This window comes from Collinsella sp. WCA1-178-WT-3 (M1) (assembly GCF_009696325.1).
Lineage (GTDB): Bacteria > Actinomycetota > Coriobacteriia > Coriobacteriales > Coriobacteriaceae > Collinsella.
Genome location: NZ_VUME01000011.1, coordinates 1 through 57,671, shown reverse-complemented (window position 1 = coordinate 57,671; position 57,671 = coordinate 1). Strand labels below are relative to the sequence as shown.

The 57,671-nt window shown below is 59.3% G+C and carries 46 protein-coding genes, 1 tRNA gene and 1 other RNA gene (1 of these 48 running past the window's edge); 12 read left to right on the top strand and 36 right to left on the bottom strand.

Features of this window, described 5'->3' with window-relative positions; all coding sequences use genetic code 11:
- The 4 genes from FYJ40_RS07310 to FYJ40_RS07295 form a co-directional block, all read right to left on the bottom strand.
- Positions 1 to 13, bottom strand: the beginning of a protein-coding gene (locus FYJ40_RS07310; protein ID WP_370450656.1) for a response regulator. It extends 701 nt beyond the left edge of the window; the window shows 13 of its 714 coding nt (coding positions 1-13); its start codon is at positions 11 to 13; its stop codon lies beyond the left edge, outside the window.
- A 4-nt stretch (positions 14 to 17) separates the two neighbouring features.
- The gene (locus tag FYJ40_RS07305; RefSeq protein WP_154517862.1) at positions 18 to 1,643 is read right to left on the bottom strand and encodes an ATP-binding protein; all 1,626 of its coding nucleotides are present in this window, start codon (positions 1,641 to 1,643) and stop codon (positions 18 to 20) included.
- A 187-nt stretch (positions 1,644 to 1,830) separates the two neighbouring features.
- On the bottom strand, positions 1,831 to 3,858 hold the full coding sequence (locus tag FYJ40_RS07300) for a KUP/HAK/KT family potassium transporter (RefSeq protein WP_154517860.1): 2,028 nt from the start codon (positions 3,856 to 3,858) through the stop codon (positions 1,831 to 1,833).
- Positions 3,859 to 4,016: 158 nt separating this feature from the next.
- Positions 4,017 to 4,886: a nitroreductase family protein gene (locus tag FYJ40_RS07295; RefSeq protein ID WP_154517858.1), complete on the bottom strand. Its 870-nt coding sequence runs from the start codon at positions 4,884 to 4,886 to the stop codon at positions 4,017 to 4,019.
- Between the two features lie 213 nt (positions 4,887 to 5,099).
- Here FYJ40_RS07295 and FYJ40_RS07290 point away from each other — a divergent pair, with 213 nt between their 5' ends.
- Complete coding sequence (locus FYJ40_RS07290; protein WP_154517854.1) at positions 5,100 to 7,400, top strand: LTA synthase family protein; 2,301 nt, start codon at positions 5,100 to 5,102, stop codon at positions 7,398 to 7,400.
- Between the two features lie 689 nt (positions 7,401 to 8,089).
- On the opposite strand, the gene bilS is transcribed toward FYJ40_RS07290, so the two are convergent.
- The 5 genes from bilS to tadA all read right to left on the bottom strand — a co-directional run bounded on the left by bilS (position 8,090) and on the right by tadA (position 14,892).
- Positions 8,090 to 8,641 (bottom strand): flavodoxin family protein BilS, encoded by a 552-nt coding sequence (bilS, locus tag FYJ40_RS07285; RefSeq protein ID WP_154517851.1) that lies wholly within the window; start codon positions 8,639 to 8,641, stop codon positions 8,090 to 8,092.
- 111 nt (positions 8,642 to 8,752) lie between these two features.
- Positions 8,753 to 10,612, bottom strand: a complete 1,860-nt coding sequence (locus FYJ40_RS07280; RefSeq protein ID WP_154517849.1) for an ABC transporter ATP-binding protein — start codon at positions 10,610 to 10,612, stop codon at positions 8,753 to 8,755.
- Positions 10,613 to 12,496, bottom strand: a complete 1,884-nt coding sequence (locus tag FYJ40_RS07275; protein ID WP_154517846.1) for an ABC transporter ATP-binding protein — start codon at positions 12,494 to 12,496, stop codon at positions 10,613 to 10,615. It lies immediately after the preceding gene.
- 341 nt (positions 12,497 to 12,837) lie between these two features.
- Positions 12,838 to 12,933, bottom strand: an RNA gene (gene ffs / locus FYJ40_RS07270) — signal recognition particle sRNA small type.
- A 177-nt stretch (positions 12,934 to 13,110) separates the two neighbouring features.
- Positions 13,111 to 14,892, bottom strand: coding sequence for a tRNA adenosine(34) deaminase TadA (tadA, locus tag FYJ40_RS07265; protein WP_154517843.1), 1,782 nt, complete (start codon positions 14,890 to 14,892; stop codon positions 13,111 to 13,113).
- A 51-nt stretch (positions 14,893 to 14,943) separates the two neighbouring features.
- Between tadA and FYJ40_RS07260 the strand changes: the two genes are divergently transcribed.
- Positions 14,944 to 15,033, top strand: a tRNA-Ser gene (locus tag FYJ40_RS07260).
- 2 nt (positions 15,034 to 15,035) lie between these two features.
- On the opposite strand, the gene FYJ40_RS07255 is transcribed toward FYJ40_RS07260, so the two are convergent.
- A complete protein-coding gene (locus FYJ40_RS07255) occupies positions 15,036 to 15,620 on the bottom strand; it encodes a TetR/AcrR family transcriptional regulator (RefSeq protein ID WP_195838605.1) in 585 nt (194 codons plus the stop codon).
- A 211-nt stretch (positions 15,621 to 15,831) separates the two neighbouring features.
- Between FYJ40_RS07255 and FYJ40_RS07250 the strand changes: the two genes are divergently transcribed.
- The gene (locus FYJ40_RS07250) at positions 15,832 to 16,386 is read left to right on the top strand and encodes a LemA family protein (protein ID WP_154517837.1); all 555 of its coding nucleotides are present in this window, start codon (positions 15,832 to 15,834) and stop codon (positions 16,384 to 16,386) included.
- A 558-nt stretch (positions 16,387 to 16,944) separates the two neighbouring features.
- Here the strand turns inward: FYJ40_RS07250 and FYJ40_RS07245 are convergent.
- Together FYJ40_RS07245 and FYJ40_RS07240 are read right to left on the bottom strand one after the other, a co-directional pair.
- Positions 16,945 to 17,997 carry a branched-chain amino acid aminotransferase gene (locus FYJ40_RS07245; RefSeq protein WP_154517834.1) on the bottom strand — a complete coding sequence of 351 codons (1,053 nt, stop codon included), beginning with the start codon at positions 17,995 to 17,997 and terminating at the stop codon, positions 16,945 to 16,947.
- 289 nt (positions 17,998 to 18,286) lie between these two features.
- The gene (locus FYJ40_RS07240; protein WP_154517831.1) at positions 18,287 to 18,934 is read right to left on the bottom strand and encodes a VTT domain-containing protein; all 648 of its coding nucleotides are present in this window, start codon (positions 18,932 to 18,934) and stop codon (positions 18,287 to 18,289) included.
- 223 nt (positions 18,935 to 19,157) lie between these two features.
- Between FYJ40_RS07240 and cysE the strand changes: the two genes are divergently transcribed.
- The gene (cysE, locus tag FYJ40_RS07235) at positions 19,158 to 19,862 is read left to right on the top strand and encodes a serine O-acetyltransferase (protein ID WP_370450655.1); all 705 of its coding nucleotides are present in this window, start codon (positions 19,158 to 19,160) and stop codon (positions 19,860 to 19,862) included.
- 108 nt (positions 19,863 to 19,970) lie between these two features.
- Here cysE and FYJ40_RS07230 read toward each other — a convergent pair whose 3' ends face one another.
- The 4 genes from FYJ40_RS07230 to FYJ40_RS07215 form a co-directional block, all read right to left on the bottom strand.
- On the bottom strand, positions 19,971 to 21,977 hold the full coding sequence (locus FYJ40_RS07230) for an ABC transporter ATP-binding protein (protein WP_154517828.1): 2,007 nt from the start codon (positions 21,975 to 21,977) through the stop codon (positions 19,971 to 19,973).
- Between the two features lies 1 nt (position 21,978).
- On the bottom strand, positions 21,979 to 23,703 hold the full coding sequence (locus tag FYJ40_RS07225) for an ABC transporter ATP-binding protein (protein ID WP_154517825.1): 1,725 nt from the start codon (positions 23,701 to 23,703) through the stop codon (positions 21,979 to 21,981).
- Positions 23,703 to 24,191, bottom strand: coding sequence for a MarR family winged helix-turn-helix transcriptional regulator (locus tag FYJ40_RS07220; RefSeq protein ID WP_154517822.1), 489 nt, complete (start codon positions 24,189 to 24,191; stop codon positions 23,703 to 23,705). Before FYJ40_RS07220 ends, FYJ40_RS07225 begins: the two co-directional genes overlap by 1 nt.
- 181 nt (positions 24,192 to 24,372) lie before the next feature.
- Positions 24,373 to 24,663, bottom strand: coding sequence for a CDP-alcohol phosphatidyltransferase (locus FYJ40_RS07215; protein ID WP_154517819.1), 291 nt, complete (start codon positions 24,661 to 24,663; stop codon positions 24,373 to 24,375).
- 292 nt (positions 24,664 to 24,955) lie between these two features.
- Between FYJ40_RS07215 and FYJ40_RS07210 the strand changes: the two genes are divergently transcribed.
- The gene (locus tag FYJ40_RS07210; RefSeq protein WP_370450653.1) at positions 24,956 to 25,477 is read left to right on the top strand and encodes a nitroreductase family protein; all 522 of its coding nucleotides are present in this window, start codon (positions 24,956 to 24,958) and stop codon (positions 25,475 to 25,477) included.
- A gap of 34 nt (positions 25,478 to 25,511) precedes the next feature.
- On the opposite strand, the gene FYJ40_RS07205 is transcribed toward FYJ40_RS07210, so the two are convergent.
- The 6 genes from FYJ40_RS07205 to FYJ40_RS07180 all read right to left on the bottom strand — a co-directional run bounded on the left by FYJ40_RS07205 (position 25,512) and on the right by FYJ40_RS07180 (position 31,641).
- A complete protein-coding gene (locus tag FYJ40_RS07205) occupies positions 25,512 to 26,792 on the bottom strand; it encodes an LCP family protein (protein WP_154517813.1) in 1,281 nt (426 codons plus the stop codon).
- Positions 26,793 to 26,794: 2 nt separating this feature from the next.
- The gene (locus tag FYJ40_RS07200) at positions 26,795 to 27,613 is read right to left on the bottom strand and encodes a class B sortase (RefSeq protein ID WP_229770717.1); all 819 of its coding nucleotides are present in this window, start codon (positions 27,611 to 27,613) and stop codon (positions 26,795 to 26,797) included.
- 86 nt (positions 27,614 to 27,699) lie between these two features.
- Complete coding sequence (locus FYJ40_RS07195; RefSeq protein ID WP_154517810.1) at positions 27,700 to 28,290, bottom strand: hypothetical protein; 591 nt, start codon at positions 28,288 to 28,290, stop codon at positions 27,700 to 27,702.
- Between the two features lie 167 nt (positions 28,291 to 28,457).
- Positions 28,458 to 28,883: a hypothetical protein gene (locus FYJ40_RS07190; protein WP_154517807.1), complete on the bottom strand. Its 426-nt coding sequence runs from the start codon at positions 28,881 to 28,883 to the stop codon at positions 28,458 to 28,460.
- Between the two features lie 239 nt (positions 28,884 to 29,122).
- On the bottom strand, positions 29,123 to 30,340 hold the full coding sequence (locus FYJ40_RS07185; protein WP_154517804.1) for a helix-turn-helix domain-containing protein: 1,218 nt from the start codon (positions 30,338 to 30,340) through the stop codon (positions 29,123 to 29,125).
- A 266-nt stretch (positions 30,341 to 30,606) separates the two neighbouring features.
- Positions 30,607 to 31,641 carry a YeiH family protein gene (locus FYJ40_RS07180; protein WP_154517801.1) on the bottom strand — a complete coding sequence of 345 codons (1,035 nt, stop codon included), beginning with the start codon at positions 31,639 to 31,641 and terminating at the stop codon, positions 30,607 to 30,609.
- Positions 31,642 to 31,834: 193 nt separating this feature from the next.
- On the opposite strand from FYJ40_RS07180, the gene FYJ40_RS07175 reads away from it, so the two are divergent.
- On the top strand, positions 31,835 to 32,536 hold the full coding sequence (locus FYJ40_RS07175; protein ID WP_154517798.1) for a GntR family transcriptional regulator: 702 nt from the start codon (positions 31,835 to 31,837) through the stop codon (positions 32,534 to 32,536).
- 112 nt (positions 32,537 to 32,648) lie between these two features.
- Here FYJ40_RS07175 and glmS read toward each other — a convergent pair whose 3' ends face one another.
- Complete coding sequence (glmS, locus tag FYJ40_RS07170; protein ID WP_154517795.1) at positions 32,649 to 34,496, bottom strand: glutamine--fructose-6-phosphate transaminase (isomerizing); 1,848 nt, start codon at positions 34,494 to 34,496, stop codon at positions 32,649 to 32,651.
- Positions 34,497 to 34,825: 329 nt separating this feature from the next.
- Between glmS and FYJ40_RS07165 the strand changes: the two genes are divergently transcribed.
- Entirely contained in the window at positions 34,826 to 35,938 is a 1,113-nt protein-coding gene (locus FYJ40_RS07165; protein WP_229770716.1) for a LacI family DNA-binding transcriptional regulator, read from the top strand.
- 113 nt (positions 35,939 to 36,051) lie between these two features.
- Here FYJ40_RS07165 and FYJ40_RS07160 read toward each other — a convergent pair whose 3' ends face one another.
- Complete coding sequence (locus FYJ40_RS07160) at positions 36,052 to 36,702, bottom strand: HAD family phosphatase (RefSeq protein ID WP_195838603.1); 651 nt, start codon at positions 36,700 to 36,702, stop codon at positions 36,052 to 36,054.
- A 167-nt stretch (positions 36,703 to 36,869) separates the two neighbouring features.
- Between FYJ40_RS07160 and FYJ40_RS07155 the strand changes: the two genes are divergently transcribed.
- Positions 36,870 to 37,748 carry an ATP-dependent sacrificial sulfur transferase LarE gene (locus FYJ40_RS07155; RefSeq protein ID WP_154517787.1) on the top strand — a complete coding sequence of 293 codons (879 nt, stop codon included), beginning with the start codon at positions 36,870 to 36,872 and terminating at the stop codon, positions 37,746 to 37,748.
- 295 nt (positions 37,749 to 38,043) lie between these two features.
- Here FYJ40_RS07155 and FYJ40_RS07150 read toward each other — a convergent pair whose 3' ends face one another.
- On the bottom strand, positions 38,044 to 39,738 hold the full coding sequence (locus FYJ40_RS07150) for an ATP-binding protein (RefSeq protein WP_195838602.1): 1,695 nt from the start codon (positions 39,736 to 39,738) through the stop codon (positions 38,044 to 38,046).
- Positions 39,739 to 40,107: 369 nt separating this feature from the next.
- Complete coding sequence (locus FYJ40_RS07145; RefSeq protein ID WP_117734855.1) at positions 40,108 to 40,758, bottom strand: HAD family phosphatase; 651 nt, start codon at positions 40,756 to 40,758, stop codon at positions 40,108 to 40,110.
- Positions 40,759 to 40,974: 216 nt separating this feature from the next.
- Here FYJ40_RS07145 and FYJ40_RS07140 point away from each other — a divergent pair, with 216 nt between their 5' ends.
- Positions 40,975 to 41,958: a DNA/RNA non-specific endonuclease gene (locus FYJ40_RS07140; RefSeq protein WP_154517781.1), complete on the top strand. Its 984-nt coding sequence runs from the start codon at positions 40,975 to 40,977 to the stop codon at positions 41,956 to 41,958.
- A 127-nt stretch (positions 41,959 to 42,085) separates the two neighbouring features.
- Here the strand turns inward: FYJ40_RS07140 and FYJ40_RS07135 are convergent, their stop codons facing one another.
- From FYJ40_RS07135 to FYJ40_RS07120, 4 genes are all read right to left on the bottom strand, one after another.
- Positions 42,086 to 44,161, bottom strand: coding sequence for a translation factor GTPase family protein (locus FYJ40_RS07135; protein WP_154517778.1), 2,076 nt, complete (start codon positions 44,159 to 44,161; stop codon positions 42,086 to 42,088).
- A gap of 297 nt (positions 44,162 to 44,458) precedes the next feature.
- Positions 44,459 to 45,208: an amino acid ABC transporter ATP-binding protein gene (locus FYJ40_RS07130; RefSeq protein WP_195838601.1), complete on the bottom strand. Its 750-nt coding sequence runs from the start codon at positions 45,206 to 45,208 to the stop codon at positions 44,459 to 44,461.
- A 53-nt stretch (positions 45,209 to 45,261) separates the two neighbouring features.
- Positions 45,262 to 45,915: an amino acid ABC transporter permease gene (locus FYJ40_RS07125; protein WP_154517772.1), complete on the bottom strand. Its 654-nt coding sequence runs from the start codon at positions 45,913 to 45,915 to the stop codon at positions 45,262 to 45,264.
- The gene (locus tag FYJ40_RS07120) at positions 45,915 to 46,775 is read right to left on the bottom strand and encodes a transporter substrate-binding domain-containing protein (RefSeq protein ID WP_154517769.1); all 861 of its coding nucleotides are present in this window, start codon (positions 46,773 to 46,775) and stop codon (positions 45,915 to 45,917) included. Before FYJ40_RS07120 ends, FYJ40_RS07125 begins: the two co-directional genes overlap by 1 nt.
- A 349-nt stretch (positions 46,776 to 47,124) precedes the next feature.
- On the opposite strand from FYJ40_RS07120, the gene rlmD reads away from it, so the two are divergent.
- Positions 47,125 to 48,573 (top strand): 23S rRNA (uracil(1939)-C(5))-methyltransferase RlmD, encoded by a 1,449-nt coding sequence (gene rlmD / locus FYJ40_RS07115; protein WP_154517766.1) that lies wholly within the window; start codon positions 47,125 to 47,127, stop codon positions 48,571 to 48,573.
- 63 nt (positions 48,574 to 48,636) lie between these two features.
- On the opposite strand, the gene FYJ40_RS07110 is transcribed toward rlmD, so the two are convergent.
- From FYJ40_RS07110 to tilS, 5 genes are all read right to left on the bottom strand, one after another.
- Entirely contained in the window at positions 48,637 to 49,458 is an 822-nt protein-coding gene (locus FYJ40_RS07110) for a phosphatase (protein ID WP_154517764.1), read from the bottom strand.
- 165 nt (positions 49,459 to 49,623) lie between these two features.
- Positions 49,624 to 50,808 carry a pyridoxal phosphate-dependent aminotransferase gene (locus FYJ40_RS07105; protein WP_154517761.1) on the bottom strand — a complete coding sequence of 395 codons (1,185 nt, stop codon included), beginning with the start codon at positions 50,806 to 50,808 and terminating at the stop codon, positions 49,624 to 49,626.
- A gap of 189 nt (positions 50,809 to 50,997) precedes the next feature.
- On the bottom strand, positions 50,998 to 53,145 hold the full coding sequence (ftsH, locus tag FYJ40_RS07100; RefSeq protein WP_154517757.1) for an ATP-dependent zinc metalloprotease FtsH: 2,148 nt from the start codon (positions 53,143 to 53,145) through the stop codon (positions 50,998 to 51,000).
- 1 nt (position 53,146) lies between these two features.
- The gene (gene hpt / locus FYJ40_RS07095; protein ID WP_154517754.1) at positions 53,147 to 53,695 is read right to left on the bottom strand and encodes a hypoxanthine phosphoribosyltransferase; all 549 of its coding nucleotides are present in this window, start codon (positions 53,693 to 53,695) and stop codon (positions 53,147 to 53,149) included.
- A 148-nt stretch (positions 53,696 to 53,843) separates the two neighbouring features.
- On the bottom strand, positions 53,844 to 55,382 hold the full coding sequence (gene tilS / locus FYJ40_RS07090) for a tRNA lysidine(34) synthetase TilS (protein ID WP_195838600.1): 1,539 nt from the start codon (positions 55,380 to 55,382) through the stop codon (positions 53,844 to 53,846).
- Positions 55,383 to 55,430: 48 nt separating this feature from the next.
- On the opposite strand from tilS, the gene FYJ40_RS07085 reads away from it, so the two are divergent.
- Positions 55,431 to 56,240 (top strand): MBL fold metallo-hydrolase, encoded by an 810-nt coding sequence (locus FYJ40_RS07085; protein ID WP_154517751.1) that lies wholly within the window; start codon positions 55,431 to 55,433, stop codon positions 56,238 to 56,240.
- 80 nt (positions 56,241 to 56,320) lie between these two features.
- Here FYJ40_RS07085 and FYJ40_RS07080 read toward each other — a convergent pair whose 3' ends face one another.
- A complete protein-coding gene (locus FYJ40_RS07080) occupies positions 56,321 to 56,752 on the bottom strand; it encodes an Hsp20 family protein (RefSeq protein WP_154517748.1) in 432 nt (143 codons plus the stop codon).
- A 274-nt stretch (positions 56,753 to 57,026) separates the two neighbouring features.
- Between FYJ40_RS07080 and FYJ40_RS07075 the strand changes: the two genes are divergently transcribed.
- The gene (locus tag FYJ40_RS07075) at positions 57,027 to 57,497 is read left to right on the top strand and encodes a hypothetical protein (RefSeq protein WP_154517745.1); all 471 of its coding nucleotides are present in this window, start codon (positions 57,027 to 57,029) and stop codon (positions 57,495 to 57,497) included.
- Positions 57,498 to 57,671 lie beyond the last annotated feature (174 nt).

Below are 57,671 nucleotides of genomic sequence, written 5' to 3'. Positions count from 1 at the left end.
CAGAGTTCGACACAGCGTTACTCCTTATCAAACGAAACGTCGGCGGCGGGAAGCCCAATCGTAAAGACCGAGCCGTGCGGGTCCGCCGCGGCAACCTCTATGCTACCGCCATGCGCCAACATAATGGATCGACAGAGCGAAAGTCCCAAGCCCACGCTGCGATGGCTATCAGCCAAGCCATGGTTGACAGTGTAGAACGATTCAAAGATCCGGCCCTGCTCCTCGGGCGCAATACCGGGACCGTCATCGGCGACGGAACATGCCACCTGTCCATCGTTCGCCATAATCGAGATCACGATATGCGAGGCGGGCGGCGTATAGGCAATAGCGTTGTTCACCAGGTTCACCACCAGCTGCACCATCAGGCGCGCATCGACGTTGACGAGCGCCGGCTCGTCGCACGGCACCACCTTAAGATCGTGCTCGCGTACGGCCGGATTCACGTGGCGCAGCGCCTCCTCGACGATATCGTCCATGAGCTCGAGCGTGGTCGACAGATGCATGCCGCCGCCCTCGAGCTTTGTGATGGCGAGCAAATTCTCGACGGTGGCGTTGAGCCATTGCGCATCCGAACGAATGGAAAGGAGCATGCCGCGGCGCGTCTGGCTATCGAGCACGGCCGTGCCGGTCGAACCCTGGTCGAGTAGCACGTCGGCATTGCCCGAAATGCTGGTAAGCGGCGTGCGCAGATCGTGCGAGATGGAGCGCAGCAGATTGGCGCGCAGCTGTTCGTTTTTGGCGAGCACCGCCGCCTCCTCGCGGGCCTCCATGGCGCGAGCGCGATCGAGTGCCAGCTCGCCTTCGCTCACGATGGCGTCGGCAAGTGTCCGTTCCTCATGCGTCAGCACGTCGGGCTCGGCAACGATAGCCAGCACGCCCACCACCGAGGCGGGGTCGCCCGAGCGCACGAAGCTGTCGCCTGCGCAAACCGTCAGGTAGACGCCATAAAACGCCGAGCCGCCATAGGTGGCATCGAGCGGCGTTCCCACATAGGCGGACGCCGAGAGCCGCGGCGGCATCTGGGGCGTCAGCTGGTGCACCGGCGAGGCGTCACCCACGGCCGTGTACGTCGCACGCGGCAGCAAGTCATCATCGTCGGCGTCGGCGCTGTACCACACGACCGGACAGCCCGAAAGACGCGCCAGCTGCGTTGCCATGGCATGCACAATCTGCTGCTGATCGGAACACCGCTGCAGCATGCGGTTGGTCTCGAGCACCATATGCGTGCGACGGTCGCTGGCGGCAGCCTGTGCCAAGGCGCGGCGCAGGGCCAACGCAATCGAGCTCGACACAAGCGAGACCACAAACATGATGAAGAACATGCCGGGATAGACGCGGTCGATAAACGATAGCGAGCAGCGCGGGTCGACAAACAAGAAGTTGTAGAGCGCTACGGCGGCAGCCGAGCTCAGCAAGCAATACAGGCGGCTCCAGGTAAAGAATGCGCACAGCTGCACGGCGAACACATAGACGATCATGATGCTCGGCGCGAGACCAGGATGGTCGAGCAGCGCACCCACAATCGTCGCCGCGACCAGCAGCCCCGCCGATACGCAGGCGTCATACAGAGGGCTGCGACGTGTCAGCGTTGTGCGCCGCCACCAAAAGCTATCGGCAATATCGCCGTCCGCACGGACGTCCATCGGCACCCCGCCCCTCTCTTAAAAACAAAAACCACCACAGAGGGACAGCACCTTTGTGGCGGTTTCCCTTGTGGTGGTTCCAAGTGTATAGCCTTTGCAGTCTGCGGTCGTTAGACAAACAGCACGTGCGCGAGCAGGGCGCACACTCTTGTCCATCGAAGGCCAACTCCATGCAACCTGTCGGCGACTACGGGCGCTCGTTGGGGGCCAGGCGCTGCATCTTGTTCACAGCCTTGAACTTGGTGAACAGCGGCACATACTCAAAGCTCACGTTGGAGTTCTCCAGGCCATACCAGCGCGCCGGCGTACCGGCAAAGCGACGGATGATGTACTTGAGCGTGATGGCCGTGCGCTCGCTCGGCTCCACGTCACTCTCGGGCGCCAGGAGCTTGCGGATCATGACGAACTTAAACGTGCCGATGTTGCCCGGATCCTTGTAGACCGAGTAGTCATGCATCTGCGGCGGCAGCTCGCCAGTGGCGGCCAGATCCTGAACAACCTGGCGCAGGTAGGCGTTCACGCGCTGGTTAACCTTGTAGCCCAGGTACAGATGCACGCGGAAAACATAGTCGGTGCCAAACGTCTCGACCGAATAGGCAAAGGTATGCGGTTCATCCATGGTCTCGACGTTCACGAACCACCAGGCGCGGGCGCGCTTGGGATGCTTGTCCAGAATCGAGTAGACGATATCGCGGTCGATGTAGTCGGTATTGGTGTCCTTGGTCAGGTACACGATGTTGTCGCTCATAAGCTCATAGCGATCGTCGTCGCGCAGGCGCTTGAGCTGCGGCAGATAGCTGCGCAGCGGCAGCAGCGTAAACTGACGCCGCTCGACCGCCGTGCCGTTGTACCAGCACAGCATAACGCCCATGATGAGCATGGCCATAAGAATAGTGAAATAGCCACCGTGGAAAAATTTGGTGAGCGAACTCACAAAGAAGAAGCCCTCGAGCATAAGGAAGAACACAACGAAGATATACGGGACGACCTTAAGGCCGCGATCAACATGCAAGTAGAAGAAGAGCAGCAGCGTCGTGCACATCATGGTCAGGGTGATCGCCAAGCCGTAGGCGGCCTCCATGTGCGCCGAGCTCTGGAACAGCAGCACCACGATGACGCAGCCCACAAGCATGACGTTGTTGACCATGGGAATATAGAGCTGGCCCTTGGTCTCGGCAGGATAGAAGACCTGCATGTGCGGCATGAGGTCCAGGCGGCTGGCCTCGGACACCAACGAGAAAGCGCCGGTGATGAGCGCCTGCGAGGCAATGATGGCCGCGACGGTGGAAAGGCCGACGGCAAAGGGACGCAGGCCCGGGGTGAGCATCTGGTAGAAGGGGTTGAGGTCGGCGATACCCATGAGCTCGGGGTTGGCGGCGTTGTTGATAAGCCAAGCGCCCTGGCCCATATAGGACAGCAGCAAGCAGCACTTAACGAACGGCCAGGTTGCGTAGATGTTGCCGCGGCCCACGTGGCCCATGTCGGAATAAAGCGCCTCGGCACCGGTGGTGGCGAGGAAGCAGCTGCCCAGAATCATGATGCCCGCATGGTTGTTGGGGCTCAACAAAAAGGCGATGCCGCGCACCGGGTTGAGGCACAGCAGCACGGCGGGGTGCTGGAAGACAAAGAACAGACCCGTGCCGCCCAGGAACAGGAACCACAGCGTCATGATGGGGCCAAAGGCGTGGCCGATCTTGGCCGTGCCGATGCGCTGCACCAAGAAGAGCGCAATGATGATGGCAAGCGTGATGGCCACGACGCGGGCCTGATCGTCGCCCAGCACGGCATGGACTGCCGGAATGGTGCGCAGGCCTTCGATAGCCGTAGTCACGGTAACGGCAGGCGTGAGGATGCCATCGGCGAGCAGTGCCGCGCCGCCCAGCATGGCGGGGATGATGAGCCATTTGCCGCAGCGCTTAACCAAGCTGTACAGAGCAAAGATGCCACCCTCGCCATGGTTGTCGGCGCGCAGCGAGATGAGCACGTACTTGACGGTCGTCAGCAGCGTGACCGTCCACACGACGAGCGAGAGTGCGCCGAGCACGAACTCCTCCGTGACGCTTCCGATGCCGCCGTTGCCGGCAACGAGCGCCTTGGTTACATACATGGGGCTGGTGCCGATATCGCCATACACCACGCCCAGCGTGACGAGCATCGCCGAGATGCTCACAGGAATCGCAGCGTGCGAGGCTGCCTCCTTGGCCTTTTGTTCCATAAGCCGGTTTCCTCCCAACTTTAACGTTCGAGGGGATTATAGATAATCGTCCCATGTTTTAATGCACTGTTTTCCCAGCTAGATAAACATTTATACGGCCTTTAGGCCACCGCGGCGATATGGAATGTGACAAAGGGACTGTCCCTTTGTCACATTCGTCATTTTCCGAGCCAGTTTTTGAACCACCACTCCATGGATCGGCTCATCTCGGCCATAAAGGGGCTCGTGTGCTTGCGGGTGTAGATATCCACGACGCGCTCCCCCACCTCGCGGGCATGCGGACGGAACATCGCGTCCATCTCGGCCACCTGCGCATCCATGGTCGCGGCATCGGCGCGGCGATAGCGCTCCTCGTGCACCAGGTTCACCACGGGATGCGCAATCGCCGGGCGCTCCTTGCGGGGCGTGCCGATGATGAGCATCGACAGCGGCATGGTATAGGGCGGCAAGTCCAGCAGCGCAGCAACTTCCTCGGCGTTCTCGACGACATCGCCGATATAGCAGCTCCCCAGCCCCAGGGCCTCGGCGGCGACCACGGCGTTTTGGGCAGCGATCACGGCATCCTGCGCCGCGATGGCAAAGTCGCCTAAACCCGGCGCGCGGCGGGGCGCCTTGCCCGTGCGCTCGACAAACTCGGGTTCAAAGCAACCCACGTGCTCAAACAGATCGATCCACTTGGCATAGTCGACCACAAATATAAGTGCCCAGGGCGCCTTGGCGATCATGGGCTGGTGGTCGCACAGGTCGGCCAGGCGATCGAGCGTTGTCTGCTCGCGGATACTCACGATGGAATACATCATCATGGCGCCTGCCGACGGCGCGCGGCTCGCCGCATGCAGAATCGCCGCCCGCTGCTCGTCGGTCACCGCTACGGGACGGTCGTTGTCATCGCGCGCAAAAGCGCGCGTGGACGAACGGTGCTCCAAAATGTCCAGCACCGCGTTGCCCGTGGTCTCGACCGGATAGCCGCCCGCGCCCATGCCAGCGCCCACGTCGCCCGCACTCGTCATACAAACCTGCTCGTTCATCGCCTTAACCTCGCCATTTCTTTAAGAAGCCTTTACGTTTCCGTGTAATTCCCGTCCATTATCGCGCAGGTCGCCACTACATTGCGCCACACCGCCACACATGCGCGCTAATATGGCTGGTTGTTGTGCGCAACCACCAATCGCAGCGCATATCTTGGTAACAATCGGGTAAACCCCCGCTTTCGTAGTTTTAAGTTTGTGAGGAGTCTCAGCATGTTCGCAGCCGCCATCTCGCTCGTCGGTCTTGCGGCGACCGTCTTCCTTGTCTTGCGCGAGGCCAAAGCCATTCGCGCGCAGTCGGGCACCGTTGCCAAGGGCGCTCTTGCCTGGAGCGTCGCCTTCGGTCTGTTCCAGGTCTTTTTGACCATTTGGGGCGCCATGGGCCTCGTCGCCCAAAACGAGCCGCTCGCCTTTGTGATGCTCATCCTGACCAACGCCATCCTCACCGGCTGCGCCTGGGCCAGCATCGCACGCGACCACATCGCCCCGCGCGTCTTTGCGTTTGCCTCCGCCGATGCTCCCGCGCCCACCGGCAAGCTCGCCCGTCTGCGCGGCGCCTTTGTGGGCAAACCGCTCGTCGCTGCCGTCCTGTGCCTGCTGCTCGCCGGCGTCTTTGCGCTGCTGGGCATGGAGGTCTCGTCCAACCACGACTTTACCTGGGTCTACCCCCTATGCATACTGCTCGAGTGGGCCATCATCACCACGCTCATGGTCGGCCTGTTCTTCCTGTTCCAGCGCCGCGGCGCAGCTCCCGCCGTCCTGGCCTTCGCCCTCTTTATCCTGGGCATTGCCGAGTTCTTCGTCATCACGTTTAAATCCATGCCCATCCAGCCGGGCGACCTTTCGGCCATCTCCACCGCCGCCGCGGTCGCCGGCAACGGCTACACCTACTCGATCTCGCTGTTCTGCGTGCTGTCCATGGGCTTTACCGCCATCGCCATGCTGCTATGCGAGTACGCCGGCCTGGTAGCACCGCACCGTCAGAAGGGTGCCGTCAACGCCAAGCGCATGCTGCTCACCAACTTGCTCGTGGCGGTGCTGTGCCTGGGCGGGGTGACCGCGCATGTCACGCTTATCGACTACTACAACACCCTCGGCATCACCGTCTACACCTGGCGCCCGCTCGAGAGCTACTGGCGCGAGGGTTATCTGCCTGCCTTTATTAGTGCGGCACAGTCCATCAAGCCGCCCAAACCCGCCAACTACTCCGCCGACGACGCCAAGGCAACGCTCAAAAAGTATGCCAAGGCCTATGACAAGTCCGATGCCGCCACAAGCGACGCCCGTACCGCCGCCCAAGAGCAGTTCGATAGCGAGAAGCCCACGGTCATCGCCATTATGAACGAAACCTTCTCGGATCTTTCGATCTATCAGGAGATGTACGCCGGCTACGAGGGCCCACAGTACTTTAAGAACCTGTCCGACTGCCTCAGCCGCGGCAAGCTCTACGTGAGCGCCTACGGCGGCGGCACCGCCAATACCGAGTTTGAGTTTATGACCGGCAACTCCATGGCCAACCTGGGCTCGGGCGTGTACCCCTACACCATCTACAACATGGAAACGACCGGGAACCTGGCAGAGCAGTTCAAGTCGCTCGGATATTCCACAACGGCCATGCACCCCAACCACGCAACCAACTGGAACCGCGAGAACGTCTACAAGGACTTTGGCTTTGACCAGTTCCTGTCTATCAACGACTTCCAGGGAGCCGACACCTTGCGCGGCATGGTGACCGACCAGGCAACCTACGACAAAATCCTTGAGCTGCTCAACCAGAACGCCGACCCGCAGTTCATCTTTGACGTGACCATGCAGAACCACTCGGGCTACGATACGGGCCTGCTGCCGGCAGATAAGCAGATGCACCTGAACATCGACACGACCGATCTGGACGCCAAGACCATCGAGGACGGCACACTCTCCGATGTCGACGAGTACGTCTCGTGCATCGAGCAGTCCGACCAGGCGCTGCGCTACTTCCTCAATGCCCTGCGCAATCTCGACCGCAAGGTGGTCGTGGTGTTCTGGGGCGACCACCAGCCGTTCTTCCCATCCAAGTTCAACGACAGGTGGTTTACCGGCGAGGACGACGCTACGCATCAGGAGCGCCTGTGGCAGACCGACTACATCATCTGGGCCAACTACGACGTTGCCGGCTGCGACCAGGCGAGCGAGGTCGACGACCTGTCCACCAACTACCTGTCTACCCAGCTGATGCAGCTGATCGGCGCACCACTGACCGACTACCAGAAAGCGCACATGACGCTGCGCAAGTCGCTGCCCGCCATCAACTCGGTAGGCTACGAGGACGCTAGCCTGCGCTGGGCGCTCTCCTCCAACGTCACCGGCGAAGACGCCGTCGCCGCGGCGGCCACCAAGGCGCGCGAGGATTACGCCAAGATGCAGTACTACGAGATGTTCCGCGACGGCAAGAACGTGTACACCGAGCACCTCCAGACCGAGGCCAACGAGACCGACCCCAACCTGGCGCCGGGTACGACCAAGATCAAGTAGCGGGGATCAAGTAACGGGGTCGGGGGCCCGAATCGGCGGCAGGCGGAGGTACGGGAAAGGTCTGCTGCTCAAACAGTCCTGCGCAAGACGGGGGCCACATTAAGTGGCCCCCTTTGCGTGCGGAACTCGCGACAGACCTTTCCCGTGCCTTCGCCTGCCGCCGCCCCTCACCCGTTGCGGGTTGAGTGGGCTGATAAAGAAACTGCGCTCACCTCATGGTAGAAGCGTGGCCTGTCATGCGAATCGCGGAAACTGTGTCCCAGAATTCACGTCCGGAGTGGGATGTAGTTTCCGCTTGAGGGCCTGTTGGGAAAGCGCATCCCACTTCAAGAGTAAATTCCGGATCGCACTTTCCGCTAAGGCTCTCAACCGGAAAGTGCATCCCATTCCAAGCCTTAATTCCGGGACACAGTTTCCGGACAAGGCGTAAAGCGGAAAGTGTATCCCAGTCTGAGCGCCGATTCTGGGACGCACTTTCCGAAACCCTGCCCATCTGGAAAGCCCGTCCCACGCTCAATACATCCAACGGATGCATTGAGCGTGTCGTCCAGGACGGCCTCGTCATCGGGGTGATGGAAAATGTCGCCCCACACGCTTGCCACGGTTGCTCCCGCGAGTGTCAAGAAAAAGCCTCGAGGATTTCGAGGCTTTCGCTTCTGTATTATTTCGCACGCGCGGCAGCGATAGACCTACTCGCCCAGCACGGCCTTCTTGGCGGCTGCCGCCATGTTGTCCAGATCTTCCTTGGTCGGATGGTCCTTCGCGGCAACCCAGTTGTCGAGCAGCATCTTAGCGCGGGCGTTGTCGGGATCTTGCTCGAGCATGGCCTCGTAGCGCTGCTTGACCGCAGGGCCCATCTTGCCCTGGCACATCGCCCAACCTACAAGCTCGGCATCATTGGCCAAATTGGAGGTCACGCGATCGATAATCTGCTGATAATAGCTCTGGTCGGCGCCAAAACCGCAGGTGCCAAACAAAAAGACGCGCTTGCCGTGCAAGGTGGAGAGCAACGCCGCGACCGAAGGCGTGCACGCGCCCTTGTCACACCAAAAACCGACGAGCACCGTGTCGGCCGCACAGGCGCCCTGCGCCTCGAGCGCAACCTGATCTGCATCCGCATCGTCGCTCAACGCCGCGGCATGGACAAACTCAACACCCGCAGCCTGCAGAGCGCGCTTGATCGCGCCCGAAACCATCCTGGTATTACCGCTCTTGCTGTTAACCACCAAAGAGCACGTCATAGTCACGTTGCCTCGTTTCCCCCAAAACTAAAGCCACTAATGCAATTTATTAGATGAATATCTTAGTACCAACGTGACAGATGTAAACCACCTGCCGCTAATCGGTGGCCCCTACTGGGCAAACTGGCTGCGGTAAAGATCGGCATAGAAGCCGTCTGCCGCCAGCAGCTCGTCGTGTGTGCCGCGCTCGATAATCTCGCCGTCGCGCATCACCAGAATGCAGTCGGCGTTGCGAATGGTGCTCAGGCGGTGCGCCACCACAAAGCTTGTGCGACCGGCCATGAGCTCGTCGAATGCCGCCTGCACCTGCAGCTCGGTGCGGGTGTCGATGCTCGAGGTCGCCTCGTCCAGCAGCAAGATCGCCGGGTCGGTGAGCATGACGCGCGCGATGCACAGCAACTGTTTTTGACCCTGGCTAAACGTGCCGCCGTCCTCGCCAATCACCGTGTCGTAGCCCTGTGGCAGCTGCACGATAAACTTGTGCGCATGCGCGCGCTTGGCAGCTTCGATAACCTGCTCGCGCGTGGCATCGGGACAGCCGTAGGCGATGTTATCTGCCACCGTGCCCTCGAACAGCCACGTATCCTGCAACACCATGCCAAAAGCGCGGCGCAAGCTTGCGCGCGTGTATTCACGCGAGGAACGGCCATCGACCGCAATGCGGCCGGCATCGATATCATAAAAACGCAGCAGCAAATTGATGAGCGTTGTCTTGCCACAGCCCGTAGGGCCGACCAGGGCAAAGCGCATGCCGGGCTTGGCCTCGATGCAGATATCCTGCAGCAGCTTGCGGTCGGACACGTAGCTAAAGTCCACATGCTCAAAGGCGACCTCTCCCTGCGGTGCGGCAAGCTCTATAGCGTCCGACGCGTCGGGCTCCTGCTCGCGCGCATCGAGCAGCGCAAACATGCGGCGCGCCGAGGCATACGCCGTCTGAATCTGCGTAATGACGTTGGTGACCTCGTTGAACGGCTTGGTGTACTGGTTAGCATAGGACAGAAAGATCTGTACGCCGCCCACCGTAAGCGCCGCGGGCACGCCCGTGATCACGCCCACGCAGCCGATCACAGCGACCACGGCATAGATGATGTTATTGATAAAGCGCGTGCCGGGGTTGGAAAGCGAACCCATAAACTGCGCGCGCTCGCCCGCGGTGTAGAGCTCGGCATTGAGGGCATCGAAGCTCGCTTGCGCGTTGGAGCCATAGGCAAAGGCGTCGACAAGCTTCTGCTCGCCCACGTACTCCTCGATATGACCACCGAGCTGGCCTTGGATGCGCTGCTGTGCCGTAAAGCTCTTGTTGGAGAGCTTGGCAATAGCACCGGCTGCAAAAATGGAAAGCGGCGTGACGAGCACCACCACGAGCGTCATGGTCAGGTTGATGGAAAGCATAAACGCGAGCGTACCCACGATGGTGATAACGCCGGTGAAAAGCTGGGTAAAGCCCTGCAGCAGGCCATCGCCCACCTGATCGACGTCGTTAACCACGCGGCTCATGAGGTCGCCGTGGGCGTGGCTGTCGATAAAGCTGAGCGGCATGCGGCTGAGCTTGTCGCTCGCCTCCACGCGCATGTCGCGCACCGTCTCGTAGGACAGGCGGTTGACGCAGTAGCCCTGCAGCCACTGGAAAGCCGCAGCACCTACGACGACAATCGCGAGCTTGGTGACAAGCGGCAGCAGCGCGCCGAAGTCCACCTGCCCGGCGGCGACGATCAGGTCGATGCCCTCGCCGACGAGGATGGGCGTGTAGAGCTGCAAGATCACCGAAGCGGCGGCACTCACAAACGACGCTACAAACGAAATGCGGTGCGGACGAACATAGCCCAGCAGGCGGCGAGTTACCGCGCCCACGGGATAGCGCTCGGGATCGCCGGGCTGGCGCGGACCGTCGCCCAGGTCGTTGAGGTTATCGTTGCCGGACACGTTGGCCGTCATCGTGGCGACCGAACCGGAGGAAGTGTAGGGATTCATTTAGCAGCCCTCCTTTGCGCAGACGGATGCGGGGGCGGTCGGGGCGCCTGGGGCGGACGCGGGGCTTGGAGCGGGCGTGGGCGCCGTACTCCCCTGCTGACCCTCGAGCTCCTCGCGGCGAAGCTGCGACTGGCAAATCTCGCGGTAGAGCTGGCAGCTTGCATACAGCTCATCGTGCGTGCCCAAGCCCGCGACCGAGCCGTGGTCGAGTACGCAAATCACGTCGGCGTCGCGCACGGTCGAGACGCGCTGGCTCACGATGATGGTCGTCAGCGGCAGCCCGCCCTCGGCGGTACCGCACACGCTTCGTTCACGAATGGCACGGCGAAGCGCTGCGTCGGTCTTAAAGTCGAGCGCCGAGACGGAGTCATCCATAATCAGAACCTGCGGCGAGCCCACTAAGGCACGCGCGATAGTCAGGCGCTGACGCTGGCCACCGCTAAAGTTCTTACCGCCTGCCTCGACCGGGGCATCTAAGCCCTGCGGCTTGTTGCGCACAAACTCGCTGGCCTGCGCCATATCGAGCGCCGCCCAAAGCTCCTCGTCGGTTGCCGCCTCGTCGCGCCAGGTCAGGTTGCTGCGGATAGTGCCGCTCACCAGCGATGCACGTTGCGGAACGGTCGCAACCACATGGCGCAGCTGGTCGAGCGGCCAGGTGCGCGCGTCGGCGCCCATCACGCTCACGCTGCCGGCGCTCGCATCGTACAGGCGCGGGATAAGCGAGACGAGTGTGGACTTGCCGCTGCCCGTGCCGCCGATAATGCCGAGCGTTTTGCCCACCGGCAGCTCCAGGGTCACATCGTTGACGGCGTTGGCAGCGCCCGCGCCAAACGAAAAGCTCACATGGCTCAAGCTCAGCGCGGGGACTGGAGCCGAGCCACCCGCCAGTTCGCTCGGCTTGGGCAGCGCGACCGGCTGGTTGCCCTCATCGGTGATGCTCGGCTCACAATTGAACACCTCGTTGATGCGCGACGCGCTGGCGCTCGCCTTCGTAAAGACCACGACCAGGTTGGCGACGTACACGATGGAGGTGAGCGTCTGCGTCATGTAGTTCACAAACGCCATGACCTGGCCCTGCGTAAGCTCACCCACGTTGACCTGGATGCCGCCCACCCACAGGATGGCGCACACGCCTAGGTTCATCACCAAAAACGTGACGGGGTTAAGAATCGACGAGAGCTTGCCCACCGCGATGGCAGTATGGGCCTGGTCGTCGGCGGCTTGGGCAAAGCGCTCACGCTCGTGATCCTCGCGCACAAAGGCGCGGACCACGCGGGCGCCCGAAAGCCCCTCGCGGCAAATGAGTGCGATGCGGTCGAGCTTTGCCTGCAGCTGCTTGTAGTACGGAATGCAGCGCGCCATGACAAACCAAAACACCAAGCCGATGGCGGGCGTGCAAATCAAAAAGATGATGCCGAGCTTAAGGTCGATGGCAAGGGCCGCGCACATAGAGCCCACCGCCAAGAAGGGCCAGCGAATGAGCATGCGCACGCCCAGCGCCACGGCAAGCTGCACCTGGTTGACATCGTTGGTGATGCGCGTAATGAGCGACGGCGTGCCAAAGCGGTCGAGTTCGGCATAGCTCAGCTTGTTGATGTGCTGGTAGAGTGCGCCGCGAATGTCAGTACCCATGCCCTGCGAGGTGAGCGCCGCCATCTTTTGGCAGACGAGCGTAAACGAGATGCCGATCACAGCCATGGCGGCGAGCACCATACCGTAGTGGACGACGGCGTTGACATCGCGTGCGCCAATACCCTTATCGATCATCTGGGCAATCACGAGCGGCGTAAGTAGGTCAAAAATCACTTCGATCAACTTACACGCAGGGCCAATCACCATATACCGGCGAAACTTACCACCAAAACGCCTGAGCAGCTCAATCATAAAAAGGCGCTCCCTATCATCATCTCTCTTCAATCTGATTCATGATAGTACGGAGCGCCCTGGAGATGCGTAAGCAACTCGTTACAGATGTAAGGGCGACGGTCCTAGCGCCCAAGGCATGTAGCAGCCGATGTTTTGGCAACGCCAGCGAGCGCCGCAAGACACGGGATTCAATTCTTCAGATAAATGCGCCCTCTACGGGTGATTTTTGGACGAAGTGGTCCCGGTGCCGGCGGGCTGTTTGGTAGTCGAGCGATCCCGCAGGCAAAGCCGAGGACCAGCGAGACACCAAACAGCCCGCCGGCACCGGGACCGCATCGCGGCACCAAAAAGCGCCCGTGCGCTCGATGGATTCGGATGCCCGACAGAGGCTCCTTATGGCTGCTTCCTTCCGGACCTGACCAGATTCGGAACATGTCGTCATCCGAACCCATCGAGCGCGCTTGGCGCTCGGTATATCTTACCCGCTCCTGCCCGATGGGGCAAGGTAGCTAATTTGGGACGGGGCCAAAAAGACTACTTTTGAGTTGCGGTGGAATAGTTCCTGCTTTACGGCCCAAGGCCAAAAACAGAAACTATTCCACCGCAACTTATTGAGACTTGCCTGGATAAACTTAAATACGGCCGAGGTCGTAGGCTCGAGCGGCTGCCTCGCCGGCACAGATGAGGTTGGTTGTGGCTTCCTGGGGGTCGAGCGCTTGGTCAAGGGGCATGGGTCTGCGGCAGACCGGCAGAACCAAGTCGATACCCTGTCCATACACCGCATCCAGGTTGTCGGCACGACCGCCCACGACGGCGACCACCGGCTTGCTATATCGCTTCGCACGACGGGCCACGCCCACCGGCGCCTTACCGGCGGCGGATTGCTCGTCCATATTGCCCTCGCCCGTTATGACCAGATCGGCATCGCGAACGCACTCGTCAAACCCAATCAAATCGAGCACCGTCTCCACGCCCGAGCGCAGCTCCGCACCGAGCGCCAGCAGCGCGGCACCCAAGCCACCCGCCGCGCCCGCGCCGGGCACGCCGAGCACCGAGCCAAATGCCCGTGCGCCCTCGGGCGCGCGCAGAAGCTTCTGGGCTCGCATCTCGAAAATCGCCGCATCGAGCAGACGACCGTAGCCGACCATCCAGCCGTCGTACCCGCGCAGCGCCTCGACGTCACCCGTCGGCAGGCCTTTCTGCCCGCCAAACACCGTCAGGGCGCCTCGGCGCCCCACGAGCGGATTCTCAACATCGGAAAGCACCACGATACGCACGCCATTCAGCGCCCGAAGCGCTGGCGCCAAATCGATACTCACCACGTGTTCGAGACCCGCAAGACCGGGGGCGATATTGCAGCCACACTCATCGACAAGATTCGCGCCCAGCGCCTGCAGCATGCCGGCGCCACCGTCGTTGGTGGCACTGCCGCCCAAACCAATATAGATAGTCTTTGCCCCGGCACGGACCGCACGGAGCATGAGCTCGCCCACGCCATAGGTTGTGGCCGCCAACGCCGCCGATTCCGTGCAGGGCGAATACCCGATGCCCGCCGCCTCGGCCATCTCAACTACAGCCGACTCGTGCTCGCCGTCCACCAGCATCCGGGCAGACACGCGATTGCCCAAGGGCCCTGCAACCTCGCAGGTCAAAAGCTCGCCGCCGCGCGCGGCGACGGCATCGAGCGTTCCCTCGCCACCATCTGCCAGCGGCAAAGCGCTCAGCTCGGCATCGGGCCACACCTGGCACACGCCTTCGGCAACGGCCGCCTCTGCCTGCGCGCTCGAAACGCTGCCCTTAAAGGAATCGATCGCCAACAGCACACGGCGGGGCCGGCGGCACGCGACACCAAAATCGAACGCCTCAACGGCAATATCTTCGGCACACGCGAGTGCCTTGGCATGAGCGGCATGCGCCTCAAGATCGGCCCCACAACTGCAGACAGCACCATCGGTGTCACGCAGCCCACTAAAATAGCCGCTCAACACCTCACGACACTCGTCTGCCAGCACGCCGGCGGTCACATTAAACCGATGGTTCAGGCGCGAATCGGCATTGAGGTCATACAGCGAGCCCACCGCGCCCGCCTTGGCATCGGCCGCACCATACACGCAACGCCCCACGCGCGCGTTAACCATAAGCCCCGCGCACATGCAGCAGGGTTCGAGCGTCACGTAGACCGTACAATCGGAAAGGCGCCAACGCCCAAGCGTCTGAGCGGCGGCGCACAGGGCCAAAAACTCGGCATGTGCCGAAGGGTCCTGGTCGAGCTCACGGCGATTATGCGCCCTCGCGACAATCTCGCCCGCACGCACCACCACAGCACCAATCGGCACCTCGCCCACTGTCGCAGCGGCGCGCGCCTCCGCCAGCGCCTCGCGCATGAACTTCTCGTCGATTTCGGTGATCGTCATCGTTCGCCTTCCCTGTTGCAAATTCAAAACGATGCTATCATTACGACTCACGGAGAGATGGCAGAGCGGTTGAATGCGGCGGTCTTGAAAACCGTTGAGCGCGAGAGCGTTCCGGGGGTTCGAATCCCCCTCTCTCCGCCACCTTAGTGATTCACCGGCGTCATGGTGCGCTCAAACAGCGCATCGACCACGTCGGCCATCTCGGGTCGACGCTCAAGATCGTGGCCCGATTCCCACCAATTTGTGAACACTCGAATAATGCCACCGGCGATAAATTCCGATGTCGTCTCGAGCGAAACGGGCGCCAGGGCGTCTTCGGCAAGCGAGCTCATCACGCGCTCACGGATGGAATGCGCGATGCGGTCGCAAATCATGCCGGTCAGCATGCCCGACATGCTGCTCGCCAAAAGGTTATCCATGAGCTGCTCATGCGCCAGAACCATATTCATGGCATCGTCAAAGACCTCATGGCGAAGCGCCTGTACATCCACAAGCGGCTCCGCGTCCGCTGCGTCGGTCTGGTTTTGCGGCAAGCCCGTCATAAGCTCATCGATATAGAAGGCAAAATAATCGTTTTTATCGCGAAAATGCTTATAGAACGTCGTGCGGCGAATCAGGGCCCGGTCGCAAAGCATGGCAACCGTCAAATCCTCAAACCGATACTCTTCCAAAAGCTCGGTAAAGGCGTCGAACAGGGCACGATAGGTTTTCTTGATGCGAAGGTCCATCCGTATCGCCATCCTCAAGGCGTAGACAGCATTCCGTAATTTGTCGCATATCTTACACCTGTACCAACCGTTCGATATTGGCGCCCCCTCCCTGGTTGAAACAAAACGCTTACCGGAAAGTTCGGCACCGCCAAAGGTTGCGGGTATACTAGATACGTTATACCAACAACGGCCGGCGCAAAACGCCGCTGCCATTCGAAACGGAGACATCATGCTTCCCCCCGTCATCATCGGTATCGTTGTTGTCGTTGTGATCGTCTGCGCCATCGCTGGCATCTACAACAACATGGTTACCAAGCGCAATCGCATCGATAACGCCTGGCAGAACATCGACACGCAGCTGCAGCGCCGCAACGACCTGATCCCCAACCTGGTCGAGACCGTCAAGGGCTACGCCAAGCACGAGCAGGACACGCTCGCCGCCGTGATCAACGCGCGCAACACCGCCGTAAGCGCCACCACCCCCGAGGCCAAAATGGAAGCCGACAACGTGCTGACCGGTGCACTGCGCCAGCTCTTTGCCGTGGCCGAGGCCTACCCCGACCTTAAGGCGAACACCAACTTTATGCAGCTCCAGGCTACGCTCGAGGACACCGAGAACAAGGTGAGCTACGCGCGCCAGAGCTACAACGACTGCGTGCTCAGCTACAACAACGCCATCCAGACGTTCCCGGCCGTTATCTTTGCCGGCATCTTCCAGTTTAAGGAGCGCCAGGGCTTCGAGGCCGCCGAAGCTGCCCGCCAGGCACCGACCGTCAAGTTCTAACAAGTTGGCAACGCATCCTGAATCGGCTATATACATAAACCGCATAAACCGTCCCGTCGAATGCATACTTCGGCGGGACGGTTGCTTTTTGCCCACAGGTACCCCAGAGGGCGGCGTGCAAATTTTGGAGTTTTCAGCATCCCGGAGCCCAAAGAAACAGGAACGGGCCCACAAAACCGCGTTGAAAACCCTGATTCTGAGCCCTCAGCACCTCAGGGATCACTCATTTTCTACAGGATGCGGCTCACGACGCCTGACTTTCGCCCAAAATCCCGTATGCATGCACACCCGGCTGCTGAAAACTCCCAAAAATGTACGCCCCGTCCCACCCCAGGCGAGCGGCAACCGGAAAACCGCGCACGCACCTCTTCCTGGTGCGCGGTTTTCCTACAGAACTGCGCGGGGTCACTAGGGCCAAGCTCCTTATGGAGCCCACACCCAGGCGCACTCCGCAGGACGAAAGAACCTCCGCCGCACGAAGTGCGCAGCGGAGGTTCTTTCATGCCCGAGGACGCGCCGAAAAGGAAGGTCGCCCTCGGGCCGAACATACAAGACAGCTTACGCGACGGTGTAAACCCAGTTGTGCTTATCCTCAACAGCACCAGACTGAATACCAGTCAGGGTCTCGCGAAGTTTCTTCATAACAGGGCCGATCTCGGTGCAGCCAGCCGGGAAGGTCACGGTCTCGTCGGCACCATAAACCTTGTTGTCAATCTCGCCGACCGGGGAGATAACAGCAGCGGTGCCGCACAGACCGCACTCGACAAAGGTGCCGGCCTTGACCTCGGCCCACTCGACGGGACGCTGATCAACGGTCATGCCCAGGTCCTGAGCGACCTGAACGAGCGAGCGACGGGTGATGGAGGGCAGGATCGAGTCGGTGTGCGACTGCGGAACGACGAGGGTGCCGTCCTCTTTCACGAACAGGACGTTGGCGCCACCGGTCTCCTCGACATAGGTGCGAGACTCGGAGTCAAGATACAGGTTCTCGGCATAGCCCTCGCGATGGGCCTCCATCGTGGGCTTAAGGGACATGGCGTAGTTCAGGCCGGCCTTGATGTTGCCGGTGCCATGCGGGGCTGCACGGTCATACTCGGAAACGCGCAGCTTAACGGGCTTAAGGCCGCCCTTAAAGTACGGACCGACCGGGGTCACGAGAATGCGGAACGTGTACTCAGGAGCAGGAGCCACGCCAATCACGTCACCAGAGCCAATCATAAACGGACGCACGTACAGGGTCGCACCGGAGCCGAAAGGCGGAACCCAGGCAGCATTGGCAGAAACGACCTGCTTGACGGCCTCAACGAACTTGTCCTTGGGGAACGGGGGCATCTCGAGGCGCTGGGCAGAGTTATACATGCGCTCAGCGTTCATGTCGGGACGGAAGCAGACGATGCTGCCATCCGCGGCGGTGTAGGCCTTCAGGCCCTCGAAGACCTCCTGGCAGTAATGGAAGATGCCGCCGCACTCGGAGACATGCATGGTGTGGTCGGTGGTCAGGCCGCCCTCGTCCCACTCGCCATCCTTCCAATGAGCCTCGTAGCTGTAATCGGTCTTCATGTAGCCAAAGCCGAGGCTACCCCAATCGATATCCTTCTTCTCGACAGTCATATGTCGCTCCTTACATACACAGTTGCATACTCGCGAACCCGCACGCAAGGACCGAGGCCGACCGTGTCGCAACGTCGCACGCCCGGAGCGTAGAGCCGGACGGGACACGCGGGCAACATCGAAGCCGATGGCACGTCGATTCGCATGGACGAGATTGTACTCCCCGCGCGCGTCAGATAAAACGTTTTTCTTTAACTAAGTAAAGTATTTTCATTTGACCGAAACTAAAGAGGCCCGCCACCGTAAACGGTGACGGGCCTCAACGACGCGATTTGTGCGCCAGCTCGAACTAGGCGTTCTGTTTGCCCAGCTTAGCCTTAACCAGGCCGACTACAGTCGGGATGATCGACACGGCAACGATGCCAATGATCAGCAACTCAAAGTGCTCCTGCACAAAGGGGATGCCGCCAAAGAAGTAGCCCAGCAGTGTAAAGACCGTCGACCAGGTAATGCCGCCCAGCACGTTGTAGATGACAAAGTTGCGCCAGTGCATGCCGCCCATGCCGGCAATGAAGGGCACAAAGGTGCGGATAAACGGGAAGAAGCGGCCGAGGAAGATGGCCAGGTGACCCCACTTGTCCAAGAAGTCCTCGGACTTTTTGATACGCTCGGGCGTCATGGCCTTGACCTTGCCCGAAGCGATGATCTTTTTGCCAAAGAAGTGACCGATCATAAAGTTGCACTGGTCTCCCAGGATGGCAGCGGCCCATGCTACGGCCAGCAGGGCCACGATGTTAAAGCCACCGTTATGGGCAAAGAAGCCCGAAGCAAACAGCAGTGAATCGCCGGGAAGGAACGGGAAGAACACCACGCCTGTCTCAACGAAGATAATGAGGAACACGCAGCCGTAGGCCATAAGCGGGCCGGCGGCGATCCAGCTGGCAATCGCGGTGCGCGGGTCTTTGAGTAGCTCGGCGATAAAATTGATGAAACCCATGAAGTAAAACCTCTCAGTTGTGGGCGCGGATACGTCCAAGTTGACCAGTATACGGTTGCGGTGCCCCCTCGTGCACAACCCCACAAAAGCATGACTCCATTACCAGCAAGTTTGCATAACTGACACCTGTCATGCAAAGCCGCCAAGATTATTCTTCCTAATCCCTAGCGAATCGCTATACTTTATTGAATCGCATTGCCATGGCGCTAAGGGAGGGCGGCCGGTGAGCTTTATCAATACCATTCGCGAGGACATCAAGACCGTCCAGACGCAGGACCCCGCCGCGCAAAACGGTCTGGTCATCTTCCTTTCCTATCCTGGCCTGCACGCCAAGTGGAACCACGTGCCCGAGCACTGGCTGTGGGAGCACGGTCATCGCTCGCTCGCCCGTGTGCTCTCGCAAATCACCCGCCACATCACCGGGGTCGAGATTCATCCCGCTGCACAGATCGGCAAGCATTTCTTTATCGACCACGCCATGGGCGTCGTCATCGGCGAAACCACCATCGTGGGCGACAACTGCGTGCTCTACCAGGGCGTCACGCTCGGCGGTACCGGCAACGAGACCGGCAAGCGCCACCCCACCCTGGGCAACAACGTCACCGTGGGCACGGGCGCCAAGGTGCTCGGCAACATTCGCATCGGCAACAACGTCAAAATCGGCGGCAACTCGGTTGTCGTCAAGGACGTGCCCGACAACTGCACCGTCGTGGGCGTGCCGGGACGCATCATCAAGCGCAACGGCTGCCGCGTGTTCGAGGAGAGCTTCGATGCCAAGCAGCACCGCGAGTACATGCCTGACGATGCCGCCGAGCAGTCCGCCCTCAACCGTCAGGGCATCACCGAGAACGCCCGCCGCGTCAAAGAACTCGAGCAAGAGGTAGCCGAGCTCAAAGCCCTCGTTGCCAAACTTGTGGACGAACGCTAGACGTGGACGGCCAATGACAACATTCACGCCAGCGCAAAGGCGCGCCAGGGAATCTATCCCCGGCGCGCTTTATTTCCGATACGACAAGGGGGCCGTCCCCATGTCGCATTATGCGAACTGGCTCAGATAGAGGTCGGCGTAGGCGCCCTCGGCAGCCAGCAACTCCTTATGCGTGCCCTGCTCGATAATGTTGCCGTGATCCATGACCAAGATCAGGTCGGCGTCCACGATCGTCGACAGGCGATGCGCGATCACAAAACTCGTGCGCCCGCGCATAAGCGCATCCATAGCACGGCCGATGGCGAGCTCGGTACGCGTATCCACGCTCGACGTCGCCTCGTCCAGGATGAGAATCGCCGGGTTGTTGAGCAGCACGCGTGCGATGGTCAGCAGTTGACGCTGCCCTTGGCTAATGCTCTCGGCATCGTTGGCCACCCGCGTGTCATAACCCTGCGGCATGGTGCGCACAAAGAAGTCGACCTGCGCGGCGCGCGCAGCCGCCACGATCTCGTCGCGCGTCGCCTCGGGACAGCCGTAGGCGATGTTTTCGGCAATCGTGCCATCGAATAGCCAGGCGTCCTGCAGCACCATGCCAAACTGCTGGCGCAGCTCGCCGCGGTCCATACAGCTCGTGTCCACGCCGTCGAGCGTAATGCGGCCGCCATCGATCTCGTAAAAACGCATGAGCAGGTTGATGAGCGTGGTCTTGCCCGCGCCCGTGGTTCCCACCACGGCGATCTTCTGGCCCGGCTCGGCGGTAAACGACACGTCACGCATAAGCGGCTTGTCGGGCGAATAACCAAAACGCACGTGCTCAAAGGAGACGCGGCCCTCAATGCGACCCGGCAGCCTGGCAGCCTCACCCGGCAGCGGATCGGCTTCCATCTCGGGCTCATCGAGCAGGTCGAACACGCGCTCCGCGCTCGCCAGCGCGCTCTGCAGCGAGTTGAAAGTGAACGACAGCTGCGTCATGGGTTCGGATGCCCCGTAGATAAACTGGAAGAACGCCTGGAACACGCCGACGGTCATGTGGCCGGCGACCAGCATGCTGCAGCCCACCAGCGCGATCACGATCTGCGCCAAACGGCCGATAAAGCGAACCGCAGGGCCGACGGCATTGATCATAAAGTCGGCCTTGGTACTCACGCGCGCTAGCTCCCTCGAGGCCTCGTGCACCTCGGCAGAGCTCTGATGCTCGCGGTTGAATGCGCGAATCACCAAACGGCCTGAATAGCCTTCCTCGACCGCGCTCGTGATTTTGGACACCCACTCCTGACGCTCGCCTGTCACATCATGCGTTCGGCGCGAAACCACCTTGGTCACCAGCAGCGATACCGCCGTAAAGCCCAAAAAGACCAACGTGAGCTTGACGCTATAGACAAACATCATGATGATGGCACCCGTCACAGTACCGATCGATACCAGCAGCTGCAGCAATCCGCGCTGCATACTCTCGGACATCTTGTCCAAGTCATTGGTCGCACGGCTGACCACTTCACCGGGGCGATGCGCGTCAAAGTAGGCGAGCGGCAGGCGGCTGAGCTTCTGCGCGATGCGGTTGCGCAGACGCAGGTTGAGTCGCTCGGCGACGCTCGACATCAAAAAACTCTGCAGCGCATAGAACGATCCGGCGGCCGTCCAGATCAAAAAGTAGACAAAGATGGTCTTACCGCACTGGTCCCAGGTGATGCTGAAGGTCGTTCCGCTGGCAAACGCCACCTGTATATGGCCCCACAGCTCGTCGATAACATGAGCGCTATATGCCGGCGCGGCGGTGTTAAAGATGACGTAGAACACAATGCTCGCGAATACAATATAGAAGCGCCAATGGTCGCCGGCGGCCTCGCTCCACAAGCGGCGCACCGTCGCCCAGGTATCCCGGGGTGTCTCGTCCTCTTCTTCGTCGTCCACGTCGCGCATACGCTCTGCCTCGGCACGGGCGCGCTCGTCCTCGGCACGCTCGTTTTCCTCGTACAGCGCCTGGCGACGAGCCTCGCGCTCGGCCGCGGCCCTGGCGGCGGCATCCTGCTCGGTCGACGCGGCAGCCGTTTCCTCGACCAGCCCCGCGGCAGCGTCGTCATCAACGCCGCCTTGCTTCTTGAGCTCCTCGGTCATGCTACTCACCTCCCTTCATCTGCGATTCCGCGATGGCGCGGTACACCTCGCAGGTTTCCATAAGTTCCTCGTGCGCGCCCAGGCCCACGACCTCGCCATCCTTGAGCACGACAATCTGGTCGGCACGCAAAATCGTCGAGATGCGCTGCGCGATGATGAGCACCGCGGCGTCGCGCGTCTCGTCCTGCAGCGCATGGCGCAAGGCCGCATCGGTTTTAAAGTCCAGGGCCGAAAAACTGTCATCGAAGATATACAGATCGGCATGCTTCATGAGCGCACGGGCAATTGCCAGGCGCTGGCGCTGGCCGCCCGAGAAGTTCGTACCGCCCTGGGCAACCGGAGTATCGAGCCCCTGCGGCTGATCGAGCACAAAGGTGCTCTGGGCAACCTGCAGCGCATGAAGCATGTCCGCCTCGGTCGCGTCCTCGTTGCCAAAGCGCAGATTGCTTGCCACGGTGCCCGAGAACAGCCACGCCTTCTGCGGCACATAGGCGATGCGCCCGCGAATCTCATCTTGCGAAAGCTCGCGCAGATCGATGCCGTCCAGGCGAATGGCGCCCTTGGTGGCATCGTGGAAGCGCAGCAGAAGCTTTGCCACCGTCGACTTGCCCGAGCCCGTCGAGCCCACAATCGCGGTCGTCTGACCGCGACGACAGGCAAAGCTCAGGTCGCACAGGGTGTCCTCGTCGGCATCGTCAAAGCGAAACGACATGTGGTCGAACACGGCAACAGCATCCGCATCGTCCTCGGACGAAGGCGTCCCGTCACCCAGCGTACGCTCGCCGTCCACGATGCTCGGCTCAATCTCCAACACCTGCTGCGCACGGTTCAGGCACGCGGCAGCACGCGGAAGCGTCAGCACCACCATCTGGGCCATCATCACAAAGAACAGGATCAGAATTGCATACTCCAGCACCGCCGAGATACTCGCAATCTGCATGGCATGGGCGCCCACCCGGTTACCGCCCACCCACAGCACCGCTACCTCGGCGATGTTGATCAAAAAGAAGCTGGAGCTGTCGAGACCCACAAACAGGTGGTTGACCTTTATGGCGTTGGCGGCGTAGTCGCTAAACACCTCGTCCAGGCGCCGCTCCTCGTGATGCTCTTTATTAAAAGCACGAATAACGCGCACGCCCACAATATTCTCGCGCAGCACCACGTTCATGCGGTCGATAAAGCCCTGTAGGCGCATAAAAATCGGTGCCGCATTGGCAACCGTAAAGACCGCCGCAACCAGCACGATCGCAACCACGACGCCCAGAAGCACGCCCATGGCCGGATCGATAAACCAGGCGAAGATGATGCCTGCCACAGCCAAGAACGGCACGGGCAGCACCAGCTGAATCGTCTGAAGGACAGCCTGTTGAATCACGTTGATGTCGTTGAGTGAGCGCGTGATCATCGATCCGGTGCCAAAGCGCTCAAAATCGCTGGCGGACAGCTCGAGTGATTTGTCGTAGACGGCATTGCGGATGTCGCAGGCCACGTTAGCCGCCAGACGCGCCGAAAGATAGCAGCCCAGCACCGTGCCGCCGCTAGCCATGCTCGTCGCGATAAACATGTATAGGCCGTTGCATAAGATGTAGTCGACATCGCCCGTGGTAATACCGGTGTTGACCATGTTCGCCAGCATCGTGGGAACCAACAGCGTACCGACGTTATCCACCAGCAGCGCCAGCAGCGTCACTGCGACAAGCCCTCGATAGGGCTTCAAAAACCTCATTAATAGTCGCACGACTCATCCTCACCTTGATTCTCGGCAGCGATATGCTGCTTAAAGACATCGCACTCATCGCCGAGCGCATGGGAAAATTTTTCGATTAGGCGCATGATTTCGCGCTGTTCCCAGGGCTCGAGCACTTCGAAAGCCTGTTGCTCGGCTTCTTGCGCCGGCAGCGCATATTGCTCGGCAAACCGCATGCCCGCTTCGGTCAAACGCACAACCTTGTTCTTACGGCTGCCTTCGGCAAACTCCAACGTTGCGAAGCCCCGCGCCGTCAAGGTTTTAATTGCCGAGTTGATGGTCTGCTTGCTGTAGAACCATTCGCTTGTCAGACGGCTTACGGCAATACTGCCGCCTGCCGTGCTGGTATCGACGAGCATCCAGTAAGCGCAGTCCGAAAGGCCGCAGGCGCGCGAGAACTCCGAATAGATATGGTCGAGTCCATTGAGCAACCGGTCGAAGTCGACCGGCGTAACCGCACTATTCATCTATCCCACCATTCGATTGTCCGATATTTGACCAATTTCGTGTCTCTAGATTAGTCCGAGTTTTGACTATCGTCAACAGGCTCTCCTCAATTGCCTACACTTTTATGGTCTATCGGCAGAAAAAAACCGCCGGCGCGGGGGCGGCGCCAGCGGTCACGTGAAAATCGGGTTTCATTGCCTGTTAAGCGGCGACGGCCTCGTAGACCGTAGCGCCCGAGAAGCTATCGTGCAGGCTTTTGCCGCAGATCCAAGGCAGCTCGACGACCTCGCAGAGCGTGTTGACCAGCTCGGAGCAGTCAGTAAAGTGGCCCTTATCGTTGAGGGCCTCGCAATCCTGAACACGCCAATAGCCATCGGTGTGCGTGATGTAGTACTCGTGATCGTCAATCGTCACAAAAGCGCGTGTCTTGGAACGCAGCAGCTTCAGAAATCCTTCGAAATCGGTCTCGACGACATCTCCAGCCTGGAACATGATAGTTACCTCCTGGCCCGGCGCCACCACGGCGCGTTGATAAACGTTGGTGCTCCTTTAGTAAAACCTTTATCAGAGGTTATGCGTTCGTCATTTAGGCAAGTGGTAAAAACCGCAGGGCAGACGGGATAAAACGTTTAACCATCCCATTGGTTTGTCACATTTTGAAGGTACTTTTATGCAAACCTACTTTCCCAATTGGAATCCATCCTTTTGCCGGGCAATTGACCGTTTATCGTTGAACCCGACGGGTATGAACGGGGCATCTACAACGCCACCGCAAGGAGACACCGTGGAGACTATCGAAGCGCTCATTCACCGCCGCAGCTGCCGCAAATACAGCGATCGTCCCGTCGAGGCCGAAAAGCTTGCGCGTATTATCGAAGCCGGCCAATATGCACCGAGCGGCATGGGCCGCCAGCCGGTGACGTTTGTCGCCGTCACCGACCCCGCGACCATCGAGCGTCTCTCACAGCTCAACGCCAAGGTCATGGGCAGCAATAGCGACCCCTTCTATGGCGCCAAGACCGTTGTGGTGGTGCTGGTTGACCGCAGCGTGCCCACATATCTGGAAGACGGCTCGCTCGCCATGGGCAACTTGCTCAACGCCGCCTATGCACTGGGTGTCGATTCGTGCTGGATTCATCGCGCGCATGAGGTCTTTGACTCGCCCGAGGGCCTGGAGCTGCTGGCCAGCTGGGGCCTGCCCGCCGACGGCAGCCTGCGCGGTGTCGGTAACTGCATTCTGGGCTATGCCGAGGACACGCTACCCGAGGCAAAGCCGCGCCGCGACAACGTGGTGTACGTTAGGTAATTTGTTCTGCCGTTCTACCGAACACCGGAACAAATTAGTCGACCGGGTGGTAGAAGGTATCGACGACCGTCTGCTTTACGTTGTCTTGGTCTAAGTAGAACTCGGCAAAGGTGTCGCCCTGCTGCATGGTTCCCTGCAGCGTCACAACATCAAACGAGGTCAGGCCGTGCTCGAGCATCGTGGTCGCCAGATAGCTAAACTCATCGAGGCCCAGATTGGTCCACGTATAGTCGCCCATCGTCTGGTACAAGTCGATCAGCACAGCCGGATTACTCTTGGCGCTGTTGAGCACCTTGGCCGCAAACGCCTGCACATAGCTCACCTGACGCGCCGTACGATCGAGCGACGAGGTCAGCTCCGTGGTATCGCGCCACTGCACATACTTTTCGGCCGAGATTCCAAACAGCGTCGTCTCCTGCCCCTCAACCACTGCCGTGCCCGGCACGGTCTGTGTCGGCACGAGCGTCACGCCGCCAATAGAATCATTGATAGGCGCCACGCCCTCAATGTTGAGCGTGTAGTAATAGTCGACCGGAATATTGTCGAGCACACGCGAAGCGGCAGCAGCCGTCAGCTGCGAGGAATTATCACCGTCGGTACCGTAGGCAAACTGCAGGCAGAGCTGCTCGGTCACCTGACCCGAAAACGAACCACCCGCATACGTATCGACGGCGACCATGCTGTCGCGCGGAATAACGATGCCGCGGGCCTCGCCTGTATCGGTATTAAGGGCTACAACCATAACGGTATCCGACTGACCTTCTTTGGTGCCATCATCAGACGCGCGATTATCGAAGCCGATAAACGCCACCGTAGCCATATGCTTGTTGAGTGCATACTTCTTGCCGTTATAGGTAATGGTGTCACCTTTGGCCTTAATGACCTTTTCGGCCTTTTCCTCGATCTTCTTTTTGCCTTGGTTCACGCTGTGGTTCACAAAGCCCCAGCCGGCAGCAGCAATCGCGCCGATCACGAGCAACACAATCACGAGTGTGCGGATGCGGCGGCGACGTTTGATGCGCTTAATCGACTCCTGGGAACGGCGACGGCGCTGCGGTGGCGCCTCATCGAGCGAAGGCCATTCGGTCCCATCAGCAGGCTGCGGCGCATCATCCGCAACCTGCGCCGAAGTCTCGGCCTGGCCCACGGTTTTGCTCGACGCCCCATTTTGTGTGTCAGATGCCAAATCGACATCGGCACCCTGCTGCGTGCTGGCAGGCTCCGCCACATCGGAAACCAGTTGCTGGGAAGTGTTCTCCTGGCTATTTTCGTCGGGATCCACCGCATCGATAAAGTGCTTGCCACGGGGGTTCATGACTATTTTGTCTCCTGGTCGTTTGTTAACACACCGCTCACAATATAGCGCGAGTTGCCCTGCGAGCTATCGAGCATGCAGGTGCTCAGTTGCACAACCTTGCTATCCGCATCAAGCGCAATACCTTCCCGTACGTTTTTAAGGAGCGCGTCGGGATTGCAGACGGTATTGAAATACTCCTGGCGCACAGCGGGATCGGCAAAGTTAAATGAGTTGAGGATGTGGCGATCGTCGTACTGGTAGGCCGAAACGATCTGGTACTTCAGGATATGACCGGGCGTGTAGATGAAGAACTCGGTGTTCTCGTTAAAGAAGTCCGTATCCTCAAAATTATGCAAGTTATGGAACACGCCGCCGTTCACGTGGCCGTAGATCACCGTCACGGGATCGCTAAAGTCACGCGCATTGGCCATCTGGCTAAAGGCGGTGCCATACGGGTCGTACTTGCCGTCCTTGTCGTGATCCAAATAGAACAGGTCGTCGGTCGCACTCTGCAGTAGAGGTGTGTTGATGTCGGCGCCCGGAATATAGAGCCAGGCGTAAATGTCAGCGTTTTCTTTGATAAGCGAGGAAAAGTCGATGGGATTGTCTGCCAGCTCCCTGTCCTTCGATTCGACCTTGGTGGCAGGCTTGCCCGTTGCACTCATCTCCTGCGCGCGCTGCTGCTCCAGATGGTTCATATAGAGCACGTAGCCGCCGCAGCCGACTGCGATCAGTAACAACACCACGAAAACGCCCTTGAGTATCGTGGCGCGACGCTTTTTGTCCGAGTCGTCCATATGCTGAACGTCCATATACTTGCCCTGTGGCTGCTGTGCCATGGTGTTCCCTTACCCTGTAAATCGGCTAAAAAAAGGACCCGCACAAGTACGGGTCCTCAAATCTTACGGTTGAAACCGTATGTGTGCTAGTTGTTCTTGCGAAGAGCAACAAAAGCGCAGGCAGCACCAGCGGCGGCAACAGCAGCCACGGCGGCAACGGCGGTGGTGTTCACACCGGTGGCCGGGGACTTAGCACCCTTGTCGGCAGTCACAGTCGTGCTAGCGGCAGCAGAGGCGCCACTCGTGGGCTGAGCAACCAGAGAGATGATGCAGAGCTGGTCCATCGTGAAGGAAACGTTGCCGTTGGCGTCGGCGGTAAGCTCCTTCACATCGGGGTAACCAGAATCATGCTGGATGTAGACGGTCACCTTGGCGCCTGCATACTGAGAACCAAGAGCAAAGGTGAAGTTGTACGGGCCGCTCGTGTTATAGTGGGTGACCACAAAAGAAGCAACCACATTGGAACCAGAGGGGACGTTGTTGGCGGCAGTACCGGTACCGACAACATTAAGCCATGCATCGCTGCTGGTGACAACGCCGGTAGCATTTGCGGTCACGCCATTGGACGTGACAGGCTGGCTGCTAACCTTCTCGGGGCTGTTGGCGGCGAAAGCAGCCACGGGCAGAGCCAGGGCAAGAGCGAGCACGCTCAGCGCTGCCATGAATCTCTTCTTCATGTTGGGTACTCCTCAACTTGCAGCTTACGAATTTTCAAGTTTATAGTAGTATAGCCTTTTTCTGCAAATTGTAACTAAAGAGCTCTACATGAAACGATTTTGCAGATTTTTGTTCGCCTATAGCTCAAAATGGCACCTAACCGTGACTATCTTATGTTCCGTCAGGTCTATGCCGTTTGATTTGGAGCTGAATTCGCCCCGCCATCACTCGCCTGTGCCGCTCCCTCTGCTTTTTGTTCGCCTTCATCCTTTTGAGCATCGGCAATGGTGGCAGCGGCTGCGACCATGCCGCGCTGGGGCGCGACGCCCGTCTGGGTCTGAACGCCCTCGACAACTTCTGTGCCTGCATGCGCGAGCTCGGGCGACTTAAACATTGCATCCAGATTGGCCCCGCCGCCGGCGTAACCGAGCGCCGCGAGCGCGATGACAATCACCGCGACAACGACCGCGATCGGAACATAGCGATGCCAGCCTGCGGGATTGAGGCCGCTACGGCGAGCAGCGCCACGGCTAATGTAGCCGAGCGTTCCATCGTGCTTGAGCTTTGACCCCACCACACGTTTACGGCCCCACAGCGATGATTCGGCCTGCATGGCCAAGCGAGCGCTTGCCGAAGGATAACCATATTTAGTGCGTTTGAACGAGCCGTCGAACCCCGAGGCGCTTTTGCCCCACGTCCGTGAAGTCGTGCGACGGTTGACCGGCGCCGCGGGCTTTCGAACCCGATTTGTTTTTGAAGTCTCCGCCATACTCCCCGCACGCCGTAACACAGTCGAAACAATACTGCTTTGGACTGTATCACACGCGCCGCGCTCGGTCACGGGCGCCTCGCTTAACGGTCGTCGTCCTTCAGCAGGCGCCACAGGGTCGTACGGCTTATGCCTAGTACTTCGGCAGCTCGGGTCCTGTTGCCGTGAAGGTGGCCTACGACCAGCCGTGCGATATCGCGTTCGGTATCGGCCAGTGGGCGCAAGATATACAGATCGCTATCGAGCGTCGGGGCACCAAAGGTCGCGGTCTTGATAACGTCCTCCTGAGCGAGCACCTCCTCCGCCACCGCCCGCTCGGCCGTACCCATCCTCACTAATATATAAAGTCGTTCCGAAACCTCACGAAGCTGTAGATAGTTACGGGGCCATCGATAGGCATCGAGTGTCTTTGCCGCCCCGGACGACAAGGCGGGTGTTGCCGTCTCAAACATATCTGCCAGATACTCCAGATAGCGCGCTACCTTTTCCGACGCGCTGCCCTGCTCGGCAATCGCCGGCGCCACACTCACTGCACAGGCCAGACGCTCGGTTACAAAAGCAGCCTGATCGCTTTCGCCGCCGCCTGGCATGTCGTTTGCCGTCAACACCACATGGCAACGAGTTGCGAGCGCCGTGTCGATCATTGCGGACACGAGCTCGCGCAGGCGTTGGGGGCCAACAGCATGCCAGCCGCCCATGCAAAGTGTCAGCCCCGTTTGGAATAGCGGCGATTCGGAACTTTTGAGCAGATGGCGCCAACCGCGATCCGTAAGCTCATCGAGCGCAACGGACACAAAGGGCTGGTCGGCATAGGGTCCATCCAGGTACAGGCGTTTTGCAATCTGATCCTGTCCCGCGCCCAGCTCTCCCTCGAGCATAAGGGGCACTCCGCGCGCATAGCTCTCCCGTACGGGGGCAGCGACCGCTGCTGCGTCTTCGACGATGCCGTACGCGCTCGATTCGTAGCGGGCCTCAACTTCGTCGGCGTTGAGCCACTCGATGCCCGCATGCGCCGCGGCGGCGCGCACCTCGCGGACCACGATGACCCAAAGCCCCCCGCCCGCTTTGTCGGTGGGGCGAACGGTCAGGCTCAGGCGCGTACCCGCACGCCCCATAACCAGACGCGCGCCGTCTCCTATGCGGTCGAGGCGCTCAGCGACAAAAGCCGCCACATCCCGCTCAAGCGCCGCGTCATTCATGGTCGAGATCGCGACGTCCCCACGCGCATCGATTGCCAATGCCGAGGCCCCGGCAGCAGCTAGGGCATCGGTCAAGATGTTCAGCTTGGCATCGCTATCCATGATTTGCCCCTGTCTGCGGCGACGTGCAACCGCCAACGGTCGCACGACCGAGTGTTTCAAAATTGAACGATATTGCTCACCAAACACTATAGGGCAGAAAGCGCCGTCCTGCGAGTATAGGTGTTGCCCCGCATCGCCATCCTGGCGGGGCGATAAGAGCTCTTCGGGATCTATTAACCTGCGGACAAGCCATACCCGCAAGAGCTCCTATCGCTCCACCGCGAGGATGCGGCCACCAGCAACCAGCACGTAAATGGGCTACTTCTCTACCAGATTCCCAGCACGTGCTGCATTCCCAAACCCATGCACGCAATGCCAATCCAGCAGCAAAAGCCCAATGCGATGGGCTTGCCGCCTTTTTTGACCAGCTCGACGATATCGGTATTAAAGCCAATAGCCGCCATGGCCATCACGATAAAGAACTTCGACAGCTCCTTGATGGGCGCCGTAACGGACGCGGGAAGCTGAAACACTGTGGTGACCACACTCGCCAGCACAAAGAACAACACAAACATGGGAAACGCGCGCTTAAGGGAGAACGTGCTTTTGGCGTCGCCGCCGGCCTTGCGCGCCAGATGCATCTGCCAGCATGCGAGGACCAACGTGATGGGAATAATAGCCAGCGTCCTGGTGAGCTTGACTACCGTAGCGCTCTCGAGCACATTGGCGCCGGGATGCATACTGTCCCAGGCGCTCGCCGCAGCCGTTACAGACGAGGTGTCGTTGATAGCGGTACCGGCAAACAGGCCAAAACCCTCGTTGGTCAGCCCAAGCATGCCTCCAAGCGTTGGAAACACGAGCGCCGCGATAACGTTAAACAGGAAGATGACAGAAATAGCCTGGGCAATCTCGCGATCGTCGGCATCAATGACGGGCGCGGTCGCGGCGATGGCGGAACCGCCGCAAATCGACGAACCCACACCCACAAGCGTCGCGATCTTGCCCGGCACGTTCATAACGCGGCAGAGCACAAAGGCGATGATGAGCGAGGTCAAGATCGTAGCCACGATAATCGGCAACGACTGGGCGCCTTTGGACAGAATCTGCGAGAGGTTCATGCCAAAGCCAAGCAGGATAACCGCGTACTGCAAGACTTTTTTAGACGTATAGGTGACGCCGGCGGCGAGCTGTTCGCGACGATTCTTGGGAAAGACGAGCGCCAAAACCATGCCAAAGAGGATGGCAAATACCGGCCCACCGACCACCTCAATCTGTTTGCCGAGCAACGACGCAGGGATGGCGATGATCAGGCAGAACAAGACACCCTTCCAGCGCTCGCGTACGATATTTACCAGTTGCATATGGGATTCCTTCTTTCTATTTCACGCTTGCGACGGCCTATGATACGGCAACATCGAGCACAGCCATGCGCAAAAACAGACTAAGATGCCGCAATAGTTCTCGGGCAACAACCGAATTACCCAGCGCGGAGAGCTGATTCGCGGCATAATTAACAACTGACATATGAGTGTGATAGAACAGTTGCGAGGCACTATGGAAGAATCGATGCACGTCGGCGAGCAGGAAACGAGCCTACAGGACCAGTCCTACCACACCATTCGACGCAAAATAGTCTACCTGGACTACAAGCCGGGCGAAAAGTTGGGCGTCAAGCAGCTTTGTGACGACCTAGATATGGGGCGCACCCCTGTGCGCGAGGCACTGGTGCGTCTGGCGCAAGAGGGCCTAGTGCGCACCGTGCCCCAAAGCGGCACCTATGTCTCGCCCATCAACCTCACCTTTGCCGAGAGTGCCTGCTACATTCGCGAACACCTGGAAAAGCAGGTGATTGTGGAGTGCTGCGCCCGTGCCACCTCGGTAGGCATCGAGCAGCTCGACCGAGCCATCGCGCTGCAGGAAAAAGCCATGGCCGAAGAGGACCGCATCGGCTTCTTCTTAAGCGACAACCTCATGCACCGCATGATCTTTAGCATCGCGTGCCGCAGCACCGTGTGGTCGTGGCTCGAGGCGACCAATGCCGACCTGGAGCGCTTCCGCTGGCTGCGCGCCGCTACGCAGGCGCTCGACAATCAGGAGATTGTTAACGAGCACAAGCAAATCCGCCGCGCCATCGCCGGTCGCGATCCTATCGAGGCAAGCTTTTTGGTCAGCAAGCACCTGCATATGATGTTCCGCAACCAGACCGAGGTCCTGGACCAATATCCCGAGTACTTCGAGACCAGCAAGCTCCGCTAACCTGCCAAAAAGGGACAGGTTTATTTTGGCAGGTTTTACCTGGGCAAATGCAACAAGGCCCAGCTCCGCTGCAACGAAGCCGGGCCTTAGTTGTTAGGATGTAGGAACTCGATTACTCTACTGTGACACTCTTGGCCAGGTTGCGGGGCTGGTCAACGTCGCAACCGCGCAGGATGGCAACCTCGCGGGCGAGCAGCTGCAGCGGAACGCTCGCCGTAATGGGGCTGAATACGTCACGGACGGCCGGCACGCGAATGATGCAGTCGGCGATCTTGTTGATTTCCTCGTCGCCCTCGGTAGCAACGACGATGACCTTGGCGCCGCGCGCCTTGCACTCCATGAGGTTCGACACCGTCTTGTCGTATGTTGCGCTCTTGGTTGCAACCGCGATAACGGGGAAACCCGGGTCGATCAGCGCGATAGGGCCGTGCTTCATCTCGCCGGCAGCATATGCCTCGGCATGCAGGTAGCTGACCTCCTTGAGCTTGAGCGCGCCCTCGTAGGAAATGGCGGCGCCCATGCCGCGACCCACGAACAGTGCAGACTGCGCGTCCTTGCAGACAAGCGCGGCCTTGTGCACGGCCTCGGTCTGCGTATCCAGGATCCACTGGATCTGCTCGGCCGTATCGGAAAGCTCGCGGAACAGCATACGCGCCTGCTTGGTGGTCAGACGGTACTTAACCTGCGCCAGCAGCAGGGCCAAAAGCGTAAGGCTCACGACCTGACCGATGAAGCTCTTGGTCGAGGCAACTGCAATCTCCTTGTTGGCCTTGGTGTAGATAACGCCGTCGCTCTCGCGCGCCACCGGGCTGCCCAGCACGTTGGTGATGCCAAAGACCTTGGCGCCCTTGATGCGCGCATCGCGAATGGCGGCAAGGGTGTCGGCCGTCTCGCCCGACTGGGACACGGCCACGACAAGCGTCGTCGGCGTGATGATGGGGTTGCGATAGCGGAACTCGCTTGCCGCCTCGACCTCGGTAGGAATACGAGCCCAACCCTCAATAAGGTTCTTAGCGATAAGTCCGGCATGGTAGCTGGTGCCGCAGGCAATCACATACACGCGGTCGATATCGTTGAGCTCCTCGAGCGAAAGGCCCAGCTCGTCGATATCGAGCTCACCGGCGGGGGTCATGCGGCCCACCAGGGTATCACGCACGACGCGAGGCTGCTCATGGATCTCCTTAAGCATAAAGTCGGGATAACCGCCCTTTTCGGCCATATCCAGGTCCCAGTCGATATGGGTAAGCTTGGGCTCAATCACGTTGCCGGCCTCGTCGGTATACTCGACGCCTGCGGGCGTAAGCTTGGCAAACTGACCGTCTTCGAGCACCACGACATCGCGGGTAGCATCGATAAGCGCGATCACGTCGGAGGCAACGTAGGAGCCGGTTTCGCCGACGCCGACCACAATTGGGGAGTCCTTGCGGGCCACGGCGATCACGCCGGGCTCATCGGCAGAAACGGCGGCCAAACCATAGGCGCCCACCACGTGGGTGCAGGCCTCGCGCACAGAAGCCATCAGGTCGTGTGTCTCGGCATAGGCCTCTTCGATCAAGTGCGCAAAGACCTCGGTGTCGGTCTCGCTCTTAAAGTGATGGCCGCGGCCCTCCAGCTCCTCACGCAGCTCGGCGAAGTTCTCGATGATGCCGTTGTGGACGATGGCGATGCGATCGTCGCAGCTGGTGTGGGGATGGGCGTTGACAACGGAGGGCTTGCCGTGGGTAGCCCAGCGGGTGTGGCCGATGCCGCAGGTGGCGTCGCTGTCGACATTGGTAAGTTCGCTCTCCAGGCCCGCGACCTTGCCCACGCGGCGAATGACGTCGAGGTGAGCCGCCGTGCCCTCGCCCACCTCGAGCGCGACGCCCGAGGAGTCATAGCCGCGATATTCCATACGCTTAAGGCCCGTGACAAGGATGTTCTTTGCAATATCAGAGCCGGTGTAGCCGACAATTCCGCACATAGGATAAATCCCTTCGCTCGCGTGACTGTAAAACGTCCACGCACAAGGGGCGCTGAGACGTATAACGTTTGAGTATTGTACTCACGCAAGCGCAAGCTGATATACCAGAAGTGGTATCTCAACTTAGATACCACCCGATACACACACGTTCAGCCGGTCCAAACCACCACAAAGGTGCCCGTCCCCTTCGTGGTGGTCGCGTTGGCAATAGCGTTTCCCCAGATAAAACCTGCCAAAATAAACCTGTCCCTAATTGGCAGGTTTTGACACCCTAGGGACGGGCGATGCTACAATCTGGCTTGTACTTGAAACGCATCAAAGGGGCCGCTATGGCAAAGGTAAAAATCAGCGACGTCGCGCGCGAGGCAGGGGTCTCGCTGGGCACGGTATCCAACGCGCTCAACCATCCCGAAAAGCTGCGCCCCGAGACCCTCAAACTCATCAACGAGACCATCAATCGCCTTGGCTACCTGCCCAACCAAAGCGCCCGCCAGCTCGCAGGAGGCACCACCAAGTCCTTTGGCCTGGTCCTCCCCCGTCTCGACCACGGCTTCTCGCTCCAAATTGCCAGCGGCGCCCATAACGAGGCCCGCAAGCACGGTTACGACCTGCTCATCGCCAACGCCGATAACGACGATATTCTCGAAGACCATTACCTGCGCTACTTTATGGGCACCCAGATGTCCGGCGTCATGGTTCAGCCCATGGCATCCCCCGACTGGCACCCCGCCATGGCCAAGATGCCCGTGCCGATTGTCCATCTGGACATCCACTGTTCCGAGCCCGGTTACTACGTGGCCGCCGACAACGAGGCGCAGGGGCGCATTATCGCCGAGCTCGCCATCGCCCGCGGCGCGCGCCATATCACCGTTGTGGGCAGAGCGGCATTTATGCAGCTCACCCTGCGCGTACTTGGCATTCACAAGGCCCTCGCCCTGTATCCCGATATCAAAATTGAGGTCATTGACGCCGGAGAATGGAATACCGCTGCCGACGGTTACGGCATCGGCGCCCAGATTGCCGAGCGCTCTGCTGACGAGCGTCCGGATTTTGTCATCGGCCTAACCGACGTATTAGCCTCGGGTGTTATCTCGGCGTTGATCGACAAAGGCATCTCCGTCCCCAAGCAAGTTCGCGTGGCCGGCTGCGACGGCAACCCGCTTGCATGGAGCGGGTCGGTCCCTCTCACCACAGTGGCACCGCCGGGTTACGAAATTGGCCGCAAGGGCGTGCAGCTGCTCGTGGAGCAAATCGAGAACAAGGCGCCGACAAAAACCAAACGCGTCCGTATCGGCTCCGCCGCACGCACCGTCACCGAGGTCACAGCCGCCGAGGACATCAACCGTCAGGAACTCGTGCGGCCGTTCCTGCTCGAGCGCGCCAGTACCCAGGCGAGCAGCCAAGCCGAAGCCACCGCCATCAACCTGGGCGCGTATCTATAGCACGTCGACCAGTATGCCAAAACGCAGCTTAAGCATAAGAGGCCCGGCCATTGCCGGACCCCTTATGCTTAAGCGTAAATGTGGGCAATTGCCCGTTTCAACGCCGCAGCTGTCTAGCGCACGGCCTTGACCGCCTCCGTAAGGTCGAACAGCGTATCGAGCACGGCCTCGCAGCCATCCACCACATTCTGCGGCAGCGGCACAATGTCGGGGACGGCAAAGACATGGCAGCCGGCCGTGATGCCAGAGACGCAGCCGTTGCGCGAATCCTCGACCACAGCGCATTCCTCGGGAGCAAAGCCCGCGCGCTCGCAGGCAAGCAGATACATCTCGGGGTCGGGCTTGCCGTGCACGACGTCCTCGCCGCAGGTCACCGTCTCAAACTTGTCAAAAAGGCCGACCATCTTAAGGTTGCGCTCGGCCGTAGCGAGGCGCGACGACGTCGCTAGACCCACGTGATAGCCCGCAGCCAGCAGCTCGTCGAGGCACTCGGCGGCACCGGCCTTAAGCTCCAAATCGGTCTTGACCATCTCGTCGCGAATCTCCTTGTGGCGAACATAGATCGCCTCGGTGGTTTCATGGCTGCCGTAATGCTTATCAAGGATGTCCATGACATCGGGCAGAGTGCGGCCGATAAACTGATGGATCAGCGCATCATCAATCGCGACCCCCAGCTCGGCAGCGCCCGCCTTCCATGCCTTGATGCCCAAACGCTCGGTATCGACCAGCGTTCCGTCCATGTCAAAAATTACAGTCTTGATCATATCGGTCCCCTCACCGGATTGCATTACGGCCACTCTAGCGCACTTTACAAACTTGTATATAACGTATATAGCATATTGCACTATCGTTACATAGCCAGAAGTCATATGACGAGCAGTCCGATAGGATTATAGTTTTCGACCGAGTACTCAATGGTAAGGATTGTTTTATGCTTTCAGACACTACCGCACCTGCAAAGGAGCTTCAGGACAAACTCGCGGCGCTCGAACAGCTGCTTTTGGCATACGGACGCGTCGCCATCGGCTTTTCCGGTGGCGTCGACAGCAGCTTTTTGGCCGCGGTCTGCGCCCGCATCATGCCTGCCAGCACGCTTCTCGTTCACCTCACCACGCCGCTCATCGGCACGCCCGAACAGACCTCGTTTGAGCGATCCGTTGACAGGCAAACCAATGAGGGACCGCATTTTAAGCTCCCCGTGCTCAATCTTTCGGTCGATCAGCTGCAGCTCCCCCAAGTAGCCTGCAACGACGCCAACCGTTGCTACCACTGCAAGCACGCCGGCTTTACCGCCATCGTCAACCACGCTAAGTCGCTCGGCTTTCCCACCGTCATCGATGGCAGCAATGCAAGCGATCGCGGTGACTACCGTCCCGGCATGCGCGCTGCCAAAGAGCTCGGCGTACGCTCCCCTCTTATGGAGGTCGGCTTTACCAAGGACGAAGAGCGCGAGCTGCTGCGCGCATGGGGCTATCCCGTTTGGAACCTGCCGGCGGGAGCCTGTCTTGCCACGCGCGTCCCCACAGGCGAGGAGCTTACGCATGAGAAGGTCGATTTAATCCGCGCCTGCGAGGGCTACCTGCACGATCTTGGTCTGTCGCAGGTTCGCGCGCGCTTGGTCGGCGGCTGCATGCGTATTGAAGCCGCTCACGCAGATGTCGCCAAGATTGCCGCTCTCGGCGGTGCTACCGTCAATGCCGAGGGCAAGACCCCGCTGCCCGCCGCCATCGAGTCCGCGCTGCGCGAGCTGGGCTGCGCCCACATCTCCCCCGAGGTCACCCCCTACATCCACGGCAACATGAACCTTTAGGTTACGCCGTTTTACAAACGGCGTAACTGCTCGGCGCTGCGCGGGCTCCGGGCACGGCAATCTGACGTTCAACTTCACGGGCGCGACCAAAAGGTCAGCGCCCGCTTGTTTCACGTCACCTTACCGCACCCGGAGCCCGCTCGCTCGCATATGCTCAACCTGCACTGCGTTAACTGACCTGCCAAAAAGGGGCAGGTTTGTTTTAGCAGGTATTATCTGGGGAAATATCACGAGGCAGTCGCCCCTCTAGCACCCATCTACTTCGAGAGACACAAGAGAGGCGACTCAGCCGCATCTACCTCTTCCGATAGCGGCGGTTGCGGCTCGTCGATGAACCCATTACTTCAATGAGTCCTTTATCCGCCATTTTTGGCAGATGGTAACGGACGGACGAAATCTTAACCCCCGATGCAACCGCTATTTCTCGCGCCGTCATATCCATTCCGGCGCTGAGAGCCTCCAGGATCCTATCCGCCGTCGAAGCTGACAATTCTCTGCTCATATCGATAATTTCAAACGTGTCTTTGCCACATTTTGACAGGACATGTTTATCGACAAGGCCCCCGCAGATCAGGCGAATGTCATCCGAATCCCACTTCAAAGCCTCTCGTATTTTTTGAACATCGCATACGCACCCATGCTCCCGCATAAACATGAGCAATGTTTCCTCGCGATGCGTCAGTTCGGTGTCCACATGGCCCTGAATCCACATGCGGTTTTCAGCAAGCTCCGCCCCGTGCCGGGAAAGCAGCACCGTAAACGAATCGGCCTTAACGATAAATTTCGGCCTGCCAAGCGAACGAGACTCCATCTCGCGAATCATAGCCGGGATGCCAGATCCCTGACTTTCCGCAACAGCCCCCTCAGCATGCTCTAACGGCGTCGCCCCCATCAGACTCATGAGCTTTGGGTTTCGGCAGCGCGATTCCCCGTCCGCAAGATTGTCCACCGTCTTTCCGCCCCAAAGCCCGCCGGGGTTTTTGATCTCTATTCTGTCTGGGTAGATATCGACGCTCACGGCCTGCCCCACAAACATGGGCGAATACTCTCGATGGATGCAGGCATTCGCCAAGGCCTCGCGCAAAACCTCCTGGGGTACTTCCCAATCTTCCCTTCTACCAGCGCCTCGCACTATCGCCGCTTTGCGCAAGTTTCGTCCGATCGCAGCGAGGGCATCTTCGATGCAAGCCGGAATCGGGCCATCGCACAACTGGCGGTCAATAAACCGGGGTTGCCCAGGAGCAGATTTTTCCACATCGGAATGAACGGCGACATCGATCATCAGCTTAGGATAGAACTGCTGGGGGTAGATTCCCGCCGACAGCAGCCCCGCGAGCTTCACAGCTCCATCCTTTGTAGTGATATTGAGTCTGGCCAGCTGCTTTTCCAGCGTATCGGCCCCGCGCAAAACGCGCGGGGTCTGCAGCCGGCGATTTGCGATAATGGACCGCACGACATCTGGATCCAAATCCTCGACTGTTGCCTCCGAAACCACCGTACCGTCTGCATCGCTCGGAAGCAACGCACTCTGTAGCTCATATAGCTCAGCGGGCGACATCTTGATATCTTTATCATCCACGCGCTTGTAGCTACCGTTCTGCACGCCGCGCGCGCCGATATAGCATGGCTTCGCTTTGAGCTCAAGTTCAAAGATGCGCACCAGAAGTACCTGGAGCCCGTCGACCTCGCCTCGATCAAGCTCATACCGTGGCGCATGGGTCACCACCGCCGCTGAGCCTCCGTCTCCGATACCCGAAACAAACTGGTCGCGCACCCTGTCGATAGCAAAGTTGGCAGAAGGAACAAATCCTTCGGCTTCGTTCAGGCCCAAAATAATGAGCCCGCCCGCAGTGTTCGCAAAAGCACTCACTGTCTCCCATACGTCTGCACTCAATTTATTCGTGCAGGCTTTAACTTCTACCGATGCGTCATCGGTCCCCCGCCTGCGAAGGCGCTCAACGATAAGGCCAAGAGGTTCATCCAACAGCATTGGCATTCCGTCTCTCTAAAACAATAGATTTATCTCTCTAAAGCTTAGTATATCTCTCTAACTTTAGAGAGATGAGCACCTTCTTTTAGAGAGAAATTTAGAGAGATGTATCGAATTCACTGCTAGATTACCTAAGGCCATCTCTCTAACCGACGTTCTCTTTAGAGAGACGTTTAGAGAGACGAGCGCATCTCTCTAACCATGGGCTCCGCTCTTTAAAGCGTACACATCCCAACCGTGCCATAAGTTGCGGCGGGCATTACCCCGCCAACCCGCCAAAAGAGGACGGGTTTATTTTGGCAGGTTTTATCTGGGAAAACGCAAGCGGGGCCACGCCGAAGCCACCGTCATCAGCCTCGGCGCATACCTTTAGCGCACGGCCCTGACCGCCGCCGTCAGATCGAACAGCGTATCGAGCACGGCCTCGCAGCCGTCCGCCACGTCCTGCGGCAACGGCACGATATCGGGAACGGCAAAGACATGGCAGCCGGCCGTGATGCCTGAGACGCAGCCGTTGCGTGAGTCCTCGACCACGGCGCATTCCTCGGGAGCAAAGCCCGCGCGATCGCAGGCGAGCAGGTAGATCTCGGGATCGGGCTTGCCGTTCAGGGTATCCTCGTTGCAGGTCACCGTCTCAAACCTATCAAAGAGGCCGACCGTCTTAAGGTTGCGCTCGGCCGCAACGCGGCGCGACGACGTCGCAAGGCCCACGTGATAGCCCGCAGCCAGCAGTTCGTCCAGGCACTCGGCGGCGCCGGCCTTAAGCTCCAGATCGGTCTTGACCATCTCGTCGAGAGCATCCCTGTAGTGGGCTTCGACCGTCTCGACGATTTCGCGGCTGCCGTAATGCTCCTCAAGGATGTCCCTGACATCAGGCATCGAGCGACCGATAAACTGATGGACCAGCGCATCATCAATCGCAATCCCCAGCTCGGCAGCGCCCACCTTCCATGCCCTCACGTCCAAACGCTCGGTATCGACCAACGTTCCGTCCATGTCAAAAATGACAGCCTTGATCATATCGGTCCCTTCATCGGCTTGCACGGCCTTCGTTACCGTCACTCTACCGCGCTTTACAGCTTGTATATAACGTATATATCATATTTGGCTTTCGCTACATGAATCAATAGCCTACCAAAAAGGGGCAGGTTTATTTTGCCAGGTTTTATCTGGGAAACGACCTGCGGCGTCTCCTGCTAGACTGGTAGATTCCCAACCGTCCGTCCAGGAGTCACCATGTCGCGCAAGTCCGCCTACAAGCAAGCACTTTCTATCGGCACCGCTGTGGTGCTGGGGTTTGCGCTGTTTACGGGATCGCTCGACGGGGCGCCCAGACTGCTCTCGCCGCAAAGTGATGAGCAGGCGGCGGCTCTGGCCGAGAAGCAAGACGAGAGTCCCAGCCGCACCGACGACGAGGCAGACCTGGTTGCCCGACTCGAATCGGGAACGGCAAACTCCACAGACTCCCAAAACAGCCCGAACTCTGGCGATAAGCCACATTCCGCCGCACCCGACACCGGTGATGACGCTTCCGCGGACAGCGCCGCCACCCCCATCGACGAGGTCGAAAACCCCAATCTCGACCGCGCCCGCGGCGTATACCTCAGCAGCATTCCTGACTACGCGGGCAACCCCTATGTTGCCCTGCGAGCCGACAGCACGCACCCGTTGGGCACACCATCATTCACGCTCGATGAATACGAGCTCGCTACAGAAGAAGGTTGCTTTAAGAAGTTCTCCAAGCTCGACAGCCTGGGCCGCACCCGCAAAGCGCTCGCTTGCGTGGGCCCCGAATCGCTCGGTCAAGGCGAGCGCGGCGATATCTCGCGTATCCATCCCGCCGGATGGCGCCAGCAGCGCTACGACTTTATTCCGGGCCAGAGCCTCTACAATCGCTGTCACCTCATCGCCTGGTCGCTCTGCGGCGAAAACGCCAACCGCAAGAATCTCCTCACCGGCACGCGTTATCTCAATGAAACGGGCATGCTGCCATTTGAGGAGCAGATTCTCGGCTACATCCGCGAGACGGGCAACCATGTGCTCTACCGTGTCACGCCTATGTACAACGAAGAGGAACTCGTCTGCCGTGGCGTGCGTCTTGAGGCGCAATCGGTCGAGGACCACGGCAAAACCCTCTGCTTCCACGTGTACTGCTACAATCTGCAGCCGCATGTGCAGATCGACTACGCTACCGGCCGCAACCAGGCCTCGGGAGACTAGGGCTGGCCAAGCTGCCCCAAAACCTAAGTGGACCGTTTTCCTCCATCCCCCAGGGATCAAAAAGGGCCGCCTGGATTGCCCAGAGCGGCCCTTGCATCGGCATGTATGTTACAGGCAACGCCCAACGCTACTTGGCACGGCCCTCCTCATAGCGCTCGACCAGCTTGGCCTGAACGTCATAAGGCACCTGCTCATAGCCCGCAGGCTTCATGGTAAAGTCGCCCGTGCCGCGCGTGATGGAGCGCAGACGCGTCGAGTAATCCGTCAGCTCGGCGAGAGGCGCCTGAGCGATGACCACGGTGTCTCCGCGCTCATCGGTCTCCATACCCGTCACGCGACCGCGCGAGGCCGAGATGTCGCCCATCACGGCGCCGGCGTAGCTCTCGGGAATAGTCACCGTGATTTCCTCGATGGGCTCCAGCACCACCGGGTCGGCGTCGGCGCATGCCTTGCGCAGGCCGATGCGAGCCGCCGCGCGGAACGCCATCTCGTTGGAGTCGACGCTGTGATACGAGCCGTCGTACACAGCCACGCGAATGCCCGTAAGCGGGTAGCCGGCGATGATGCCGTCCTTCATGGTCTCCTGAACGCCCTTGTCCACGGCGGGAATGAGCGAGCGCGGAATGCGGCCGCCTACGACCTCGTCCACAAACTCATAGCCGTCGCTCGTACCGTCGGGCCCAATGAGCGGCTCTACGCGCAGCCAGCAGTCACCATACTGGCCGGCGCCGCCGGTCTGCTTCTTGTGGCGGCCCTGGGCAGTTGCCGTGCGGCGAATGGTCTCGCGATACGGGATGCGAATCGGCACGCTCTTGGCCGCGACCTTGGTACGGTCCTCAAGACGATTGAGCAGGACCGAAACCTGCGCCTCGCCCACCGCCGAAATGATGGTCTGGCCGGTCTCCTCGTCGCGGTCGATGCTCATGGTCGGATCGGCCTTGCATGCCTTCTCGATAAACGTGTAGAGCTTCTCTTCGTCGCCGCGATTCTCGGCCTCGATGGCGATGCGGTACTGCGAGTTGGGGAACTTAAACGCCGCAGCCTCGACCTTGCCGGTAATCGAGAGCGTATCGCCCGTCTCGGCCGCCAGCTTGGGCGCCACGATGATATCGCCGGCATAGGCGTGACCGACCTCGGTCATGTCGCGGCCGCACATCACATACAGGTGAGCCAGACGATCGCTCTTGCGGGTGCGCGCGTTGATCAGCTCAAGGCCCGGCTCAAGCGTGCCCGTCAGCACCTTGATGAAGCTGATGCGACCCTGCTGAGGATCGGCCAGGGTCTTAAACACAAACGCCACCGGGCGGTCATCGTCGCTCGAGATCTTGAGCGAATCACCGTCGATGAGCGGCATTTCACCATAGTCGGTCGGCGCCGGGAAGTACGTGGCGATGTCGTCCATCAGCGAGTTGACGCCCTGCTCCTTAATGCAATCGCCCGCAAAGACCGGCACAAAGATGCGCTCGGCGATCGCCTTCGACAGCAGGCCTTCAAGCTCCTCCTGCGTCAGCGTCTCCTCGCCTTCCAAGTACTTCATCATCAGTTCGTCGTCAGCCTCGGACACCAGCTCGCACAGATGGTCATGGGCCTCCTCGGCCTGGGCACGATACTCCTCGGGAATCTCCGACTCAACGGCTTCGGCGCCGTTGCAATGGCGCGCCTTCATGCGCACCAGGTCGATGATACCGTCAAAGTCCTCGCCCTCGCCCCAGGGAAGGGTCACGGCGCCCAGGCGCGTGCCAAAGCGCTCCTGCAGCAGGTCCATCGTGGTCGCAAAGCTGGCCTCGGAGCGCGACAGGCGGTTTACGAACACCGCACGCGCCAGACGCAGGTCCTCGGCGGCATACCAGAGCTTAACCGTCGTAGGCTGCGGGCCGGCCTCGGCGTCGACCACAAACAGAGCCGTCTCGCAGACGCTCATCGCGGCAAAGGCGTCGCCGATAAAATCGGGGTAGCACGGGGCATCGAGCACATTGATGCGCGCACCCTTCCAGTCGATCGGCGCAATGGTCGTCGAGATGGAAAACGCACGCTTGACCTCTTCGGGGTCATAGTCGAGCGTGGGCTTGGTGCCGTCGTGGCCGCCCAGGCGGGCGGTCTTGCCGGAAAGGTGGAGCATGGCCTCGGCGAGTGAAGTCTTGCCCACCCCACCTTGGCCTACGAGCACCACGTTCCTTACGTTACCGGTCTTGGGAGCACCCATGATGACCTCCTTGCAGGGCCGCGCGCAATGCGCGACGCCAACGGGGAGAGTTCGCGGTCGATGCCGTCCCGGGAGCAGCATGGTCGGCAGCCGATCCGGCTCACCCTCCAAATGTCCTATGCCACCACCCTACCCTCGCGGGCGACTGTCCATGCACACCTTTCGGCGCACGTATGAATACGGGCGGCGAGAGGAGGGGGCAAACGCCTGAGGCGGTTATTAAGCCCCATCGGCGCAAATAAAAACCGCCGCAGGCCATAAGACCTGCAGCGGTTTCGCCTCAATGTCTACTTGAGCCTAGCCCTCGATACGGCTCAGGAACTCGCGCGTGCGCCGTTCGCGCGGATGGCCGATAACCTGCTCGGCAGGACCCTCCTCTACAATGCGACCGCCGTCCATAAAGACCACGCGATCGGCAACATCGCGCGCAAACTGCATCGCATGGGTCACGATCACCATCGTCATATTCTGCGCGGCAAGGTCTTTAATGACGCGCAGCACCTCGGCCGTTAGCTCGGGATCGAGTGCCGAGGTCGGCTCATCGAAGAACAAGATCTCTGGATCGAGCGCCAAGGCGCGCGCAATACTCACACGTTGCTGCTGACCGCCCGAAAGCTCGCATGGCACCTTGTTCTCGTTGCCCGTAAGCCCCATCTGCGCGATCAACTCACGCGCACGTGCTTCGACCTGCTCGCGCGGGCGCTTGAGCACGCGGATCGGAGCGTCGGTAATGTTTTTCATCACGGTATAGTGCGGGAACAAATTGTAGTTCTGAAACACCAGGCCAAAACGCGAGCGCGCCTGCTTGGGCACATCGCCTTTCGCATACACCGTGCCCGATCCCGCATCCGTCGCAACGGCTAGATCACCAAACGAAAGCGAGCCGCCGTCAAGCGTCTCGAGCAGCGTTGCGCAGCGCAACAGCGTTGACTTACCGCCGCCCGAAGGTCCGATAATCGCCACGACCTCGCCGCGCTTTACCTCGAGCGAGATATCCTTGAGCACCTCATTGCCACCAAACGCCTTGCGCGCGCTCGTTATATTCATTACCGTTCCGGACACGGGAACCTCCATGTGTTTGAAAAGCACGACGGAACAGGCTAGTCGTGGTAGTAGTCAAGTCGCTTTTCGGCGGCGCCCAGCAGCATCTCGACCACAAAGTTAAAGACCCAGTAGATCAGTGCCGCAATCGCAAACGGCACCATGCTCACTTGAGAGGCAACCAGTGCCTTGGCCGTCGAGAACATCTCCCCCACGCCAATGGCAAATGCCAGCGACGTGTCCTTGACCAGCGTGATGATCTCGTTGCCCATCGCCGGCAAAATGCGCTTGGCGACCTGCGGCATCACAATGTACAAAAACGTCTGCAGGCGTGAGTAACCCAGCACCTCGGCGGCCTCATATTGACCACGCGGGATAGACTGCAAACCCGAGCGATAGATCTCGGCAAAGTAGCCGGCATAGTTGATGATGAATGCCACAACGCACGCTGTCCACTTGGAATCGGGCGTGAGCGAAATACCAAAGACATAATACGGAGCAAAGTAGATGGCAAACATCTGCAGCATGAGCGGCGTACCGCGCATGACCGAAATGTAGATGCGCGCAATCCAACGCAGCGGCGCGATTCTGCTCATACGCATAAACGCCACGGGAATTCCCAAGGGAATCGAGCCCAGCAGCGTGAGCACAAACAACTGCAAACTGACCAAGAAACCCTGGCCAAGCATCTGCATCATGACTTGGATAGACATTACTTGAGCACCCAGTTATCGAAGGACAGGCCATAGCTCGCATACTTGTCGCACAGGTCCTTGACTGTACCGTCCTCATAGAGCGCCTTGAGCGACTCGTTCACGGCGTCGGCCGACTTGGTGTCACCCTTCTTAAAGCCAACGGCGTAGTGCTCGCTGGACAGCGGCTTGTCAAGTTGCGTATAGGCATCGGGCTTGGCGGCAAGCTGATACTGGGCGATCGAAAGGTCGCAAGCCACCGCATCGACCGCGCCGCTCTCGAGCTGCATAAAAGCCGTGTTGTACTCGCCGATGGTATCGAGCGTGGCAAACGTCGCCGCCAGATCCTTCTGGTCACCCTCTAGCACATCCTGCGCGGCAGAATCGGTCTGGGTAATCACGGTCTTGCCGGCAAGGTCGTCCCAATTCTTGATGCCCGCATCCTTCTTGACCACCAGCACCTGCTCATTGAGCATGTACGGCTCGGAGAACGTGTAGTCGTCCTCGCGGCCCTCCATGGTAAAGCCGTTCCAGATGCAGTTGATGGCACCCGAGTTGAGCAGCGTATCCTTGGCGTCCCAGTCGATGGCCTCGTACTTGACCTCCCAGCCCTGCTTATCGGCAATTGCCTTGGCCAAATCGAGATCAAAGCCGGTGTACTCGCCATCGTCGCCCACAAAGCCATACGGAGGATAGGACTTGTCAAAGCCCACCACGAGCTTCTTAGACTCCACAGCGCCCTTGGCGTCCTTTGCCGCAGCAGAGCCGGCAGTGGAACCCTTGTCGGCACCACCGCCGCAGCCGACAAGACCAAGGCCAAGCACCGTGGCGAGCGAGCCGGCTAGACCAACAAACTGACGACGAGACATATCGGTATTCATGGTATTCCCCCTTGATGGCACTTTAGTTAAGTAAAGTGATTCATGTAACGCCCAGAATCATACACTTTACCTTGATAGAGTACAAGGGAGAAGTTGCCCGGCGCGGGCGGGGAGCGGCGCGTAATTAAGTTTCCTGCTCTACAGTCCTGCGCAAGACGGAAAGCACATTAAGTGCTTTCCTTTGCGTGCGGAACTCGCGATAAACTTAATTACGCGCCGCTCCCCGCCCGCGCCGGGCAAACGTCGTTGGACTTATCACTAACGTGAAGTGGACGCTTGCATATCGTCTGCTAGCCTGGCACGGTACAATGCTTTCAGATTTCAATTTATAAATTAGTGGGGTTACTTCATGGCAGAATCTCGTGCGGAGCGTAAGGCTCGTCGTGCTTTGATCGAGGCGGCTGAGGGGTCGGAGGAGAAAAAATCTTCCAAGAAATCCAAGTCGTCTCAGGATGCGAAGGGCAGGCCGGCCAAGGGCAAGGCTAAGACCAAGCGTCCCAGCCCTCGTCGGAGCGAGGGTAAGGCACCTCAAGCTCGTTCCAAGCGCTCGCATAATGAGTCGTCCCGGTCCGCTCATAAGGCCGTTGATCCCAAGTCGCCTTGTTCCATCATGAAAGCTTGCGGTGGATGCACGGCGCTCAACAGGCCTTATAAGAAGCAGCTGGCGACCAAGCAGGCTGCTATGGATGAACTTTTTGCTGCTCTTTGCGAGCGTGAGGGCATAACCGTCGATCCCATTCGCGGTATGGACGTTACCCTGGGCGACCCGGGCAAATATCCTGCGCCGCGTGGTTTTCGCCATAAGGCCGCCACTCCCTTTGCCCCCGGCAAAGGGGGCGCTGTCCGCTGCGGCTTTTTTGAGCGCGGCACGCACAGAATCGTCGCTGTTCCCGAATGCCCCGTCGAGGCACCGGGAGCCCGTCAGATTCTTAACGGCATTGCGCGTGAGGCCGAGCGCCTGCACATTCCCGCCTTTAACGAGGACAAACATCTGGGCCTGCTTCGCTATGCCGTCGTTCGCTGCGGCTGGCGCACCGACCAGATCATGATCACCCTCGTTACCGCCCAGCGCGACCTGCCGCATGCGCAGGAATTCTTTGAGGCCATCGCCGCACTCGATCCGCGTATCGTCACCGTCGCCCAAAACATCAACGGACGCCCTGGCAACGCCATCCTGGGTGAGGAAACCCACATCGTGTATGGCGCTGAATGCATGCGCGACCAGCTACTCGGCTGCGAGTTCGATATCTCCCCCACCGCGTTCTACCAGACCAACCCGCAGCAGACCGAGCTGCTCTACCAGCTCGCTATCGACGGCATGGATCTGCACCAGGGCGATGTTCTCATGGATGCCTACTGCGGCAGCGGCACCATCGGTCTTTGCGCAGCTAAAGAAGCTCAGAACAAGGGCATCGGCATCATGTTGCTTGGCGTGGAGCGCAACCCGGCGGGCATTGCCGACGCACGCCGCAACGCCGAGCTCAACGGTCTTACCCGCAGCGCCTGGTTTATGGCCGACGATGCCACCGACTACATCCTAGATGCCGCCGACAACAACGAGCGCATCGACGTCCTTTCCATCGATCCGCCGCGTGCCGGCTCTACCCCCGAGTTCCTCGAAGCCGCCTGCGCGCTTAGACCTCGCCGCATCACCTATATCAGCTGCAACCCTGTGACCCAAGAGCGTGACCTGCACCAGCTCCTCGACGGTGGCTATCGCCTGCTCAAGATCACGCCCGTCGACATGTTCCCCCATACCGACCACACCGAAACTGTAGCGGTCCTCGAGCGCCGCTAATCCACCGGTACAAGAAGGGGGCGACCCGTCTGGGCCGCCCCCTTACTTGGTTTATGAACTCCGCTACATCCTCTTGCGCAGGTCACACACGCCGGCTGCCGCCATCTCGCGCAGTAGCGTCTCGCGGTCGCGCGTCACGATCAAATCCAGCGGAAAGTGAATCTCGTCGAGCATCTTGCGCGCTTGGTCGAGCTTACCAATTGCCATACCAATGTGCGCATCGGTCGAGACGCCAATCCCCACGCCCAGCTCGGCGCACCGCTCGGCAATCTTGCGGCACACGTCCCAATGCTCGGCATCCGCGCCATGCTCAAGACTGTGATTGTTGATCTCGATGATCTTATGCTTAGCCTTAGCAGCAAGCAACACCTCGTCGATATCGAACGGCACGCCCGATCGACCCGTATGCCCCAGCATAAACACCTTGGGGTGCTCCAGAGCATTGATATACATCTCGGTCGTCTGGGCCAGCGTCGCGCCTTCAGCGAACTGCGGATTATGCACGCTTGCAACCAAATAATCCAAATTACGCGTAACCCGATCGAACAGCGAATGCTGACGGCTGTACGAATCGCCGGCAATATCGAGCGTGACAGGAGTGTCCTCACCAAACAGACTTCCGTCCAGCGAAACGATATCGGCCTCGGCGCCACGCAGCACCAACACGCCGCTCCAAATGCGCGGCCATATATCCTGGTTGATAAAGAACTGGTAACTGCGCAGGTCATTGGGGCAAGCCGTAACCATAGAGCTCAGATGGTCGGCAGATCCAAGCACCTGCAGGCCACGCTCTGCCGCCCAGTACACATTCTCCTCAATGGTCGAATATGCATGCGCAGAGAACATCGTATGGGTATGAATGTCACAGGAAAGCAGGTAGGGCATCAGGTCTCCTTATCTGGTATGGCCGTCGCGTATATTCATTGTACGCATAGCCTTCGATAGTCGTAAAACCGCTCCATCCCAAAGACACAACGTCCATGACAACGGGGTCCGGTTTAACACCAAACCCCGTTTCACGTAAAACATTGTAGGCAGAGCGCTCTGCTTTTAACGATACTCGTCCGCCAGCTGTTTCCAAGCGGGTAGCGAATTGATAATCGTTTCGTAACTCACGCAATAACCCAAGCGGAACCAACCCGGCATGCCAAAGCTATCCGAAGGCACCGCGAGCAACTCGTACTTCTTTGCACGCTCGCAAAAAGCGTTTGCGTCGGGCTCGAGCGCCTTCACCCACAGATAGAAAGCGCCGTCCGGCTCAACGTAGGTGTAGCCGTACTCCGCCAATGCGTCGGTGAGCGCCGTTCGGTTGCGAGCATAGGCTTCGACATCACTCGGCTCATCGATGCAGTCGATAATCACGCGCTGGAAGAGCGCCGGTGCGCACACAAAACCCAGTGTACGGGCGGCACCGGCGACAGCCGGCATAAGGCGAGCAGCCTGAGGATTGGTGTTGGGAACCAAAATCCAACCCACACGCTCACCCGGCAGCGACAGCGACTTGGAATACGAATAGCACACGACGGTGTTCTCGTAGATTGAGGGTACCCAGGGCACCTCGGCACCGTACACGATCTCGCGGTACGGCTCATCCGAGATGAGCATAATCGGATTCTCGGGATCACGCTTGGCATTGACCTCGCGCAGAACATTGGCCAGTCGCGTCAGCGTGTCGCGCGTATATACGGCACCGGTCGGGTTGTTGGGCGAGTCGATAATGACGGCCGCCGTCTTATCAGTAATCGCCTTGAGCACGTTGCCCACGCTCAGCTGGAACGTGTCTTCATCGGCGGGTGCCTCGACACACGTACAGCCGGCCTTCTCAATCCACACGCGATACTCCGGAAAGTACGGGGCGATAACAATGACCTCGTCACCGGGATTGGTAACAGCGTTGAGCGTGCAGGTGAGCGAAGCCGCCGCACCCACGGTCATAAAGACATCTTTACCCTCATAGCTCGTGCCAAAACGACGGTTGAGCGACTCGGCCACAGCGACACGACATTGCGGCAGGCCTGGTGCGGGCGTGTATCCGTGCAGTTGGTCGCTCGGCAGCTCCAAGGCCTTTTTGATGGACTCCGCCACGGCAGCGGGCGCCGGAACGCTCGGGTTGCCCAGCGAAAAATCGAATACGTTCTCCGCACCGATCTGTGCCTTGCGTTCAAGTCCATAGCTAAAGATCTCGCGGATAATAGAGCTTTCCGCGCCGCGAGCAAACATGGTTTCGTTGATCATCTGTTCCCCTTTCGCATAGGCGGTATTGTACGCTTTAGTCAAGCAAAGTACCGCAGCAATGTTAATTGGGGACAGACTTAAATGCGTGAAAACGCTCATTTAAGTCTGTCCCCAATCAACAGATGGCCCCATATCGCTCAAAAGAAAAAGCCTCCGCAGGTTTCCCCGCGGAGGCTCTCGCGACAAAGACTACTCGTCGGCCTCGGTGTCGCCATCGGCCTTTTTTGCGTCAGCAGCCTCGACATCGTCAGCGCTATCGGATGCGACTTCGGCATCTTCCTGCATGGCCGCCTGCGCAAAAGCTGCGGCATCAGCTGCCAGCTCCTCCTCGCTCATACGAGGCGTGCGCTTTTTGGTCGGCACGCCGCCCGCCTTGGCGTTGCGCTCCTCCTTGGCTGCCAGAACGTCGCCCTCGCGCTCAAGGTAGGCATCCCAGTCGTTGTCGAGCAGGGCGTTCACGGCGTCGCCTTCGACGGTCTCGCGCTCAAGCAGCACCTTCGCCATCAGATCGAGCTGATCGCGACGGGCATCCAAAATCTCAACAGCACGGCGATGGGCCTCACGCATGATGCGCTGAACCTCGATATCGATGCGGCGCGCCGTCTCCTCGGAGTAATCCTGGTGATCGGCATAATCGCGACCAAGGAACACCTGATGCTGCGCCTCGCCAAACACTTGCGTGCCCAGCTCCTCGCTCATGCCCAAACGCGTAACCATCTCGCGCGCCATCTTGGTCGCACGCTCCAGATCGTTGCTCGCGCCCGATGTAATGTCATCGCACATGAGCTCCTCGGCAACGCGACCGCCCAAGAACACGGCAAGCTCGTCGAGCATCTCGTTCTTGGTCTTGAGGAAGTGATCCTCCTGCGGAAGCTGCAGCGTATAGCCCAGAGCCTGACCGCGGCTGACAATCGAAATCTTGTGAACCGGATCGGAGTGCTCCAGGATGTGACCCACCAGAGCATGACCGCTCTCGTGGTAGGCAATCGTGGTGCGCTCGGCTTCGGTCATCACGCGCCCCTTGCGCTGCGGTCCTGCAATCACGCGCTCCATCGATTCTTCGACCTCGTCCATCGAGATCACGGAGCGATGACGGCGAGCGGCAAGCAGCGCGGACTCGTTGAGCAGGTTTGCCAGGTCGGCACCGGTAAAGCCAACGGTCATCTGGGCGAGCTTCTCAAACTTAACGTCCTCATCCATTGGCTTGTTCTCGGCATGCACGCGCAAGATCTGCTCGCGCCCCTTCACATCCGGGCGGTCGACCGTAACCTGGCGGTCAAAACGACCGGGGCGCAGCAATGCCGGATCCAGAATATCGGGGCGGTTGGTCGCGGCGATCAGGATGACCGATTCGCTTTCCTCAAAACCGTCCATTTCGACCAGCAGCTGGTTGAGCGTCTGCTCGCGCTCGTCGTGACCGCCGCCCAGACCGGCTCCGCGCTGACGTCCCACGGCATCAATCTCGTCAATGAAGATGATCGACGGAGCCTGAGACTTGGCCTCCTTAAAGAGGTCGCGCACGCGGCTGGCGCCGACGCCCACGAACATCTCGACAAAGTCAGAGCCCGAGATGCTAAAGAACGGGACACCGGCCTCTCCAGCAACGGCCTTGGCCAGTAACGTCTTACCGGTACCCGGAGGGCCCACCAGCAAAACGCCGCGCGGGATCTTGGCACCCAGCTTGCGATAACGGTCCGGATCGCTCAAGAAATCGCGAATCTCTTCGAGCTCCTCAACAGCCTCGTCCACGCCGGCAACGTCTTCGAACTTGACCTTGGGACGCGTAGCCTCGTTGGTCTTGGCGTTGGTCTTGCCAAACTGCATGTTCCTATTATTGGCGCCCATCATCTGGCGCATAAAGTAGAACATGATGGCGATCAGGGCAATCGTCGGCAGTACGCTCATCGCCAAGTCGCCCCAAAAATCGGGGTCGTTGGTGTTGACGATGTACTTAGTGTCGGGATGCTCCGCCATGAGCTCGGCAAGCGAATCGGAGCCGACATAGGTCGAGGAAAAGCTCTTGAGCTCACTCGTGTCGCCCTTGTCCTTTTTCGCCTTCCAGTAATGACCCGTCACGCTTCCGTCCTGAACCGTATAGGTCAGATCTTCGACGCGATCCTGCTTGATGGCGCTCACCATCTCGCTCGTCGCGAGCTTAACGGTATTGCTGGAGCTGGCAAAGCCGGAGCCCATATTAAAGAAGGCGTAGCCCAGAAGTGCGCAAGCCAAAAGAAAATACAGCCAGCCCGTACGTGTGGGTTTCTTGCCTCCGGGCATCCCTGGAATCTTAGGGTCCCGGGGTGTCTGGGAATTGTAGTCGTTACGGTCGTCGGGCATCTTACGAATAAACCTCCGGTTTCAAAATGCCCAGATACGGAAGGTTGCGATAGCGCTCGGCATAGTCGAGGCCGTAGCCCACCACAAAGGCATCGGGGCAATGGGTTCCAACATACTTGGGCGTAATGGCCGAGATGCGATCCTCAACGTCCTTCCACAGGAAGGCGGCGACCTCCAGAGAAGCGGGCTTGCGGCTCTCAAGGTTCTTCATCAGATACTTGAGCGTCAGGCCCGAGTCCAGAATGTCTTCAACGATCAGCACGTCACGACCGCGGATATCGATATCAAGGTCTTTAATGATACGCACGATGCCCGAGGACTTCACACCGTCGCCATAGCTCGAAACGGCCATGAAATCGATATTGGTCGGCAGCTCGATCTTGCGCATCAGGTCGCCCATAAAGACCACGGCGCCGCGCAAGACCGCAATCAGCACCAGATCCTTACCCGCGTAGTCGCGCGTAATCTCCTCGCCCAGGCGAGAGACGATACCGTCGATATCCTCCTGCGTAAACAGAACCTTCTCGATATCCGGATGTTGAGAAGCCATGACAACCCTTTCTTGTGCTTAATCGCCCACACACCGCCGTATGGACGCGAACTACACATTCTAGCAGCGCACGGGGTATATTTTCCAGCCCGTGCACCATCAGCGCGGGAATACCGTCAACGCCGCACAGAAAAACTGGTGCGAGGGGCTAATCCGCGTCAACCACGCGAAGCAGATAGGCCACACGCGTCGCCGCCGTGCACTTAAAGCGTTCGTCCGCGCGAACTCCGGCGACCCACACCACGACACCCCCCGGTGCCGTCCTTACCATGGGCACGCCGGTGCGCTCGGAAACGGGAATACGAGCCTCGCACAACAAGTCGGACACCTTCTTGCTTCGGCCACTCATGCCTAACGGGCACATCACGTCTCCCGGCGCGGGACCGTCCACCCACAGGCGCGCCAATCGCGCCTCGGCAGGAACCTCGCCGCGCGAGCCCGCCAAGATCCGCTCGCTATCGCTGTTGGCAAAACCCAGGGCGGCCGCGTCCACCAAAGCTGCCACTTCCCCAGCAGCCGCAAACTCACGGGCGCGGCGCACGATATCGCATCCCGGCTCAACGGCTATCGCTTCTGTGACCAGCATACGTCCCCCGCCCAACGACATACGGCCGGGTATGGTAATCCAGTCCGCAACCAAGCCCTCACGAGCCGCCGGTGCCTTAAACGCCAGCATGCCAAACTCAACACGTGCGTCAATCCCCGCCGGAAGCGTAACCGAACCCGCACCCTCGGCAACACAGGAGAGGACTCGCTCCACATGGCGCATCTCTGGGCGAGCGTCCGGATCGATGCGTTTAATCGCCAGTCGCACGATGCGCCGCGCGATTACCACCTCGGCCGCAGCAAGGCGTCTGGCATCGAGCACCAGCGCGCCCGCTGCCTCTTTGCGCAGGCAGCTTCGAAACGCCTGTGCCGACAACTGGGATAGAAACGCATCCTCATCACCCAAGATCTCACAGGCGGCACCAATCGTCTTGCACACGCTCGCATTACGCTGCGCCAGCACTGGCATTACCCGGTGGCGAACGTAGTTTCGCAGATACGAGATATCTTCGTTGGTCTCGTCCTCGCGCCACGGCTGACCATGCACCTGCAGATAGCCCACAAGCTCGCCATGAGTTAGGTCGAGCAAGGGGCGTACCACAATATTCCTTCGGCGGGGAATGCTCGAGAGCCCAGCAGGGCCCGACCCCTTAATGGCGTTCATCAAAAATGTTTCCGCGCGGTCTGAAGAGGTATGGGCAGTACAGATGCGCGCCGCCGTTCTCGGCACCCCCATCTTGGCACAAAGCTCGCGAACATACCTTCGCGCCGCGGCATAACGCACCTCGCGCGCAGCCGCCTCGATATTGCCCGACTCCTCATCAAAATAGGCGTGCTCCACGCACAGCGGCAAGCCATATTGTGCGCAGAGCTCGCGCACAAAGGCCTCGTCGCCGTCGGATGCCTTGCCTCGCAGGTGATGGTTTACATGAAGCACATGTAGGCGCTCGCGAGCAATGGGGGCAACGCCGCGTCCATCTTGGATATCCAGCTTTGATGTGCACGCCATAAGAAGCAGTGCCGTCGAGTCCGCACCGCCTGATACCATGAGCACCACAGGAGCAGCCTGCTGCCTCGTCCGGGTCTCATCGACTGCCCCGGGTACGGCATGGTGTCCGTAATGCTGTGATACCGTTGGCATTCGCTTCCTCCTCTATTCGTCAGCACTCATTGTATCCTTTGGAATCTTATGTCTCGCCTGCACCTTCATATCCTCGGCAGCGGCTCTAAAGGCAACTGCGCACTCATCGAGGGCCCGCAGGGGCTCATTATGGTCGATGACGGACTGTCCCGCCGCGAAACGCTCAAACGCATGGCCGAGCTCGGCCTTTCGGCAGACGACGTGTCCGCCCTTGTTGTCACCCATGAGCACAGCGACCACATTAAGGGGCTTGAGGTGTGGTGTAAACATTGGAACGGACCGGTCTTTTCCAGCAGGGGCACGCTCGCATCAAAGGAAAGCCTCGCACATCTGTCTGTTGAGGAATTCGACCCAGGTGACGCCCTCTCTATTGCCGGGGTCCACATTCAAACGTATTCGACATCGCACGACGTCGTCAATCCTGTCGGCTACCGTTTTGATGCCCAGGGTGATTCGGTTGGCTTTGCCACCGACACCGGCGAGTTGTCGAAGCATGCCATCGATACGCTCAAGGACTGTCGCATTCTCGCGCTCGAAAGCAACCACGATGTAGCCATGCTGCGTCAAGGAGACTATCCTCGCTTTCTTCAGGAGCGCATCCTGTCTGCAAAAGGGCATCTCTCCAACGATCAGGCCGCCGATGCCGCACGCGCGCTGGTAACCGATCGCACCGAGCAGCTTATCGCGATGCACATTAGCCAAGACAACAATCGCCCAAGCCTTACCGTCAAAAGCTACGCAAGCTCACTTGGGGCAACACTCGACAACGAGCTTGGTAGCACCGCCACCCGCGTTGAGGGGCCACATAAACTCACAATACGTCCCGCCGGGCAATATCGGCCCATGACCATTCAGTAGGCCGTCTCAAATAGAAAAGGGGGCCGGGAATCGCTTCCCAGCCCCCTTAACTCAGGAACCGATGTTAATAGCCGATAACGTTAGTCGATGAAAATCTTCGTAACGTTCTTCTTCTCGACAATCTTAGGAACCGTAACGGTAAGGATGCCGTCAGCATACTTTGCAGAAAGGCCCTCGCTCGAAGCATCCTTCAGGTACACACCGCGCGTCGCGCTGTAAGAGCAAAACTCCTTCTGCAGGTAGTTCTTGTCCTTGTTCTCTTCGCTCTCCTCAACATTCACGCTAATGGAAAGACGACCCTCATTGAGCTCAACGTCGATGTCGTCCTTCGCGACGCCGGTCAAATAAGCCTTGACCTCGTAACCGTCGCCCCTGTCCTCAACATCAACGGGAAACGCCTTGGAGGCGATCGAGTTGTTTGCCAGATCGGTCATATCATCAAACAGATCGAACAACGAGCTAGCAGAGGGACGAACACCAAAAACCGAACGATAAGGAACCATGCTTGCCATGACTACCACTCCTTTAAGGGACTGCCGAGCCATCTTCTAGGTGGCAGGGACTTCTTTTGACGCTTTAATATATGCCCATCCATTTCTTATATATACATTTTGATATAAAGTTTTTTGAGTCTCTATCTATAAGCATATCTAAGTCTATGTGACTAAGATTTAATGAGGTCAAGGTTCTTTGAACCGTGCCTTAAATACCAAATGTGCCCTAGCTAAACAAAGCTGGGGCTTACAATGAGCGTATACACAATATTAATGACAACCTAAGGGCATCATGGACGATCAAGCCTCCGACAATTCGTATGATCAGATGCAGAACGATAAATCAACCTATCCGCAGACCATACGCTACCATCGTCCCCATATTTCCCAAGAGCCTATTGACGATACAGAGCCTGAATATGTAACTCGCAATCGTTATCAAACCCTTGAAGAATCTCAATCAGGTCGCAAACATATGGGCGTCGCACCGAGCGAATCGGCGTATCTCAAAGATGCCCCCTTATCCAAAAACAGCGCATGCAACCAGGAGCAGGCCCAAACACCCGCTAAGCAACAACGAAGAGAGCCTCGCCCTAAGCAGACCCTAACGCATTCTGCCCGCTATTTAGAGACGCCGAAGCAAGGAAAATCGATATTTATATCGTCTAGCAGACGACGCAAACAGCACCGGCTCCAAATCGCGCTCTTGATCATTGCCATCGCGGCAATCGCGCTGGTCATTCGTTTTATTTTCTTCAAATAGAAAAGACAATTAAGCCGTAGGGGCTTTAAGTTTACAACGCCCAAACGAAAAAAGGGGGAGGCCGCGAGGCCTCCCCCTTCTCAGTCCAAGCGCACGGCTCGGTGCCGTCCACCGGTCAGCGGCGCCCTGGCCTCCCACGGGCTGGCCCCGCAGTACTCTCGGCGCGATGGGGCT

Bases quoted from the DNA above. Each gene is read 5' to 3' on its own strand.
- hpt (WP_154517754.1), bottom strand. From the start codon at position 53,695: ATGGCTTCTCAACATCCGGATATCGAGAAGGTTCTGTTTACGCAGGAG.
- FYJ40_RS07275 (WP_154517846.1), bottom strand. From the start codon at position 12,496: ATGATTGAGCTGCTCAGGCGTTTTGGTGGTAAGTTTCGCCGGTATATG.
- FYJ40_RS07220 (WP_154517822.1), bottom strand. From the start codon at position 24,191: ATGAATAGTGCGGTTACGCCGGTCGACTTCGACCGGTTGCTCAATGGA.
- FYJ40_RS07255 (WP_195838605.1), bottom strand. From the start codon at position 15,620: ATGGACCTTCGCATCAAGAAAACCTATCGTGCCCTGTTCGACGCCTTT.
- tilS (WP_195838600.1), bottom strand. From the start codon at position 55,382: ATGCCAACGGTATCACAGCATTACGGACACCATGCCGTACCCGGGGCA.
- FYJ40_RS07075 (WP_154517745.1), top strand. From the start codon at position 57,027: ATGGACGATCAAGCCTCCGACAATTCGTATGATCAGATGCAGAACGAT.
- FYJ40_RS07175 (WP_154517798.1), top strand. From the start codon at position 31,835: ATGGAAGAATCGATGCACGTCGGCGAGCAGGAAACGAGCCTACAGGAC.
- FYJ40_RS07165 (WP_229770716.1), top strand. From the start codon at position 34,826: ATGGCAAAGGTAAAAATCAGCGACGTCGCGCGCGAGGCAGGGGTCTCG.
- FYJ40_RS07105 (WP_154517761.1), bottom strand. From the start codon at position 50,808: ATGATCAACGAAACCATGTTTGCTCGCGGCGCGGAAAGCTCTATTATC.
- FYJ40_RS07205 (WP_154517813.1), bottom strand. From the start codon at position 26,792: ATGAACCCCCGTGGCAAGCACTTTATCGATGCGGTGGATCCCGACGAA.
- FYJ40_RS07295 (WP_154517858.1), bottom strand. From the start codon at position 4,886: ATGAACGAGCAGGTTTGTATGACGAGTGCGGGCGACGTGGGCGCTGGC.
- FYJ40_RS07225 (WP_154517825.1), bottom strand. From the start codon at position 23,703: ATGAGGTTTTTGAAGCCCTATCGAGGGCTTGTCGCAGTGACGCTGCTG.
- FYJ40_RS07145 (WP_117734855.1), bottom strand. From the start codon at position 40,758: ATGATCAAGGCTGTCATTTTTGACATGGACGGAACGTTGGTCGATACC.
- rlmD (WP_154517766.1), top strand. From the start codon at position 47,125: ATGGCAGAATCTCGTGCGGAGCGTAAGGCTCGTCGTGCTTTGATCGAG.
- bilS (WP_154517851.1), bottom strand. From the start codon at position 8,641: ATGACGTGCTCTTTGGTGGTTAACAGCAAGAGCGGTAATACCAGGATG.
- FYJ40_RS07290 (WP_154517854.1), top strand. From the start codon at position 5,100: ATGTTCGCAGCCGCCATCTCGCTCGTCGGTCTTGCGGCGACCGTCTTC.
- FYJ40_RS07240 (WP_154517831.1), bottom strand. From the start codon at position 18,934: ATGGGTTTCATCAATTTTATCGCCGAGCTACTCAAAGACCCGCGCACC.
- FYJ40_RS07080 (WP_154517748.1), bottom strand. From the start codon at position 56,752: ATGGCAAGCATGGTTCCTTATCGTTCGGTTTTTGGTGTTCGTCCCTCT.
- FYJ40_RS07110 (WP_154517764.1), bottom strand. From the start codon at position 49,458: ATGCCCTACCTGCTTTCCTGTGACATTCATACCCATACGATGTTCTCT.
- FYJ40_RS07135 (WP_154517778.1), bottom strand. From the start codon at position 44,161: ATGGGTGCTCCCAAGACCGGTAACGTAAGGAACGTGGTGCTCGTAGGC.
- FYJ40_RS07180 (WP_154517801.1), bottom strand. From the start codon at position 31,641: ATGCAACTGGTAAATATCGTACGCGAGCGCTGGAAGGGTGTCTTGTTC.
- FYJ40_RS07230 (WP_154517828.1), bottom strand. From the start codon at position 21,977: ATGACCGAGGAGCTCAAGAAGCAAGGCGGCGTTGATGACGACGCTGCC.
- FYJ40_RS07195 (WP_154517810.1), bottom strand. From the start codon at position 28,290: ATGAAGAAGAGATTCATGGCAGCGCTGAGCGTGCTCGCTCTTGCCCTG.
- FYJ40_RS07130 (WP_195838601.1), bottom strand. From the start codon at position 45,208: ATGAATATAACGAGCGCGCGCAAGGCGTTTGGTGGCAATGAGGTGCTC.
- FYJ40_RS07120 (WP_154517769.1), bottom strand. From the start codon at position 46,775: ATGAATACCGATATGTCTCGTCGTCAGTTTGTTGGTCTAGCCGGCTCG.
- FYJ40_RS07300 (WP_154517860.1), bottom strand. From the start codon at position 3,858: ATGGAACAAAAGGCCAAGGAGGCAGCCTCGCACGCTGCGATTCCTGTG.
- ftsH (WP_154517757.1), bottom strand. From the start codon at position 53,145: ATGCCCGACGACCGTAACGACTACAATTCCCAGACACCCCGGGACCCT.
- FYJ40_RS07085 (WP_154517751.1), top strand. From the start codon at position 55,431: ATGTCTCGCCTGCACCTTCATATCCTCGGCAGCGGCTCTAAAGGCAAC.
- FYJ40_RS07150 (WP_195838602.1), bottom strand. From the start codon at position 39,738: ATGCTGTTGGATGAACCTCTTGGCCTTATCGTTGAGCGCCTTCGCAGG.
- FYJ40_RS07185 (WP_154517804.1), bottom strand. From the start codon at position 30,340: ATGGATAGCGATGCCAAGCTGAACATCTTGACCGATGCCCTAGCTGCT.
- FYJ40_RS07200 (WP_229770717.1), bottom strand. From the start codon at position 27,613: ATGGCACAGCAGCCACAGGGCAAGTATATGGACGTTCAGCATATGGAC.
- glmS (WP_154517795.1), bottom strand. From the start codon at position 34,496: ATGTGCGGAATTGTCGGCTACACCGGCTCTGATATTGCAAAGAACATC.
- FYJ40_RS07280 (WP_154517849.1), bottom strand. From the start codon at position 10,612: ATGAATCCCTACACTTCCTCCGGTTCGGTCGCCACGATGACGGCCAAC.
- FYJ40_RS07125 (WP_154517772.1), bottom strand. From the start codon at position 45,915: ATGTCTATCCAAGTCATGATGCAGATGCTTGGCCAGGGTTTCTTGGTC.
- FYJ40_RS07190 (WP_154517807.1), bottom strand. From the start codon at position 28,883: ATGCAGGCCGAATCATCGCTGTGGGGCCGTAAACGTGTGGTGGGGTCA.
- FYJ40_RS07305 (WP_154517862.1), bottom strand. From the start codon at position 1,643: ATGGACGTCCGTGCGGACGGCGATATTGCCGATAGCTTTTGGTGGCGG.
- FYJ40_RS07250 (WP_154517837.1), top strand. From the start codon at position 15,832: ATGCTTCCCCCCGTCATCATCGGTATCGTTGTTGTCGTTGTGATCGTC.
- FYJ40_RS07245 (WP_154517834.1), bottom strand. From the start codon at position 17,997: ATGACTGTCGAGAAGAAGGATATCGATTGGGGTAGCCTCGGCTTTGGC.
- FYJ40_RS07215 (WP_154517819.1), bottom strand. From the start codon at position 24,663: ATGTTCCAGGCTGGAGATGTCGTCGAGACCGATTTCGAAGGATTTCTG.
- FYJ40_RS07155 (WP_154517787.1), top strand. From the start codon at position 36,870: ATGCTTTCAGACACTACCGCACCTGCAAAGGAGCTTCAGGACAAACTC.
- tadA (WP_154517843.1), bottom strand. From the start codon at position 14,892: ATGACGATCACCGAAATCGACGAGAAGTTCATGCGCGAGGCGCTGGCG.
- FYJ40_RS07160 (WP_195838603.1), bottom strand. From the start codon at position 36,702: ATGATCAAGACTGTAATTTTTGACATGGACGGAACGCTGGTCGATACC.
- FYJ40_RS07140 (WP_154517781.1), top strand. From the start codon at position 40,975: ATGTCGCGCAAGTCCGCCTACAAGCAAGCACTTTCTATCGGCACCGCT.